Here is a 57671-nt window from a genome sequence, read left to right as displayed (position 1 = left end):
ACCAACGATTATGAAGCAATAAGTAATGTTCATAACCTTGTAGTGAGAGCGACGGAGGTCGACGAGCAAGGAGATGGAGACGTTGAAAATTACACTGATATTAATGTGACATTAAATGAAATAAATATTAATGAAGCGCCAGTAGCTGAAGACTTTACCGTTACAGTGAGTGATAAAACGGAGGTTTCCATTGTTTTTGATACAACTGTAGGAGCGGATGATGACCATATTTCTGACGCAGAAGTAGATTCTCCTTTAGTTACTCAAGACCTCTATGTGGTAATAACTGACCTTCCAGATTTAGGAGAGTTGAGGTATTACACTTCTGAAACTACGTTTATCGTACTAGATGAATCTTACTTATATGACATTAATGATGATTTAGGTACTGTGGATAGCTTTAAGCTCCTAAATCCAGACAATATTAAATATGTACAAGATGACAACGAAGAGTTCCACTTAAGTTCAAATAAGTGGAGTTTATCCGACACCAATAATAATCCGTGCATAATCAAACTAGATAATGGAGCACAAATCACGGTATCTGCTTGGGACGTAAATGGTCAAAGCGGTAATGTTGTTTACCCTGATCTGGATTATTTTCAAGGAGTAAATGATAACCAAGGTACGGGGATTGGTACCGAGGGTGGTGGTGGAATGAATGTAGGTGAGACACTTCATATTGATTTAAGTGAGAATCCACTTACATCTATTAACTTTATCTTGGATGGTGTGAACCCTGCTTACGTAAATGCTAAACCAGTTACAGTCACGTATGAATTACTTAATGGTACGCTAGATGATAATAACGGACAAGGGTATGGCTATTTTGATGAGGGTGAATATATTGTTAGCGATACAGATAATCCTGTTGTTGGTGTTTACTTTACTTCAGCGGTGAGTAATTACGTTTTAGGCGATTTAACTGGAGAGCAATTGATAACTTCTGAAGATAGTTTCAAATACATGGCGGTTGATTCAGAATTAGCAATGAGCGAAGTGGCTACGGTTACTTTAGATATTAATCAACAAGTATTCCCTGACCAGCAAGGTATCGTTACCGCTGAGACTGGTAGTGAAACATTATATGGGAATGATGAGGCCAATATCTTCACTTGGCTTGATTCCGCTTTAGATAACAGTGTTGACACAGTTAAAAACTTTACTGTAGGTACTGACTCGATTGAGATAGGTTCAATATTGACTGATGAGTCTACTGGGCAAGATATTGCTCAACTCCTTGCAAACGAAGACATTGTAGTATCAACAGGCGATAATGATGTGGTCCTAACTGTTACTCATGATGCTGGTGAGCAAAGCATTGTAATTGAAAATCTTGATTTAACTGCATATGAGGTCGGCGGAAGTTTTGATGCAGCAGCTTTCTTGAATGATGTATTAAAAACCACCGACACCACTTCATAGTTAATATTAGCGTTTCAAAGCCCTTGCTAAGCAGGGGCTTTTCTTTATCTCGAATTCAGTACCAATTATTTGCTCAATATTATGTGTTTGATTTGTAATAAAGAGCATTATTTTTACATGATTTCATATTGCAAAAAGCCACCGTTTTATGTTAATTTCCGCCCCAATCTCAGACAGAGTTTCTGGGGGATACGCGTAATGACCATTCAGGCTGATTGTGACATTACGTAGGGTAGGTATCAGTAAGTCCTTTTACTGATAGACGGGATACTCTTGCTGTGGGAACAGCATGTGAATGGGATACCCAACATTGATTTCATTTAAACTACAACCACGAATCAGCTTTGTACTTCCAGAATGCCCTGTTTATCAAGACAGCAGCATTACAGAACCTTGAACCTCTGATTTAGTTAATCGTCATCAATCTGATGACACGTATTCCGTATTTGCTTAATGCATTCGGAATTTTTTGCTATTTGTCATTTCTCTCTTTTACTGACGTACGGGAAATGAACGGAAATTTTTATTTTTCAAGGTGATGAAGATGAGTACAGCCTTTGAAGTCGATAACACTATCGCAACCATTATGTCTAACCAAATTCCAGTACTAGACGGATTGTATGATCTGACTCCGGATGAAGTGTTGCTTGACCAAGCTGCGCATGAATCAGAAGTTCGTTCTTACCCACGTCGATTACCTATCGCTATTAAACAAGCTTATGGTTGTTTAGTAGAAGATACACGTGGCCAAATCTTCCTAGATTGTTTGGCGGGTGCGGGTACTCTGGCTTTAGGTTACAACCACCCAGAGATTAACCAAGCGCTTAAGCAACAGCTTGATTCTGGTTTGCCATATCAAACACTGGATATCCCAACAAAATCTAAAACTGACTTTATTAAAGCAGTAAAAGGTTTTCTTCCTTCTGAACTTGGTGACAACTGTGTTGTTCAGTTCTGTGGTCCATCTGGTGCGGACGCTGTTGAAGCGGCGATTAAGCTTGCTAAACAAACAACAGGCCGTAATACCATGTTTGCGTTCCGTGGTGCTTACCATGGTATGACTAACGGTACTATGGGCATGATGGGTAACCTGAACACCAAAGCTCGTCGTACTGGTTTGATGTCAGATGTTCACTTTATGCCTTTCCCATACAGCCTACGTTGTCCGTTTGGCCTAGGTGGCGAAGAAGGTGCGAAAGCGAGCATTCGTTACATTGAACGTCTTCTTAACGATGACGAAGCAGGTATCATGAAGCCTGCTGCGATTATCGTAGAGCCTGTTCAAGGTGAAGGCGGTGTTATCCCTGCTCCTGCACATTTCCTACGTGAACTACGTCGTATCTGTGATGAGCACGGCATTCTACTGATCTTTGATGAGATCCAATGTGGTGTAGGTAAATCTGGCTACAACTTCGCGTTTGAAGAAGCGGGAATTATTCCAGACGTACTATGTCTATCTAAAGCGATTGGTGGTGGTCTGCCAATGGCGATTCTGGTTATTAACAAGAAGTTTGATACATGGAAACCAGGTGAACACACCGGTACTTTCCGTGGTAACCAGCTAGCTATGGTGTCAGGTGCTAAAGCACTGGAAATCATCACTCGTGATAACCTTGTAGAGCACGCAAACATTGCGGGTCAATATCTACGCATGGGGTTAGAGAAAATCCAAAGCCGCGTAAACTGTGTTGCAGAAGTACGTGGTAAAGGTTTGATGCTAGGTCTTGAAATTCAAGATCCAAGCGGCGAGCTAAACAAGTTCGGTGAGCCAAAATCTGCACCGCAACTAACACTCGCTATTCAACGTGCGGCTCTTGAGCGTGGTTTGATGGTAGAGAAAGGTGGTCGTGACGGTTCGGTTATTCGTTTCCTTCCTCCATTGATTATCTCTTTCGAGCAAATCGACTTCGCACTACGTACGCTAGAAGAAGCAATTCTTGCTGCTGGTGGCGGTCATAAAGACCCAGAGCCAAGCAACCAAGAGTGGAAGAAGCACTTCATCCACACTGGTTCAATGGGCAGCGCAGAATTTGCACGTGTAATGAACCACACAACTGCTGCAATGAAAGCAGTATTTGCAGAAGTGAACGCACCATATTCTGGTATGAATCCAAAAGCATTGGAAGAAGCCATTTATGCGGTAGATCTTGATAACAAGAACGCGTCACTAAAAGAAGTGATTTCAGACACTGCAGAGCTAGTGGTTAAGAACTCAATTATGGTTCAACACCCAGACTGTATTGCTCACTTACACACTCCACCATTGATGCCATCTGTTGTTGCTGAAACGATTATTGGTTCTCTAAATCAATCAATGGATTCATGGGACCAATCTTCTGCAGCGACATTCGTTGAGCAGAAAGTTGTTGATTGGATGTGTGAGAAGTACGAGCTAGGCGCTAAAGCTGACGGTATCGTAACGAGCGGTGGTACGCAAAGTAACCAGATGGGTCTAATGTTGGCTCGTGACTGGATTGCGGACAAACTAAGCGGTCACTCTATCCAGAAGCTAGGTCTACCTGATTACGCAGACAAGCTACGTATTATTTGTTCTAAGAAGTCACACTTCACAGTACAAAAATCAGCATCTTGGATGGGTCTTGGTGAGAAAGCGATTCTTGCTGTAGACGCGCTTCCAAACGGCACTATGGATGTAACAAAACTAGAAGCTGCGGTTGAACAAGCTAAAGCTGAAGGTTTGATTCCATTTGCAGTTGTAGGTACTGCGGGTACGACTGACCACGGTGCTATCGATGATTTAGCTACGATTGCTGATGTTGCAGAGAAACACGACCTATGGATGCACGTAGACGGTGCATACGGCGGTGCGTTGATTCTAAGCAGCCACAAAGATCGTTTGAAAGGCGTAGAACGTGCACAGTCAGTAAGCGTAGATTTCCACAAATTGTTCTTCCAAACAATCAGCTGTGGTGCGCTACTTCTAAAAGATAAAAACAACTTCAAGTACCTGCTTCACCATGCAGACTACTTGAACCGTGAGCATGACACTCTGCCAAACTTGGTTGATAAGTCTATCTCTACGACAAAACGCTTTGATGCCTTGAAAGTGTTTATGACGATGCAAAACGTCGGTCCTAAACAACTAGGCGCAATGTACGACCATTTGTTAGACCAAACTCTACAAGTGGCTGATTTGGTTCGTCAGCATAAAGCCTTCGAGCTTTTGGCTGAACCATCTTTGTCTACCGTGTTATTCCGCGCGGTAGACAGCCAAGCGAAAGATTTCGATGAGCTTAATAAAGCAGTTCGAATGGAAGCGCTGGTACGTGGTATCGCAGTACTAGGCGAGACCATTGTGGATGGCAAAACTGCCTTGAAATTCACAATCTTGAACCCATGCTTGAAGATTTCGGACTTCGAATCTCTACTGGCTAAAATTGAAACTCTAGCGTCAGAGCTAGCGAAATAAAGGTAACGGATAAATGTCAATTCTACAGATTGGTGCGGGCGGTGTTGGTTGGGTTGTCGCGCATAAAGCAGCTCAAAACAACGACGTGCTGGGTGATATTACCATTGCTTCTCGTTCTATCGGGAAGTGTGAGAAGATCATTGAATCGATTAAGGGTAAAAATAACTTAAAAGATTCTACTAAGAAGCTAGAAGCTCGTGCAGTTAACGCTAGTGATGTTGATTCATTGGTGGCGTTGATTGAAGAAGTTAAGCCTGATTTAGTGATTAACGCTGGTCCTCCATGGGTCAATGTTCCAATTATGGAAGCGTGTTATCAGGCAAAAGTATCTTACTTAGATACATCGGTGGCTGTTGACCTTTGCTCTGAAGGTCAGCAAGTACCAGAAGCTTATGATCCGCAATGGGCTTTCCGCGAAAAGTTCAAACAAGCAGGCATCACAGGCATTCTTGGCGCTGGTTTCGATCCGGGTGTTGTTAGTGTGTTTGCTGCTTACGCGGCGAAGCATCTGTTCGATGAAATCGACACTATCGACGTTATGGACATCAACGCGGGTGATCACGGTAAGAAGTTCGCAACCAACTTCGACCCAGAAACGAACATGCTTGAAATCCAAGGTGATTCTTTCTACTGGGAAGAGGGTGAGTGGAAAACTGTTCCTTGTCATACTCGTATGCTGGAATTTGATTTTCCAAAATGTGGTCCGTTCAAAGTGTACTCAATGGCACACGATGAAGTTCGTTCTTTAAAAGAATTCATTCCTGCAAAACGCATTGAATTCTGGATGGGTTTCGGTGACCGCTACTTGAACTACTTCAACTGCATGCGTGACATTGGTTTGCTAAGCCCTGAACCATTAACTCTGCAAGACGGTACAGTTGTACAACCTCTGCAAGTTCTGAAGGCCATGCTACCAGACCCAACCTCTTTGGCTCCGGGCTACACAGGTTTAACCTGTATCGGTACTTGGGTTCAAGGTAAGAAGAATGGTGAACAACGCAGTGTATTTATCTACAACAATGCAGACCACGAAGTGGCTTACAAAGATGTAGAGCACCAAGCGATTGCGTACACTACTGGTGTTCCTGCGATTACTGCTGCATTGCAATTCTTCCGTGGCGAATGGGCTGATTCAGGCGTGTTCAACATGGAGCAGCTAAATCCGGATCCGTTCCTAGAAACTATGCCATCTATTGGTCTGGACTGGGAGGTTCTTGAACTTCAACCAGCTCAGCCAGAGATTCATATCCTTAAATAATCCACCTCTTATGAGAGGGTAGATGGATAGTTAATAGTTGAAGACAGCCGTCACTCAGGTGATGGCTGTTTTTTCCATTTTGCGATTGATGAAGTGTTGCTTAGGCAACACGCAGGAAATAAACAAGATGCAAAAGAGTGAATTGAAAACTCCTTACTTTATGATTGACGAGTCAAAGCTGATCGCCAATCTGGAAATTGCAAAACGTCTGAAAGAGATTTCGGGTGTAAAACTGGTACTGGCGCTGAAGTGTTTCTCAACTTGGGGCGTTTTCGACATTATTAAGCCTTACCTAGATGGCACAACCAGTTCTGGCCCATTTGAAGTGAAACTTGGCTATGAAACTTTTGGCGGTGAAACTCACGCATACAGCGTAGGTTACAGCGAAGATGACGTTAAAGAAGTGGCAGACATCTGTGACAAGATGATCTTCAACTCACAGTCTCAACTTTCTGCGTACCGTCATCTTGTTGAAGGTAAAGCGTCAATCGGTTTGCGTCTTAACCCAGGTGTTAGCTACGCAGGTCAAGACCTTGCTAACCCAGCACGTAAGTTCTCTCGCCTAGGTGTTCAGGCTGATCACATTGATGGTTCGGTATTCGATACGATCAATGGTGTGATGTTCCATATGAACTGTGAAAACAAAGATGTGGATGCTTTCATCGGCCTGCTGGATGCCATTTCAGAGCGTTTTGGTGAATACCTAAACAAACTGGATTGGGTGAGCATGGGCGGTGGCGTATTCTTTACATGGCCGGGTTACGATGTAGAAAAACTCGGTCTAGCGCTTAAAGCATTCTCTGAAAAACACGGCGTGCAACTATACCTAGAGCCGGGCGAAGCGGTAATCACTAAGACCACTGACCTTGTAGTCACCGTTGTTGATATCGTCGAAAACGGCATGAAGACAGCGATTGTTGACTCTGCGACCGAAGCACACCGTCTAGATACACTTATCTACAATGAGCCTGCTTCAGTACTGGAAGCCAGTGAATCTGGCGAACATGAATACGTGATTGGTTCTTGTTCATGTCTGGCCGGTGACCAATTCTGTATCGCTAAGTTTGATCAGCCACTGCAAATTGGTCAGAAGCTTCATATCTTGGACAGTGCCGGCTACACCATGGTCAAACTAAACTGGTTCAATGGCTTGAAGATGCCTTCTGTTTACTGTGAGCGCAGTAACGGCGACATTCAAAAGCTGAACGAATTTGGCTACCAAGACTTCAAACGTTCGCTTTCTCAATGGTCTGTTAAATAAGACTTATCGAGTAATAAAAAACCACCCATTTCTTAAGAGAAAGGGTGGTCTTTTATGCAGCTTCGTTTTATAAGTCAGCTAATCTTGTTATTCAAATCAGTTTATGACTCAACGATAACACGAGTATCTTCGCTTAAAGATTCCAGTTCGCTGACCACATCATTCAATTGACGTTCAACAGGCAAACGCACAGCTAAGTTTGCTGTAAATAAGCTAGAGCTTACGCCACCACCGCCGGCGATAAACACGCGTTGGCAATCCATATCCAGAATCTGCACATCTTGTTCATCAAGAACGTGGGTTATCTCGTTAACCACTCCGTAGCGGTCGTTAGAATCAATACGAAGTTGGTAGATTTTATCTTCGAGCTGAACGTGCTCTTCAACATCAACGATTTTTACCAGTAGATCGGGCGTGGCATAAAATGCTTCTTTAACAACGTCCGCGTGTTCTTCTGGTATTTCAATTTTGATAACAGCAGCAACTTGGTCTTCAATAAAATTCACTTTGCTAATGAGCCACTTACCACTTTTTTCATTTGTCGCAGCGGCCAAAGATTTGATTGTTGAGGGTGTTGCTTTTCCTACGAAACTTACAATAAAGGTACAAGTCATATACGGCCTCCGAACATCATTACAAAATCAGTTTTCTATTTGAGTTTAGGCGTTATATGTGTTCGAGACTTGACCAAGGTCAATTTTTTGATGTCGCGATATTCTAATAATTTCATTTATTTAACCCTCTGCACATTTGTTCAGGCCATTTCCCACAGAACCTGTTAATGGCTCTCTTATAAAAATAAGTAGTTTGTTAATTAATGTTTAAATCCTGTGATCACCCGCATAGACTTTTAGTAACAGTTACCGGTAACATAACGTCTCAAGGTTACCGGTAACATAAAAATATAATCCGGTATTTACGTGAAGCAAATAAGGATAGACAAATGAAAGCTATGACGAGAACGCTTATCGCTACTGCTGTGACGGGCCTAGTGTCCATGTCAGCGATGGCGGCTGATTTCAAACTGAAAATTCAGTCTTCAGATCCATCGGGTGACCGCAACTTCCAAATTCAGCAAGTATGGGCTGATAACGTTGAAAAAATGTCTGGTGGACGTATCGACATTGACTTGTTACCTGTTGGTGCAGTGGTAAAACATACAGAGACTCTAAGCTCAATCAAAATGGGTATTCTTGATGGCCACGTAACTGCTACTGAGTTCTTCTCTGGTCAAGATCCAGCATTCGGCCTACTAGGTAACATGGTTGGCGCTTGGTCTGACACGACTCAACTTCTTCAATACATGAACTACGGCGGTGGTAACGAGCTTCTTACTGAGCTTTACAAACCTTACGGCGTTAAATTTATTGGTGCATCGACGACGGGTGTTGAATCTCTCGTTTCTAAAAAGCCGCTTGATAGCGTTGCTGATCTGAAAGGTTTGAAACTACGTGCTCCAGAAGGTCTGGTTCAACAAGTTTTTGCAGCAGCAGGTGCAACTCCAGTTAACCTACCAGGTTCAGAAGTATTCACGGGTCTAAGCAAAGGCGTTATTGATGCAGCGGACTACACCGTATTCTCTACAAACCATAAAGCGGGTATGAACGATGTAGCCGCTCATCCAGTTCAACCTGGTTTCCACTCTCTACCGTTGATCGATATTTCTATTAGTCAAAAGAAATGGGACAAGATGCCTGAAGATTTACAACAAATCCTTAAGACATCTGTACGTGATTTCTCTTACGACATTACAACACAGCTAAAAATTGCTGACCAAGCGGCAGTAAAAGAAGCGAATGCGAATCCAAACATCACGATTCACAACTGGTCTGATGAAGAGCGCAAGAAGTTCCGTTCTATCGCTCGTGAACAATGGAAAGTATTTGCTGAGCGTTCACCAAACGCACAAAAAGTTTACGAATCAGTAACTACGTTCCTAGAGAAGAACGACCTACTGTAATCGAAGTACTTCCTTTATTTAGAGAGGGTGTTTCGGCCCTCTCTCATTTCATTAAAAGAGTTCGTTATGAGCGAGAATAAGCTACAGGCTACATCACATCTTGATGATCAGCCAAAGAATGCATTAGACCGAGCAATCATACGTATCGGAAACACCCTTAGCTTACTGTTTCTTTTGACTGTTGCGATTTCTTTCTACGAAGTTGTTATGCGCTACGCTTTTGACGCACCAACGACGTGGGTACATGAAACGGCAGCCTTTATCGGCGGATGTTTGTTTGTATTCGGTGGTGTGTATGCAATGGCTTCGAACAAACACGTTCGAGTGGTTCTTATTTACGACAATGTTTCAAAGCGCGCTAAACACTATCTCAATATGGTTCACCATATTGTTGGTTTGGCGTTCGCACTAATGATGGCTTACGCCTCATATATCACGGTAGAAAGCGCATGGTTTGCACCATGGGGAGAGATGCGTTTAGAGACATCTGGTTCAGCTTTTAACCCGCCTTATCCTGCGCTGCTTAAAGCGGTTATTTTTATCACTTTGGTCATTTTGGTAGTGCAGTTTGTTCTGCATATGATTCAAGAGATTCAAGCCTTAAGGAATAAACACGATGTTTGATTTATCTTCTATTGGTATTGAATGGGGCAGCTTGCTGATGCTGGTCATGATGATCGGCTTATTGCTGACCGGTATGCAGCTTGCGTTTGTTACCTGTTTTGTCGCTATCGTATTTACTCTAGGCTGGTTTGGTGTTGACGCGATTCCTTTGGTCACCAGCCGTATGTACAGCTTTGCATCTGACTATATTTTCTTAGCCATTCCGATGTTCGTATTAATGGCAGCTATGCTGGATCGCTCGGGTATCGCGAAAGATCTGTTTGACGCAATGAAGTCTGTAGGGCGTAAAGTTCGCGGCGGTGTTGCCGTTCAAACTCTATTGGTAGCGGTCTTGCTGGCATCAATGTCTGGCGTTATCGGTGGTGAAACTGTTCTGTTAGGTATTTTGGCACTACCGCAGATGCTTCGCTTGGGATATGACCGCAAGCTTGCTATTGGTACAACGTGTGCGGGTGGCGCGCTAGGTACTATGCTTCCGCCAAGTATCGTGCTTATCATCTACGGTATGACCGCAAGTGTATCGATTGGCGATCTGTTTAAAGCGGCATTTATCCCTGCATTTATTCTGGCGGCTTGTTATATCGCTTATGTATTGATTCGTTGTTATATCAATCCTGCTCTGGCACCTGATTTTAGTGATGAAGACTTAGAAGACGACAATAAGCCAAGCTACTTCAAAGCACTTTTCTTCCCGCTGTTATCAGTGGCAGTGGTTCTCGGCAGTATTTATACCGGTGTTGCTTCTGTAACTGAAGCTTCAGCTCTAGGTGTTGTCGGTATCATGATCAGCGCGGTAATCCGTAAAGAAATGAGCTGGAAGATGCTGCAAGAGAGTGCGATGGCGACAATGCGCACGTGCGGGATGATCATCTGGATTGGTATCGGTGCGAGTGCTCTGGTTGGGATTTACAACCTGATGGGCGGTATCGATTTCGTTGAAGAAACCATTCTTACGCTTTCTGGCGGCAGCGCTTTCGCAACACTGTTCATTATGATGGTGATTCTACTCGTACTAGGTATGTTCTTGGACTGGGTGGGTGTTGCACTGTTAACCATGCCAATTTTCGTACCTATTATCACGAATCTAGGATTTGACCCGATTTGGTTTGGTGTCGTGTTCTGTCTGAACATGCAGGTTTCTTTCTTATCACCACCATTTGGTCCGGCGGCATTCTATCTTAAATCGGTAGCGCCAAAAGAAATCAGTTTAGGCGAGATATTCCAGTCACTGATTCCATTTATCTTTATGCAAATTTTTGTTCTGGGTTTGGTCATTGCTTTCCCACAGCTCGCTATGTGGTGGAAATAAAAGCAATCCATTTTATTGAATTTAGTAAGGCGGCTACGGTGAGAGTAGTCTAGGGAAGAGTGTTCAATGAACCCAAAGAAAATATTGGTCATGGGCGTTTCAGGTTGCGGTAAGAGCTCGGTTGGCAGCGCTATCGCAAAGGCATTGAACCTGAAATTCTTTGATGGTGATGACTACCACTCTGAACAGAGTGTAGAAAAGATGAGACAAGGGATTCCTCTTACTGATGAAGACCGTATTGGTTGGCTGCAACGTTTGAATAGCCTTTTTTTAGAGCATGAGTCTACGGTGATCGCTTGTTCTGCTTTGAAACCCGAATACAGAGACATTCTGCGTAACAACAATCAGGACTTAGCTATTGTCTATTTGCAAGGTGACTACGACACGATTTGGGCTCGTTTATCACAGCGCGCAAATCACTACTTCCACGGCGAGAAGATGTTGAAAAGTCAGTTTGATACTTTGATTGAACCAGAAGCTGACGAAGCCATTTTTGTTGATGTTTCATCCTCTATGGAAGAGGTGTTAGAGCAGGCGCTTCAAGGGCTTCACAACAAAGGAGAAAGCGCTTGAGTTATCAGATTGCTATGGTTGGATTAGGTGTAATGGGTAAGAGTCTTGCGCTTAATCTGGTTGACCACGGGTTTTCAGTGGTGGGTTTTGACTTAAGCCAAAGCCACTGCTTACGAGCAGATAAAGAAGCTCAAGAGCTCTCCATAAATCCAAACAAAGGACAGTTCAAAATAGCGCAGAACTTTAAGGATTTGCTCTCTTGCTTGGTAACACCAAGAGTGATTGCCTTATCGGTTCCTGCCGGAGAAATCGTTGACCAAGTCATCGAGCAACTGTTGCAAAATGGTTTAGAAGCGCAAGACATTGTTATTGATACTGGCAACAGTTTGTGGACCGACTCTGAACGTAGAGAAGAGGTGTTTGCTGGTCGTCTGCGATTCTTCAGTACTGCTGTTTCTGGTGGTGAACAAGGTGCACGACACGGCCCATCTTTAATGGCAAGTGGTGATCCTGTCGCATGGAAGCACGTTGAACCTATGTGGACTGCAATTGCCGCTAAAGTCGATGCGAACGGTTTATCCATCGATTCTCATCAGTCAGGCGAGGCATGTGCTGCATATTTAGGTCCGGCTGGGGCAGGGCATTACGTGAAGATGGTGCACAACGGCATTGAATACGCCGATATGCAAATTATCTGTGAAGCGTATCAGTACATGCGCCAAGTTTTGCAGATATCAGCTACCGAAATTGGTGAAGTGTTTACGGTTTGGAATCAAGGTGTACTTAACAGCTATCTGATGGAAATCAGTGCCGACATACTCAAGCAACACGATCCAAGAACGGGCAATTCGTTGGTGGATATGATTCTGGATGTCGCGGAGCAAAAAGGTACTGGGCTGTGGACAGCGGTCAATGCGTTGCAGATGGGAAGCCCTGCGACAACGATCGCTCACGCTGTATTTGCCCGAGCATTAAGCGCTAATAAAGGACGTCGAGTAAAAGCCTCTTCCTTATTGCCTTCAGTGAAGCAAACTTGCTTAGAAGACAAGACACAGGCTCTGAAAGCACTAGAAGATGGTTTGTATTGCGCGAAATTAGTCACTTATGCCCAAGGTTTTGACTTACTCAAGAGTAAATCAGAGCTTGAGGGCTGGCAGCTCAATTTCTCAGACATTGCGAAAATATGGCGTTCTGGCTGCATTATCCGTGCGGCATTCTTGCAAAACATTTCTGCTGTATATGAGCAAAATTCTGAACTCGAACATCTGCTATTTGCTGAAGATTTCATTGAGCAGCTTTCCAAGCGTGTATTGGGATGGAGAACGTGCAGTGCTCAGGCAATATTATCCGGTGTTGCTATGCCAGCGATGACATCGGCATTGAACTACTACGATGCTTTGTCGAGCTCACAATCTCCGGCTAATTTGCTTCAAGCGCAGCGAGACTACTTCGGAGCACATACTTATGCGAGGGTGGATGAGCCGTCTATGGATAAGTTTCATTTGCTTTGGGAAAGTGAAACTCGATTAGAAATTAAACGTTAATCAATAAGCGCCCGTTATGTGGGCGCTTTTTGATAGCGGAGTCAAATAAATAAGTGTGATTAAACCTATTTCTCTATTGAGCTCTTGAGTACAATGTTACCAGTAACAAAGAGAATAATTATTTATGGTTAGTAAGAAAAAACGCCCGACGCTTCAGGATGTAGCGAATTTAGTCGGAGTGACCAAAATGACAGTCAGTCGCTGTCTACGTGACCCCAATTCTGTATCTCCTGCGGTACAAGAGAAAGTACTCGCAGCTGTCGAGGAGCTGGGTTATATCCCCAACCGTGCTCCTGATATCTTGTCTAATGCGAAGAGCCATGCGATTGGTGTTCTTGTTCCGTCTTTAACTAACCAAGTTTTTGCGGAAGTTATTCGAGGTATTGAGCAGGTAACTGGGCCTGCAGGCTACCAAACCATGCTTGCGCACTATGGCTATAGCTCTGAGCTGGAAGAGCAGAGTGTTGCTTCATTACTCTCCTATAACGTGGACGCTATTATCCTTTCTGAAAATGTTCACACAGAACGGGTAAAAAAAATGCTGCAAACTGCGTCTATTCCGGTGGTAGAAATTATGGATTCTATCTCGCCGAGAATTGAACAAGCCGTGGGTTTTGACAACTTTGCAGCCGCGAAAGATATGACAAAAGCAATGTTGGCAAAAGGGTGCAAACAGATTGTCTATTTAGCCGCTCGAATGGATGAACGTACCCGTCAAAAAATGTCTGGTTTTAATCAAGCGATGAGTGAAGCTGGCTTAGAACCATTGGCTTTGCAAACGGAAGCAGCGTCGTCGTTCACTCTGGGTGCAAAGTTATTGGGTGATGCAATTGAAAAATATCCCAAGGTTGATGGCATATTTTGTACCAACGATGACTTAGCGATTGGTGCGTTTTATGAGTGTGTAAGGCGAAAAATCTCTGTTCCAAACCAAATTTCAATCGCAGGTTTTCATGGGCACGATATTAGTCAGGCTATGACACCAAGGTTAGCTACAGTTGTGACACCACGTGAAAAAATCGGTCAGATAGCGGCGAGAGAGATAATGAATCGACTCAATGGCGAAAAGGAATACCAAGAGTGTATTGATCTTGGCTACCGAATTGAGTTGGGAGAGAGCATTTAAAAGCGCCAACACAGCGCTTTTAAAAGTCACAAACTGAAATTAGAACGTCACTTTAAAGTTCAAAGAGTAGAATTGATCGTCGTAAGGTACGCCTGAACTTAGCGCAAAGTTAGCAGCATCGCTGTTACCATACCAAGGGTCCGTTTGCAGCTGAAGTTCGGCTGAACCACCCCAAGCATTGCTCACCCAGCCGTGAATATGACCAACAGGGTTTAAGAAAAACAAGCTGATGTCTCCCATTGTCTCAGAGCCCAACACTTCACCGCCATTGGCAACGATCTCTTGCTCTGTCTCGAACATGATCTCACCTACAACCGCACCAAAGAATGGTGTGATGAAAAGGTCTTGATAGGACGGCACTTCTGCAAACGCTTCTACACCGTATTCCCAGAAGAATGCAGACATAGTGAACGAATACAAGAAAGACTGAAATTCGTTATAACCAGCATGACGCGCTGCAGTGTAGTACACGCCGCCAAAATAGGGGTGCATGATGTAGTTTAGGTAGTGTTCATCTCTGTCCCATACTGGACCTGATGAGACATTGTCTTTCCATTTCTTGCCTAAGCCGCTAAGGTTACGATCTTCTTCATCCCATTTAGTGACAGATTCAGGAAGAAGTGTCATAAGTGCAACGGTCGCAACACTCAAACCTAGAATGGTATAGGTTTGCTGTCTTAGGTATTCAGCGTCTTTTTCGCTAGATACCGTCAGATAACGAGGAAGTGGCTGATCAATCTGCAAGTCTTGCTGTTCAGACAGACTCATTGAAAACGGAGAAGGTGCCTGATAGGAAAGCGGAGAATTAAAAGCACATAAAGAACCAGCACAGTTTACTGAGTATTCAAGTTCAAGAGGTTGTTGGTCAAAGTACGTGCTTGCATTTGCACAAGCTGACATTGATAACGTGAGGGCTGTGATGGTTTTCTTTAGCACAAAAGGCTCCAAGGCACTGTTTTTAATGATCACTGTCACAATTATCCATTAAAGTCTTGAACATGGAAACATCAAATTGCACATAAACGGAAAACTTCTGGAGAAATAGCACATTCCAGAAGATATAGTGAATGTTATATAACCGAGTATAGGTTAGGTAAATATATTAAAGGTAAGAATATGCTCAAAGTTGCAATGTTAAGCACTGGCGAGGAAGTGTTGCATGGAGACATCGTCGATACCAATGCAGCTTGGCTGTCGCGAGAGTTTTTCCAAAATGGTTTTGCGTTAAATAAACGCTCAACGGTCGGAGATGCAAAAACGTCGTTAGTCGAAGAGCTATTAATGCTGAGCTTCAACGCAGATGTAGTAGTCGTAAACGGCGGTCTGGGACCAACGACTGATGATCTAAGCTCGGAATGTGCAGCGCTAGCCGCAGAGCAGGAGCTTAAACTATTTCCTGAATGGTTAGAGAAACTCGAAGCGTTTTTTGCTCAACGTAAAATCAAAATGCCGGAAAGCAACATTAAACAAGCCATGTTGCCTGAAAAAGCGATCATCCTTGATAACCCAATTGGCACAGCCTGCGGGTTTAAGGTTCAAATTAATGACTGCTGGTTCTACTTCACTCCGGGTGTACCAAAAGAGTTTAAGCTCATGGTCAGTGAACAGATATTGCCGGATCTGAAAAAGCAGTATCCACAACAGGCTGGTTTAGAGTGTAGTCGTCTCTATACATTTGGCACGACGGAGTCGGGCATATCCGACAAGTTGGATAAACTTCACCTTCCTCAAGGATACGTGCTTGGTTACCGCTCTTATTTGCCGTTTATTGAAGTGAAGTTGTTTGGCCCACGTAATGACTTAGATATGCGGGTAAAGCTGCTACAAATGATTTACGCGCATTTAGAGCAGCATGTTGTGAGTGTTGATGAGCCGATGCTTGAACATATTGGTCATCTTATGGCTGAGAAAGGGATGTCGCTTGCTTTGGCAGAGCAGTCAACCAAAGGTTGGTTATCCAACTGGCTTTTGAGTAACGCTGAAATTGAGAAGCTTAGCGGACACAGCTGGATTCTCAGCCATAAAACGGATGAAGGTTTAGGGCATCAGGATCCGTTAGCTGCTTCTTTTGCCTTGGCGGCAGCGACAAAAGAGAAGTGCGCGACCGACCTTTCCCTAGTGACGGGTATGCTCAATGATGATCACTTCACAGTCTCTCTGTCGGCTCCGCAAGGGGAGTGGGGGCAAACAGTGAAGTTCAACCGCGCTTATGCATCTGGTGAACAGAAGCAAATCATAGGTACTATTGCCGCTGATATGTTACGTCGTTACTTAGAAGGTAAACCTATTCTCACTAAGTACAGTTCAGTGACGACGGTTAAAGATATGTATCTCCCAAGTAGCGTTTTGGGTTGATTTTCACACCCTTAATCCTTGCTAGTTTAGTTTTCCGCATGATGAATGGTAATAAGCTGATGAATAATTGGCTTATTACCGAAATCGACATTCTCTCCTTTCTTATGCGTAATTTGTCTAAGATCTAACCCGATGATTTTAAGAGAGGTAAAAATTCGTCTCACAAATGAGTCCAAAATTTCTCAATTTTGTTTGTAAACTGAAAATTCGTCGCTGTGACTTCGGCAGGAGGCTGGATATGTTTTCACAATCAAAAATCTTAGTGTGGTACGAAATTGCAAGCCAAAAAGTAGTGTTAGGAGAAGCACTTACCGGTAGTGGTGAGGATCATGATGTTGTTTCACTTTGGCGTCATGCGCCAGTCGACAACAACAATTCAAGCTATCCTGGCTATCGCTTGTCTTTGTATGATGATGGCGGTAGGGAAATCGGTCATAAATCCGTTTCTATGGGAACGGCAGATGAGATTCTATTTGGAATGAATAAAGCCAGAGCTTAGCTCTGGCTTCAATTTATCTCTGCTGGGACGAGTGAGTAACGTCTTATTATGCTCGTTTCGCTTTAGGCTGATAATTCACATCGGATAGTTCAACTGGCGTTTTTGCTTTACATATGCAAGGCAATATTTCATTGCTTTGTGTATACGCCATTGCAAAACCAACATATTCGACTTCGCCGGAGAGAAGCGTGCAACGACACGCTCCACAATGGCCATCACGGCAGTTGTATTCCGGTTCTAACCCAGCTTGCTCCATGGTTTCGAGCAAGGTGTTTGAAGGGTTAGATTCAATAGTGATTATTTTGTTGATTTTGACCGTTGCCATTACAGCTCAAAGCCCTCGAAATCGTCTGCGCCAACTTCGTTATCGATCTGACCAACGAGGTATGAGCTGATTTCTGCTTCCTGTGGTGCAACTTGAACGTTATCAGACGACAACCATGCGTTGATCCATGGGATAGGGTTGCTGGTTGCATGTGGATACGCAGCATCAAGACCTACGGCTTGCATACGGATGTTCGTGATGTACTCAACGTATTGAGAAAGAATATCTTTGTTCAGACCAATCATAGAACCGTCTTTAAACAGATATTCGGACCACTCTTTTTCTTGCTCAGCCGCTTCTTTGAATAAGTCAAAACACTCTTGTTTGCACTCTTCAGCGATTTGTAGGAACTCAAAATCATCCATACCGTTACGAAGCAGGTTGATCATGTGCTGAGTACCGGTCAGGTGCAGCGCTTCATCACGAGCGATAAGCTTGATGATTTTCGCGTTACCTTCCATGAGCTCACGCTCTGCGAAAGCAAATGAACAAGCAAAACTTACATAGAAACGAATCGCTTCTAGCGCGTTTACAGACATCAAACAGAGGTAAAGCTGTTTCTTCAGAGCAGATAGGCTTACTTTGATTGTCTCACCATTAACCGTGTGTGTACCTTCGCCGTAACGGTGGTAATCGTTAGTTAACTGAATAAGATTGTCATAGTAATGCGCGATATCTTTCGCACGTTTAATGATGTGTTCATTTTCGACGATATCGTCAAATACAACCGCAGGATCATTAACGATGTTACGGATGATGTGCGTGTAAGAACGAGAGTGAATCGTTTCTGAGAACGACCAAGTTTCAATCCACGTTTCCAATTCTGGCAGTGAAACCAGTGGAAGTAGGGCAACGTTAGGGCTGCGGCCTTGGATTGAATCAAGCAGCGTTTGATATTTCAAGTTCGAGATGAAAATGTGCTTTTCATGATCAGGTAACTTGTTGTAATCGATACGGTCACTTGAAACGTCAACTTCTTCAGGACGCCAGAAGAACGAAAGTTGCTTTTCGATCAGTTTTTCAAAAATGTCGTATTTTTGTTGGTCATAGCGAGCTACGTTAACTGGTTGACCAAGAAACATTGGTTCTTTAAGTTGGTTATTCTTTTTCTGAGTAAAAGTACTGTAAGCCATTTGCTGTCATCCATTTTGCCCTTTGCCTTTGTCAAAGGGCATTCAAATCAGTTAAAAATTCGAGTCAATCAGATTAGATCTTACAACCGCCACCTGCGCAGTCGTCATCTTGTGGCTGCACCACGTCTTTTTGCTCGTCTTTCGCACCATCACGAGTGTTATGGTAGTACAGCGTCTTCACACCAAACTTGTATGCAGTCAGAAGATCCTGAAGCAGTTTCTTCATTGGCACTTTGCCAGACTCAAACTTGCTTGGGTCGTAGTTGGTGTTCGCTGAAATCGCTTGGTCAACGAACTTCTGCATAATGCCAACTAGGTGTAAATAACCATCGTTAGAACCGATGTTCCAAAGCAACTCGTAGTTTTCTTTGTATTTTAGGAACTCTGGTACAACTTGCTTCAAAATGCCGTCTTTCGATGCTTTAACTGATACGTAACCACGAGGTGGTTCGATACCGTTAGTCGCATTCGAAATCTGAGAAGATGTCTCAGAAGGCATTAGCGCTGTCAGAGTTGAGTTACGTAGACCGTGCTCCATGATTTCTGCACGTAGCGCGTCCCAATCGTAATGAAGTTCTTCATCACAGATTTTATCTAGATCGCGTTTGTACGTGTCGATTGGTAGCAAGCCCTTCGCGTAATTTGTTTCGTCAAATAGAGGACACTTACCGTGTTCTTTCGCAAGCTGTACAGAAGCTTTGAGCAAGTAGTATTGCATTGCTTCAAAAGTACGGTGCGTCAGAGCATTCGCGCTGCCATCTGAGTATTTAACGCCGTTTTTCGCTAGGTAGTATGCGTAGTTAATTACACCTACGCCAAGCGTACGACGATTCATCGTTGACTTATAAGCCGCTGGTAGTGGGTAGTCTTGATAATCTAATAGAGCATCAAGCGCACGAACCACAAGGTCAGACAACTCTTCAAAATCGTCTAGATTTTCAATCGAACCTAGGTTGAATGCAGACAGAGTACAAAGTGCAATTTCACCATTGTCATCTTCAACGTTAGTTAAAGGTTTGGTTGGCAGTGCAATTTCCAAACATAGGTTTGATTGACGCACAGGCGCCACAGCTGCATCAAATGGACTGTGAGTATTACAGTGGTCGACGTTCTGAATGTAAATACGACCTGTTGAAGCACGTTCTTGCATTAGCAGCGTGAACATTTCAAGAGCTTTAACCGTTGTCTTCTTAATCGAAGCATCGTTCTCGTACTTCACATATAGACGCTCAAATTCGTCTTGATCTTGGAAGAACGCATCGTAAAGTCCAGGTACGTCAGAAGGTGAGAACAGAGTAATGTTTCCGCCTTCCACTAAACGTTGGTACATCAGTTTGTTGAGCTGAACACCGTAGTCCATGTGACGAACACGGTTTTCTTCAACGCCACGGTTGTTCTTAAGAACTAGTAGCGACTGAGCTTCACCGTGCCATAGAGGGTAAAACACCGTTGCTGCGCCACCACGAACACCACCTTGAGAACAACATTTCACTGCTGTTTGGAAGTATTTGTAGAATGGAATACAACCTGTGTGGAACGCTTCACCACCACGGATTTCTGAGCCCAATGCACGAATACGACCAGCATTGATACCAATACCTGCACGTTGAGAAACGTAACGAACAATTGAGCTCGCTGTCGCGTTAATAGAATCTAGGCTGTCACCACACTCAATCAGAACACATGAACTGAACTGACGAGTAGGAGTACGTACACCAGACATAATTGGTGTAGGTAGAGAAATCTTGAATGTTGACGTCGCATCATAGAAACGCTTGATGTAATCCAAACGTGTGTCTTTTGGATATTTCGCAAACAAACATGCCGCTACAAGAATGTAAAGGAACTGAGCACTCTCATAAATTTGACCTGTCACGCGGTTTTGTACGAAGTACTTACCTTCAAGCTGTTTTACCGCAGCATAAGAGAAGTTTAGGTCACGACGGTGATCGATAAAGCTATCAAGCTTGATGAAATCTTCACGCGTGTAATCTTCCATTAGGTGCTTGTCATATTTGCCTTTTTCCACCATAGACGAAACGTGGTCTAACAGTGTTGGTGGCTCATATTGACCATAAGCTTTTTTACGTAGATGGAATACCGCTAATCGAGCAGCCAAATATTGGTAATCTGGACTCTCTTCAGAGATCAGGTCAGCTGCTGATTTAATAATCGTTTCATGGATGTCTGACGTGGTAATGCCATCGTAGAACTGGATGTGAGCACGAAGTTCCACTTGTGATACAGAGACATTTTGTAGGCCTTCAGCAGCCCATGTGATCACTCGGTGGATCTTATCCAGATCAATAGTTTCTTTGCGGCCATCACGCTTTGTGACAGTGAGTTGTTGGTTCATTCTGCTTCATTTCCCTAACAAAACTGATTAAAACCGTTTTTTTATGTAATTCTTGTAAAATTATTAACGGTTTTGTGATTATGCTCTTCCTATATGTAGTGGCCTAGACACTACATATAGGGGTGCATCAGTGTTCGAGTTACAACATAGTGCTATAACCCCTTTAATGCAAGTTACAGTTTAGGGGAAACTTTGTGGATAACTTTGAAAATGAAAAAAAACGTTAGTAGCCACTAACTGATGATCTAAGAACAGAGTTGATTGTAAAAAATCGAGCTTTCAAGATTGGTTTATTCGTAACCGATCAAAAAAAAATTTCCTTGATCTTTAACTAAAAATTCGAGCCAAATTTTGTTGATTCAAAATGGAACAGAATGCACGAAAAACGTGCATAAAAATGAAATATTTCTCGAAGTAATTGAGGGTTAAAAAACCCTCAATTTAACGATCAGAACAAACGAGTGTGAACGATGTAATTCACATCTACATTTTTCCCTAAGCGATATGTGTCAGTCAGCGGGTTGTAGAGTAAACCAGTGATACCTTGTTCTTTAAGGTGTGTTTGGTCAACCATCTTTAAAAGCTCAGAAGGGCGAATGAACTTTTCGTGGTCGTGAGTACCTTCAGGGACAATTTTCATCAGCTTTTCTGCGCCTACGATGGCAAAAAGATAAGACTTGATGTTGCGGTTCAAAGTAGAGAAAAAGACGTGACCGTTAGGTTTAACCAATGCTGCGCAGGCCTTAACAACTGAAAGCGGGTCAGGGACGTGCTCCAGCATTTCCATACAAGTCACCACATCATAGGTTTGTGGATTTTCTTTTGCGTGGTCTTCGATTGTACTCTGGATATAAGTGAGCTTAGTTCCAGTTTCTAACGCGTGGAGACGAGCGACTTCCAAAGGTTCTTTGCCCATATCTAAGCCGGTCACTTCCGCACCTTCGCGAGCCATGCTTTCCGCTAAAATGCCACCACCGCAGCCCACGTCCAACACTCTCTTGCCGAAAAGACCATCCGCTTTATCGAGAACGTAATTGAGACGAAGAGGGTTAATCTGGTGAAGAGGTTTGAATTCGCCTTCTAGATCCCACCAACGAGAGGCCATGTCCTCGAATTTTTTTATTTCGTTAGGGTCGACGTTTTGATTTTGAGTTGTCGTCATAGTGAATTTGCCTTTAATACTCATCCGTGGTTACGTGGGCATTATAACGTTATGAGTAAATCAAACCAGTTGTTCTCTATTTGTTTAAACAAGAATTGATTGTTTAGTAAATATATGGGTAAAAATTAACCATTTATCAGTTGGATATGGGAGAAGTGTGTAATTTCTCCACATTTTAGAGGCAACAAACATCACAACCTGATAAAAGGGCAATGAAAGTTATGCCGAACCGTTATAAGTTGTGTTATATTTTTTCACCTTATAAGTATCAATAATATCTGGAAATTGGAAAACAGTGTCTATTCGGCTTATTTATAGTAATAGCTCACTGTCTGGATATACCGATCAAACTATAGAGGGATAAAGGCTCTATGAGCGATCTAGCTAAAGAGATCACGCCCGTAAACATTGAAGATGAGCTTCGAGGTTCATACCTAGACTATGCGATGTCAGTTATCGTTGGTCGTGCTCTTCCAGATGTGCGTGATGGTCTAAAACCAGTACACCGCCGCGTTCTATTTGCTATGAACGTATTGGGCAACGATTGGAATAAACCATATAAAAAATCTGCCCGTGTGGTAGGTGACGTAATCGGTAAATATCACCCGCATGGTGACAGTGCTGTATACGATACAATTGTTCGTATGGCACAGCCGTTCTCACTTCGCTACATGCTAGCGGATGGTCAAGGTAACTTCGGTTCTATCGATGGCGACTCTGCTGCGGCAATGCGTTATACCGAAGTTCGTATGGCTAAAATAGCCCATGAACTGTTGGCTGATTTAGATAAAGAAACGGTTGATTACGTAGACAACTACGACGGTACCGAGCAGATTCCTGCGGTACTGCCAACGAAAGTTCCTAACCTGCTTGTGAACGGTGCGTCAGGCATCGCGGTAGGTATGGCAACCAATATTCCGCCACACAACTTAACTGAAGTTGTGAATGGATGTTTGGCATTCATCGACAATGAAGACATCACTATTGATGAGTTGATGGATTACATCCCAGGACCAGATTTCCCAACCGCAGCATTGATTAGTGGTCGTAAAGGTATCATTGATGCCTATAAGACTGGTCGCGGTAAAGTTTACATGCGCTCTAAAGCTGAGATTGAAGCTGATAAGAGTGGCAAAGAAACCATCATCGTTTCTGAAATTCCGTACCAAGTGAACAAAGCTCGTTTGATTGAGAAAATTGCGGAACTTGTAAAAGATAAGAAAGTTGAAGGCATCAGTGCACTGCGCGACGAATCTGATAAAGATGGTATGCGTATTGTTATTGAATGTAGACGTGATGCTGTAGGTGAAGTTGTTCTAAACAACCTATATGCAAACACCCAACTTCAAACCACTTTCGGGATTAACATGGTTGCCCTTGAACATGGCCAACCAAAGTTGTTCAACCTGAAAGAGATGATTAAGTGCTTCGTAGACCACCGCCGTGAAGTGGTGACTCGTCGTACTATTTTTGAATTACGTAAAGCTCGTGAGCGTGCTCATATCCTTGAAGGTTTAGCATTAGCACTGGCGAACATCGATGAAATCATCGACTTGATCCGTAAAGCTCCAACACCAGCAGAAGCAAAAGTTGGGTTGATTTCACGTGGCTGGGATCTAGGCAACGTAGCGGCAATGCTTGAGCGTGCTGGTACAGATGCTGCTCGTCCAGAGTGGCTAGAAGCTCAATACGGTATTCGTGACGGTCAATATTTCTTAACTGAGCAACAAGCTCAGGCGATTCTAGAACTTCGTTTACACCGTTTAACGGGTCTAGAGCACGAGAAAATTCTTGATGAATATAAGCAGCTTCTAGAAGAAATTGCAGAGCTACTGCACATTCTTGGCAGCACTGAGCGCTTGATGGAAGTGATTCGTGAAGAGCTAGAAACCGTTCGTGATGCTTTCGGTGATGCACGTCGTACAGAAATCACCGCAGCAAGCCATGACATTGACATGGAAGAGCTGATTGCTCGTGAAGACGTCGTTGTGACTCTATCTCACGAAGGCTATGTGAAGTACCAACTTCTAAGCGACTATGAATCTCAACGTCGTGGTGGCCGTGGTAAGAGTGCAACGCGCATGAAAGACGAAGATTATATCGAACGTCTACTAGTAGCGAACACTCATGACAACATTCTATGTTTCTCTACGCGTGGTAAGACATACCGTCTGAAGACGTATCAATTGCCATTAGCGAGCCGTACTGCTCGTGGTAAGCCAATTGTTAACTTACTACCGCTAGAAGAAAATGAACGTATCACAGCGATTCTGCCTGTAACTGAGTTCAGTGAAGATAAATTTATCTTTATGGCAACCGGTGACGGCACTGTTAAGAAGACATCTTTGGATCAGTTTGCCAACGTACGCGCAAATGGTCTGATCGCTCTTAACCTGCGTGATGAAGACTCGCTAATCGGCGTTGATATTACAGACGGCAACAACGATATCATGTTGTTCTCGCAATCAGGTAAAGTCGTCCGCTTCAACGAACAACAAGTTCGTGCGATGGGACGTACTGCAGCTGGTGTACGCGGTATGAAACTGAACGGCAACGACCAAATCGTTTCTCTAATCGTTCCAAAAACTGACGGTAACATCCTGACAGTAACGGAAAATGGTTACGGTAAGCGTACTGTTCTAAGTGAATACCCAGCGAAGAGCCGTGCAACACAAGGTGTTGTGTCGATCAAAGTGTCAGAGCGTAACGGCCTTGTTATCGGCGCGGTTCAAGTGGAAGAAGGCGACGAATTCATGATGATCACTAACGCAGGTACGCTAGTACGTACTCGTGTTGCTGAAGTGAGTCAAGTTGGTCGTAACACTCAAGGTGTAACACTTATCCGTACTGCGGAAGACGAGAAAGTAGTTGGTCTGCAACGAATCGAAGAAATTGAAGAGTCTGAACTTCCTGAAGGGGAAGAAGGTGATGAAGTTCTTGATTCGTCAGTAGAGTCAGCGGATATCGTTGAAGCTGAGGGTGATGATTCTGAAACTGATAGCGAAAGCGACTCAGAATAAATAATCTTCACCGAATAAAAAGCCGAGTTTAATACTCGGCTTTTTTTATCTTAAAAATCGGCAATGCAACTTTAATTATCAATATTCACGCATGTTTGAATCGACAGTCGATATCAAATCATTAATAAATGAAACATTAGTATTTATTAATGTATTAAAAGTTGGGTGGGAATTATAAAAGTAACATTAGAGTGACGAACATATGAATAAAGCGTCATTTTTTAGCTGGTTCATTTAGGTGATCACAAAGCCAAGGTAATTGATCTATTTGAATATTTTGGATCAAAAATAACACCTATAAAAAATCAAATGTAAAGTGTGATGATAGTTCCATTAATATGTTTTTTGTCACAAAATTGAATTTTAAATGGTATTATTTTTGAGAATTAATGCTTATTAATGGATTGAGGCAGTGGACCAACTGATGATTTATAAATTGAAAGAAGCTTTTCATGAACAAATTAGTTCTCTGCAGCCATATACTTCGACTCAGTCTAAATCAACGCTATCGTTATTAACTGCGGAAGAATTGAAAGAGCTAGAACAAATTTGGATTGACTTCACCGTGTGGAAGAAAACTCAGAAAAGCTAAGTCAATCTAGTGCTTTACACCCAGCTTAATACAGCTGGGTTTTTTATTGCCGTTTTTCGAAATTGTTATATTATAACAACAAAGCTTAATGAATCTTACAGAGCGCGTTTCTATAAGTTACTTGAGTGGATAAACAGATTATGATCTTTTCATTGAAAACTGGCGGGTCAATCCCCATAGTTATGGCAAGATTAACTGATTCGAATGCATGGACTCTCAATGTGGCAGAGCGGTTCGCTTTGCTAAGTATGAGAAGAAGATAAATTATTAACGACTGTGCATAAGTAATGTTTGAGTAAAGTGAGTACAGATATGGCGGAAGTAAGAGCCAGAGTTGACTTTAAAGTCGGCGCTAAAAGTAGCATTGATGCTGAAATCCTCTCTTTCAAAGGGTTAGAAACAGACAAAGAGCACGTTGCTGTTATCTTCAAATCCGTTGATAAGTCTCAAGAGATTCCATTGGTTCGTATGCACTCTGAGTGTTTAACTGGTGATGTTTTCCATTCGTCGCGTTGCGATTGTGGTGAGCAACTGGAAGAAACCATCGAAAAAATGGGCGAATTTGGTGGAATCATTCTCTATTTGCGTCAAGAGGGCCGTGGCATTGGCCTTTATAACAAGATCGATGCTTATCGTTTACAGAGCCAAGGTATGAATACCTATGAAGCCAACAATCATTTGGGCTTCGGCGATGACCTACGTGATTTCACTGAAGCAGCGCAAATGTTGAAAGCTTTGGGTATCAGTAAGATTCGCTTAGTGACTAATAACCCTAAGAAAGTCAACGAACTGAAACAGCACGGCATCGAAATTGTTGAAGTCGTCAATACGGCAGCTCACATCAAGTCAGGCAATGAAAACTATTTGAAAGCCAAAGTCTCACATGGTAAGCACGACTTAAAACTTTAATAGCTCATCACTTTTGCATAAAAAAACCTCACTTCGGTGAGGTTTTTTTTGTTACAGCTTGCAAATAAATTGTAAATTTGTATGATGCGTAACTAGTAGTGCAAATGAGAATAATTAGCACTAACAATATAAAGTTGCTCAACAAGGATGCTTCAATGAAAGTGAAATCGTTTTTAGTCCAATCTATCGCCGCTTCTTTAGCTTTAGCCAGTGCTGCAAGCATGGCCGCAGTTACTCAACAACAAGTTGTAGAAAACTATGCAGATATTGCTCACGCAGTGTTTGCTGATTCATTATCTACAGCTAAAGGTCTTGAAAAGTCGTTAGATACTTTTCTATCGGCACCGTCAGAAGCAAAATTACAAGACGTTAAAAAAGCGTGGTTAGCAGCGCGTGTACCGTACCAACAGTCTGAAGTTTTCCGTTTTGGTAACGCCGTTGTTGATGACTGGGAAGGGCAGCTAAACGCTTGGCCTTTGGATGAAGGTCTGATCGATTACGTTGCGACAGATTATCAATATGAACTTGGTAATGAAGGCGCAAGTGCAAATATTATCGGTAATAAAGCGATCACGATCGGTGCAACGACAATTGATGCATCTACTATTACTCCTGATTTAATCGCTAGTCTGAACGAAGTTGGTGGTTCGGAAGCTAACGTTGCATCTGGGTACCATGCGATAGAATTTTTGCTATGGGGCCAAGATCTAAACGGTACTAACCCTGGCGCTGGCGCTCGCCCTTATACAGATTACGTTCAAGGTGCAGAGTGTACTAACGGCAACTGTGACCGTCGTGCTCAATACCTAAAAGCGGCTGTTCAGCTTTTAGTTCAAGATCTTGAATGGATGGAAAAACAGTGGTCAGCATCGGAACAAGGCAATTACCGTCAAGAACTACTTTCAGAATCAGCAACAAACGGCATTCGCAAAATGTTGTTTGGTATGGGGTCGCTATCTCTAGGTGAATTGGCGGGTGAGCGTATGAAAGTGGCGCTTGAAGCGAATTCAACCGAAGATGAGCACGATTGTTTCTCAGACAACACGCACAACTCTCATTACTTCAATGAGCAAGGCATTTACAACGTCTATACGGGCTCATATTCACGTGTAGACGGCTCAAAAATTTCTGGTCCAAGCATCAATGATTTAGTTGCAGACAAAGATTCAGCGGCTGCGAAAGACATTCTCGCTCAATTTGAAGCTTCTCGTGCAGAAGTTGGTGAGTTAGTGAAATCAGCAGAACAAAACAATCAACACTTTGACCAGTTGATTGCTGCAGACAACGCTGAGGGCAACGCATTAGTCAACAAAGCTATCGCTGGTTTAGTGGCTCAAACGGCTTCTATTGAGCGTGCAGCAGGTATTATCGGTATCGACAACCTTAATCCAGATAATGCTGACCACGAATTTTAATCTCGATGGCAGACTGAGCTTTCTTAGCTAGATTAACTCCACATAAGAGAGCTCATTTATACCCAATCTTTAGACCTTTAACATGAGGTGCGACGGATTGGGTTTCTTGCTTTTTAAACAATGAGAAAGACGTAATGAAGTCGTATTTTTCAGCACTACTACTGAGTTTGGCCTCTTGCCATGCGGTGGCTGAAGACGTGAAATCTGGTGGCAGTACCAGTACTACGAAAGCCGGCCCTAATGCTTATTCTCTGCCCGCATCAAACTTGCCAATGGCAAGACGATTGGACTTTAGCGTGGGTAACAGCTTTTTCCGTAATCCTTGGGTTCCAGCACCTTCATCAACCGATGCCCGCGATGGCCTTGGTCCTCTTTTTAATACTAATGGTTGTCAGAACTGTCATATCAAAGACGGACGTGGTCATCCTCCAGAAGTCAATGATACCCAAGCGGTTTCGATGCTTGTGCGTTTGAGCATTCCAGCAGAAACAGAGGCACAAAAAGCCATATATGACAGAGCGGGTGTAGTACCTGAGCCGATTTACGGTGACCAACTGCAAGACTTTGCCCTACCAGGGAAAAAAGCTGAAGGTTCGATTCAAATTACTTACGACGAAGTGGTGGTTAAGTTTGCAGATGGCACTCCAATACTTTTACGTAAACCGAATCTATCTATTCAAAATCTAGGCTATGGCGCCTTACATCCGAAGACTCAATTTTCTGCGCGTGTCGCTCCTCCTATGATTGGTTTAGGCTTGTTAGAAGCTATTCCAGAACAGACGATTCTTTATTGGCAAGACGAGAACGACGCTAATGGTGATGGAATTTCTGGTCGTGTAAACCGAGTTTGGGATGTTCGTGAAGAGAAAAAAGTCGTTGGACGTTTTGGCTGGAAAGCAGGGCAACCATCGTTGATGCAACAAAATGCCGCAGCGTTCAATGGTGATTTAGGCTTGACCAGCCGTCTATTCCCAAAAGAAAACTGCAGTGTGCACCAAACACTTTGTAGTCAAGTGCCTAACGGTGGTGAACCTGAAGTGAGCGATAATATACTCGATTTCGTTGAGTTCTATTCGCAACACTTAGCGGTACCTGTGCGCCGAAACATTGATGACCCCAAAGTTCAACACGGTAAAAAGCTGTTTGCAGAAGCAGGATGTAATAGCTGCCACAAAACAGAGATTAAAACCGCAAAAGTGGAAGCTAGACCAGCACTTTCAGAACAAACTATTCATCCATATACAGATCTGTTATTACACGATATGGGTGAGGGATTAAGTGATGGCCGACCTGAAGCTCTTGCATCAGGCAACGAGTGGCGAACGCCACCGCTGTGGGGTATCGGCTATACAGAGGAAGTGAATAACCATACATACTTCCTACATGATGGACGAGCACGAAATCTTATGGAAGCGGTGCTTTGGCATGGGGGCGAAGCTCAAGCAGCCAAAGAAAAAGTACTTCAGTTCAGTAAGCAAGAACGTGAAGCCTTAATCGCATTTTTAAATTCTTTATAAAGTCATTCTTTGTTAGGTGTTTATATGACCTTCAAACTTTTTTTTCCAAGCATATTGGTACTGAGCTTAACGGCCTGTCAAACAAGCCAAACAGCTTCGCATGCGCAGCAAACTCAACACGTAAGCCAGTCTACTTATTTGGTGGAGTATCAAGCCGCAAATCATTTTTCTATGCAAGCCCATTCTTTAGCCGAAACGTTTTCTGAATTCTGTCAGGCAGATTTCGTAGATATTTCAGAGATCAAACAGCAATGGCATAGCACTATGCTTGCGTGGATGGCATTACAAGGTCAGGAACGAGGTCCTGCTGACGCTCTTGCTCAAAGTTGGAATGTGCAATTTTGGCCAGATAAGAAAAACACTACAGGTCTGAAAATGGGCGCGCTAACAAAGCAGGATAAAGTTTGGACTGCTTCTGAAATCGCAGAAAACAGTGTGACGGTACAAGGGCTTGGTTCTATTGAATGGATGCTCTACGATTCAAAATCACCGTTGACCACTTCAAAGGCTCAGGCATGCATGTCAGCTACGGCAATCAGTGAAAATCTGGCAAACAGAGCCGATACGATTGAAAAAGCGTGGCGCACAAACCCTTGGACAAAACTGGATGAGAAAACTTGGACTTCGGAGTACATAGCGCTTCTATCTAATCAGTTAGAGTTTTCCATGTCTAAGTTAAGCCGTCCTTTAGCGAATATTGGTAAACCTCGCCCATATTTCTCTGAGTCATGGCGCTCTAAAACGTCTATGTTCAACTTAAAAGCCAACATTGAAGCGATGCAATCGCTGTATTTATCTGATGGAAATGGTTTGGACAAAATGCTGAGAGATCGCGGACTGGTCGATTTGGCGGAACGAGTGAAAACTCAATATGCAAACCTTTTGGCAACATGGCCAGAAGAGGGAAGTTTGTTCGACCTGCTACAAACAAAAGAGGGATACCGAACTGTGCTTTCTCAGTACAACAAAATGGAACAACTTAAGTACTTGTTACATGACGAAGTCTCTGTGGAACTAGACGTAGTGATAGGATTCAATGCAACCGATGGTGACTGATAATACACGGCGCTCGCTATTAAAGGCGGCTCTCTTCGGTGTTTGCACTCCAATACTTCCGTTTGGTTGTGCAAGCAATGGGATTAAAAATCAACCTGCACTCATTGGTTGTGCAGTGACAAGCCGAAACCAGTTTAGCGCTGTAGTAGCCGATAAACAGGGACAAGCGATTCGTCAGTTGCCTTTACCTGCGAGAGGGCATGGGGTCGCTATTCATCCACATATTAGTCAAGCTGTTGCTTTTGGCCGTCGTCCGGGTGAGTTCATGATGGCTTTTGACTATCAGAATGGCGAGATGATAGCGCTCAATTCCTCCGGCTATCAGCGACACTATTACGGTCATGGCGTCTATTCCAATGATGGCTCATGGTTGTTTGCTACTGAAGGTGAAAGAGGAACTAGCAGAGGTATCATCGGTGTTTATGACGTTCAAAATGGATACCAGAAAACCGATGAACTGACAGGCTTTGGTATCGGTCCACATGAAGTGATTATCATGCCGGACAACACTTTAGCGATTGGTGTCGGTGGCGTTCATACCAACGGCCGTGAGCCTCTAAATATAGAGACAATGCAACCGAGTCTTACCTATTTGTCTATGAATGGCAAAGTACTAGAGCAGGTTTCATTACCGGATCACCATTTAAGTATTCGTCACCTTGCTCACGACGGAAGTGAAACCGTACTGTGTGGGCAGCAATATCGCGGGCAACCGGAAGATACACCTTCTTTGATTGCCATGCATACCCGTGGTGGAGAAATGCAACCTTTGCTTGCCGAACCTGAAGAGTGGGCTCGCTTTAATCACTATATAGCAAGCATAGCGGCTACCGATAAGTGGATACTGGCTACGTCTCCTGTCGGCAACTGCTATGGTATTTGGTCGAAGGAAACTCGTCGCTTAGTCGAACTGGCACCTTTACCAGACGCTTCAGGTGTTGTTGTGCATGGTGACCAGTTTCAGGTAAGCTCCGGTGCTGGGATGGTAGTGAGTAACCAATATCCTCTTAGCGCGCAAACGACTGTATCAAATGTGCAATGGGATAATCACTGGTCAGCAATTGTTTAATTTTGTTATAACAATTGACTAATTCTTTGCCATACTCAATCTATAGGTTGTTGAGTTAGGCGTCGTTATATGAAGAAAAATCGTTTTTTTGCAGTGTTGCTAATTTTGTTCAGTGTATCGATTTCAGCAGCAGAAAAACGGCTTTCTGAATTAGGTTGGATTGAACCTGATTCACCGGTTTTTTCACTGTTGGCGTATCCGCAGAGAGTTGAGCGTATTTATCAGCAAAATAACGCTCAACTTATTTGGATCGATTTAGCTACCATTCAAAAGTTCGAGCAGCAGCTTGAAGTTATCCATCGTGCAGGCATCAGTCCGCTTTTTGATCGGCGCTTAAGCTACTTGCAACAATACCGCGAGCAAAATACTTGGTTTGAATACGACCTGTTAGCCACAGATACTCTCATCATGTATCTAAGCTATGCCGAACAAGCCGCAAAGCTCGGACAACAATGGTTCTTTGAGGGAAAGAAGCTTTCATACAACTTACCCTTGCCTAGTGAAAATGCCTTTGTTTCTTTAGAAGTTGCAGTGGCAACGAACGGTATTGGTGAGTTGGTTCAGTCCTATACACCTAACGATGCGTCATACCAACCTTTGATGACCGCATACAAAACCCTGCTTGAGAAAGAATCTGAGACTATTCCCCGTTACAACCAAAAAGGCCTGATAAAGCCAGGTGACAGGCTTGATGATAGAGATCTGCTAATACATCGCTTATCGCTGGTGAACATAGACATGAGTCAGGTGAATGACAATGTCACATGGTATGACAACAGTCTGGTGAAAGTGGTTAAGCGATTTCAACGAATGCACGGTCTTAAATCAGACGGAATCATCGGTCCAGACACATTAAAATGGCTCAACCTTTCTGTTAAGTCCCGTTTGGCTCTTCTGGCTTTGAATGCCGAACGCAGCCGCTTATGGTCACAGGAAGAAGACACTGTGATCGTGGTGAACATTCCTGGGTTTGATATGAAGTACTGGTATTCAGGTAAACCCGTATTTTCATCGAAAGTGGTCGTGGGTAGTGTTAAACGTCCGACGCCTTTGATGTCTATTAAGCTCGATTCCGTGATTTTAAATCCCACTTGGAATGTTCCGAGAAAAATCATGGTGGAAGACATCCTTCCACTGGCGAAGAGAGATGCAAACTATTTCAATCGGCACCATATTGAAATCATTAAGAGCTGGACCTCAGACAAAACTTTAGATCCAAAAGCGATCGATTGGACAAGCGTAGACCCAGACACATTCCCATACCGAATGCGCCAGCAATCTGGGCGTCAAAATGCATTAGGGTTGTACAAGTTTAATACACCAAATGCTCGCGCCATTTATTTGCATGACACGCCAAGCAAGCATCTGTTCAGCAGCCCATCAAGGGCATTCAGCTCAGGATGTATTCGTGTACAGGATGCGTCTATTTTTGCTGCGAAGATTTTTGAAACTCAGGGAATTGATGAATCCAAATTGAAAGATGAACAGAACCCCAGTAATAAGTCGATTGCGCTGAAGAAGCGAATCCCAGTACATATCATTTACCAAACCGTTTGGTATGAAGGTGGAACTCTTCAATACAGGGACGATGTTTACCGCTTCGATGCTCAAGCTCGTGGATGAGAGGCAAAGGCTGGCAATTAAGCTGGCCTATGCCATTCACTTCAAACTTTACTCAAAATTTACATAATAAAGTTTTTCTTTATGTTCAATCACTAATGCTACAAATCGCCGTTTTAGGCGATTTTGTGCACAAAATATGCATTTGACCTTCACTGGCGAGTCCGTTAAGTTTTGCCCTCTGTTTGAAATTTAATCAGTAGTAAAGGTGTTGGTTTGATTGTATCTCGACGTGATTTTTTGAAATTTGCTGGAAGTGGTTTAGTGGTTGCGGCTTGTGCGCCAAGCCTTGTTCAAGCCTCTCTTCCAGATGAACCACGTGTTTTGGCACTGAATAACCTACACACGGGCGAAACGCTAGAAAGTTGCTATTTCAATGGTCATCGTTATGTGCGTTCAGAGCTTAAAAGGCTCAACCATATTTGTCGCGATTTTCGTCGCAACGAAGTTCATCCTATGGACAAAGGACTCTTTGACCAGTTAACCCGTATTCAAACCTTAATCGGCTGTGAAGCAGAGGTGCAGATCATTTCTGGTTACCGCTCACCGGCCACCAATGAAATGCTTCGTCAAAACTCAAATGGTGTTGCGCAGAAGAGCTTCCATATGATGGGGAAAGCCTTCGATTTCCGTTTGGATGGCGTTTCATTGAAACAAGTCCATGAAGCTGCATTAAGCCTAAAAGCAGGTGGCGTTGGGTATTATCCTCGCAGTGGCTTTGTACACATAGACACAGGTCCAGTCCGCAACTGGCAAGGCTCGTAGCTTGTCAAACTAGGGCTCTAGTGGCATAGTTCGAACAATTTCGAATATCGAACAAGGTTTGTTTTATGTCTTTACAGTATCAAATTATCCCTGTAACTCACTTCGCTCAGAACTGTTCAATCGTTTGGTGTGATGAAACCATGGAAGGCGTTGTTGTCGACCCGGGTGGTGACGTCAAACAATTGAAAGCTATGATTGATGAGCTAGGAGTGAAAGTGGTTCATATCGTGCTTACTCATGGTCACTTAGATCATGTTGGTGGTACAGAATCTTTAGCCGAACAGCTTGGCAATGTCGATATTGTTGGTCCACATAAAGCGGATAACTTCTGGCTGCAAGGTTTAGAAGGTCAAAGCCAAATGTTCGGCTTCCCACTTACAGAAGCATTTGAGCCAAACAGATGGTTAGATGAAGGTGACACAGTGACCTTCGGTAAACAGACTCTTCAAGTGATTCACACACCGGGTCATACTCCGGGGCATGTGGTTTTATTCAGTGAAGAAGCGCGACTGGCTTTTGTTGGTGATGTACTTTTCCATGGCAGTATCGGTCGTACTGATTTCCCTCAGGGTAATCACGGTGATTTGTTGAATTCCATCAAAACCAAGCTTTGGCCATTAGGTAACGATGTGACTTTTATTCCGGGGCACGGTCCGAAATCAACATTTGGTCATGAACGATTACACAATCATTATGTGGCTGATGAAATGCCGCTTTACTGATCCGCTTTTTCTGGCTCGGCTGCTGCAAGATAGCGCCGAGCTAGCCCTACAAATTCTTCCGCACTTCTGTCTAAATCATTCGCTGAGATAAAAACGTCGTAATCGTAATATTGGCGCTGATACTTCATTCTATTTGCCAACATAGCCATTAAACCGGAATAACTTTTAGTTGCAGATTCTTTGTACTGCTGAGCATCCAACACCATATCTTCAAACTTCGTTTCTTGGTTTTTTTGTCGTGCGCCAAGATAGAGCAGAGCACGCTGGCTGAGCAGTATTTCAGAGGCGATACGCGGACAAATACTGTCAAGATAAGGAGAGTAGCGTCTTAGCTTGATACCAATCCAAGGCAACGGATGATGCCATCCATCTTGCTCGAAAGTACAAATGCCGATTTTACTGATGTTATTCCAACGCAAAACCCAACCACCTCGAAACAGATGCTGCTGAAAATGAGTAGCGGTAAAGGTATAGCCAACTTGGCTTTTTCTAATCAGCCAGTAGCCAACGACCAACAATACACCAATAGCGATAACTGCAACTAAGGCTTGTCGCCAACTGGGTGACCAAATAACAACCCCCAAAGCCAATAAAGCAGCCGCAATGCCTACCCATTTCGCATATGGAGAACGTAAGTCAAAGTGATGATTGGCGATATGAATACTCTGCATAGAAACAACATACACTCTCTATAAAACTGTTTTTATCCCCAGTATTGCAACTGTGATAATCAAAAACACCCTTGTATAAATTGTAGTCATAAACGTGCGATAGATGCATTTTTGCGGGAGAACTTGACCTCAATGCTACAAATGACAGCAGAATTTTGATATAAAACGCGCTTCAAATTTTCACCACTGCGATTAAAGCAGTGAAATGGAGACATACTCGATGAGACTTGCTCATAAGCGCAAAGTGCAGGCTAAACTGCAAAAGCGTGTTAAAGCGACTGTAGCGAACCTATCTTCAGCAACGAAAACTGCGAAACCTGCAGCTGAAAAGAAAGTTGTAGAGAAAAAAGTAGCGAAACCAGCGGTTGAAAAAGTTGTTGCTCAAGCAGCAGCGATTAAAGTTGACGTAGAATTAACGCCTAAGCAACAACAGGTTCTTGATATTGTTGCTAAAAATGCGGAAGGCATTAATCCTAAGTCTATTGGCCTAGAAGCTGGTCAGGAAGACGCAAAAGCGGCTTCTTGGGCAACAGGCGCACTTAAAAAACTACTAGAAGAAAATCTTGTAGTGAAAGAGCAGTTAACGGGTAACAAGGTTATCTACAAAGCAGTGTAGTTAACTTCGCAGCTCCAATCTCTAAGGCCTCGGTATTACCGGGGCTTTTTCATTTCTAGCCTTTTATAAAACTCTACATCGTACTTATAGTGTTCTGTCACAGTTTCGAAAACAAAATGCAAACTTCAAGTCTGCGAAAGTAATTACGTATAAATACAGGGGGTTAATTCTTCTCCATTCAGTAAATGATATTTAAAACATATATATAGATTTTTGTTGTTATATATCCTACGTATTACTACGTAAGACTATGGTTTTATATGCCGCTGCTGATGTTATTTCTTTGCGTAATCATGCTCATTTTTTATTGATCAAAGTTCACCCAGAGTGTGTGGTGAACTGAAGTGCTACTGAAGTATCACTGCACTGACCAATAACAAAAGGACGTGAACAATGAGTCTGATTCATCAATCTGTAAAACGAGTTATGACAACGAGTATGGTTGCGCTTACAGCGTGCTTTGCTTTGCTGTCAACATCAGCGACTGCTGATGAGAAAGTGTATCGCTTAAAACTGGCTGAAACTTGGGGTCCGAACTTCCCGATTTTCGGTGATACAACAAAAAATATGGCTGCAATGGCAGAGAAGATGTCAAACGGCCGCCTGCAAATTCGCATCGACTCTGCGAACAAACACAAAGCACCGCTAGGTGTGTTCGATATGGTGAAATCAGGTCAGTATGACTTGGGTCACTCAGCTTCTTATTACTGGAAAGGTAAGGTACCAAATACTCTTTACTTCACTTCTATGCCTTTCGGTATGACTGCACCTGAACAGTACGCTTGGTTCTATCATGGCGGCGGTATGGAGCTGATGGAGAAAGTGTATGAACCTCACAACATGCTATCTTTCCCGGGCGGTAATACCGATATCCAGATGGGTGGCTGGTTCCAAAAAGAAATCAATTCACTTGAAGATCTGCAAGGTCTGAAAATGCGTATTCCGGGTTTCGCTGGTGAAGTTTTGGCTGAGTTAGGCGCAAAACCAACCAACATTGCACCGGGTGAACTGTACACATCTCTAGAACGCCGCACAATCGACGCTCTTGAGTGGGTAGGTCCATCTCTTGACCTGCGTATGGGTTTCCACAAAATCGCTCCTTACTACTACACAGGTTGGCATGAGCCAGCAACTGAGTTGCAGTTCCTAGTGAACAAACGTACTTGGGAAAAACTACCTGAAGACCTACGTGAAATCTTGCGTGTTGCAATGCGCACAGCGGCTTACGACATGTATGCGCAATCTGTACATGAAAGTGGTAAGAACTGGGTTTCTATCAAAACTGAGTATCCAGACGTAAAAGTAAAAGACTTCCCGCCTGAAGTTATCAAAGCACTTCGTGATGCGAATGGTCGCCTGCTTGCTGAGCACGCAGCTCAAGATCCATTAGCGAAAGAGATTCAAGAATCACAGGCTAACTATCTGAAAGAAGTTCGCCAGTGGACAGATATCTCTATGCGCGCGTACCTGAACAACGAAGCACAGTAGTTTTAATTTAAAGCTGCTGAGAAGCCCAAGAAAAATATAACTAAGCTCCGCTAGCTCATTCCAGATTCACCGGGTTAAGCGGAGCATATTTGCAAATTCCATGGAGTCGGGAATGAGAAGTCTCATCTATATCGAAAGACTGTTTAATCGTATCAGCGATTTTCTTGGTTGGTTATCCAGCATTCTATTCATACTGCTTGTGGCTAACGTGGTTTATGACGTTGTGATGCGATACGCGTTTAATGACGTATCTATTGCCTTTCAAGAGCTCGAATGGCACCTGTTCTCTGCTGTGTTCATGCTTGGTATTCCGTATGCGCTAAAAGCGGGTGGTCATGTTCGGGTAGATATCTTCTACGAGCAACTGTCGAACAAAGCGCAAGCAGTCATCGATCTATTAGGCACTCTTATCCTGCTACTACCATTTTGCCTACTGGTGGCTTACTTCGGTATTGATTATGCCAAAGAGAGTTATGAACTGGGGGAAACTTCAGGAGATCCGGGTGGCTTACCTTATCGATGGATCATTAAAAGCCTAATTACAGTGGCGTTCTTCTTTATGGCAATGAGTGGTATCGGCATGATTCTGCACTCGCTGAACCGCATTGTGAACCCACAGCTTCTGCATACCAACTTTAAAGATTCGAAGTAAAAGGAAAAAACAATGATCGGAATCGTGATGTTCTTTGTAGCGCTGTTTGCACTACTTTTAGGTTTCCCCGTTGCTTTTACCTTCGGAGGAATCGCACTGATATTTGGGGTATGGGCGGAAGGCATCGAAATGTTTGCTTTTATGCCATATCGAATTCAATCCATCATGCAAAACACGGTGTTGATGGCTGTGCCGCTGTTTGTATTTATGGGTTTGGTATTGCAGAAAACTCGTTTAGCTGAGCAGTTGTTGGAGTCTATGGGACGCCTGTTTGGTGGCGTGCGTGGTGGTATTGCTATTTCAACCGTGCTGGTGGGTGCTCTGCTTGCTGCATCAACGGGTGTTGTAGGTGCATCAGTAGTGGCGATGGGACTTATCTCACTGCCTGTTATGCTCAAATACAACTATGACAAAGGCCTAGCGTGCGGAACGATTTGTGCGTCAGGAACGTTGGGGCAAATTATCCCACCTTCGATCGTTTTGATCTTGCTCGGTGATGTACTAGGTGTGCCTGTTGGCGACTTATTCCAAGCGGCATTATGGCCGGGTTTGGTCTTGGTTGGCGCTTACATCGTTTACATTTTGATTTACTCAAAACTGAACCCTGAAGCAGCCATGCCTATTGGCCGAGACGATTCTATTTCCCGCAAGGAAGAAGTAATTACGGCCTTAAAAGCAGTGATACCGCCACTGGCGCTGATTATCGTGGTTCTTGGTTCCATTTTCGCCGGTGTTGCTACACCAACCGAGTCTGCCGCATTGGGTGGGGCCGGTGCTCTTATTCTTGCGATGCTTTATGGTCAATTTAGCTGGAAGATGGTTTACGAAGCATCGAAAGAGACTGTGAACGTAACTGCAATGGTATTCGCTATTCTGCTTGGTGCGACTGCGTTCTCTATGGCGTTTACCTACACTGGGGGCGACATTCTAGTCGAGGAGTGGATGTTAGCGATTCCGGGTGACAAATGGGGCTTCCTGATTGCGACCATGATTGTCATTTTGATTCTCGGCTTCTTTATCGATTTCGTTGAAATCTGTTTCATCATAGTGCCGATTTTAGCGCCTGTTGCGAGCACGCTTGGTATTGAAATGACATGGTTTGGTATCTTAGTGGCGATGAACTTACAGACATCGTTCTTAACTCCGCCATTTGGTTTCAGTCTGTTCTATTTGAAAGGGGTAGCGCCGAAATCCGTTACCACCATGGATATTTACCGAGGCGTAATGCCGTTTATAGCGATTCAAATATTGGTGCTGGTTTCAATTTTGGTCTTCCCAGGATTCTACGGAATGTGATCCAATTCTTGGTTGTACAATGAATTGGTCAAACACACCTTAGAAGTTGCTAAAGTAATGCAGCTTACTGATTGTCGAACCTTCGACGGCCAGTAAGCTGTTTTTATTTTTGCAAAGTGATCTTTGGGAAACGGAATGCCTCTAAAAGCCAAACTAATATTGCTGACGTTATTACCTCTGCTTCTTGTCACAGCAAGTATTAGTTGGATCTCTATTCATCAGGCAAAAACACTCGGTCAACGCGAAGTCGAAATTTTTCGTATTAACCTAATCAAAGCGCGTGAAACGGCACTTAAAGACAGCGTGGACCTTGCGCTGGACTCGATAGCTCACATCTATAACAGCGACTCATTAACCACAGAACAAGCTCAGGAAGAAGTGAAAGCTATTCTGACTAAGCTTCGTTATGGATCTGACGGATACTTTTTTGCCTACGATGGCAAAGGCGTCAACCTTGTTCACCCAATCCAGCCAGAATTAATCGGTCAAGATTTACTGCGCTTGCAGGATAAAGAAGGTGACTTCCTGATTGAGGCACTGCTGTTTCAGGCTCAGTCAGGCGGCGGTTTTCATCAATATTTATGGCAAAAACCTTCAACCAAAGAGATTGTACCTAAACTCAGCTATGTTGCTTGGCTGGATAAGTGGCAATGGATGGTAGGCACAGGCCTCTATATCGAAGACGTAAGACAAGAAGTCGCGTCGATGCAATCAGCGATAAATAAGAATATTGAGACAACCTTCTTCTCAGTGATGGTAATTTTGGCCGTGACTGTGGCCGTGATTATTGTGCTCACGCTGGCGATTAACCTTCATGAACATCGTCTTGCGGACAAGAACTTAAAAGAACTGGCGCACAAAACAGTGATGTTTCAGGAAGATGAAAAGAAACATTTGGCACGTGAACTTCATGATGGAATCAACCAGTTACTGGTATCGAGTAAATGTCATTTAGAGCTGCTCGATCATAAACTGCAAGGGGATGCCTTAGTTTTGCATGTTGAGAAAGCGCAGCAATCTCTGATGACAGCAATTAATGAAGTCCGGCGTATTTCGCACAATTTGCGCCCAAGTGCACTGGACGACATAGGCTTACAAGCTGCGCTTGTGACCTTGTTGGAAGATTTCCAAGCGCACTCAAATATTCAAATTGAGACTTTGTTTGATACCAAACCGGATAAGTTGAAGTCAGAAGCCGCAACTACCTTATATCGTGTTGTGCAGGAGTCTCTAAACAATATTCGCAAACACTCACAAGCGAAGAAGGTAACGGTGATCCTGCATCAAATGGGGAATATGCTTCAGTTGATGGTGAGAGATGATGGTATCGGTTTTAATGTGAAAGAAGCACTCAACAAACGTGGCATAGGTTTGCGAAATATGCGTGAGCGAGTCGAGTTTATCGGCGGTGAGTTTGAGCTAATCAGTGAAGCTGGATTTGGTACAGAGATTACCGTGTTATTGCGATTGGATGGATTAGTGTATGGAAAAACCAATTAGAGTTGTCATAGTCGATGACCATCAGGTGGTACTGGAGGGTTTCATGGCTCGTCTAGAATTGGAGTCAGAAATTAAAGTGGTCGCCACCGCAAGTAACGGTCTTGAAGCGCTGGATGTCGTAAAACAACATCAACCGGATGTTATTTTGATGGATGTCAGCATGCCAATAATGAATGGTATTGATGCGACTCGCTTGATCAAAGAAGAAGTGCCCGATGCAAAAGTACTGATGTTGACCATGCATGACAACCGCGAATACATAATGAAAGTAATGCAAGCAGGCGCTGTGGGTTATATGCTCAAAGAGATTTCTGCTTCTAAGATGGTTCAGGCGATCAAAACAGTGAATCAAGGCTCTACCTACTTTTGCGAGTCGGTCACACAAACTCTGTTCACTGGTGAAATTACACCCGCGGCAAATAAACCTAACCCTCTGAGCCGAAGGGAAGAAGCCGTTTTAAAACTGGTTGCCCAAGGTTGCAGTAGCAAGAAAATTGCGTCGCTGTTAAGTATCAGCTATCGCACTGTTGAGACGCACCGACAAAATATCAAACATAAGCTGGATATTCACTCGACGGCGGAACTGGCTAAGTACGCGGTGCAACATGGTTTGTTGGAATAACTACACCTAATCGCCTGTAACTAAAAATAAAAAAAGGTTGGGATATCCCAACCTTTTTCCTTCAAATCATCTATTCTTCAGTTTTAGTGATGCTGCCAATTTCAAGCAGAGGTGCGACATCGATGTTTTCCGCATTCATCATTGAAGAGAGTCTTTGAACGGAAGAGAGCAACAGGCTTTGTTCCCAATCAGCTAATGTTTGGAAACGTTGAACAAAGCTCTCTTGCAGCGGAGCCGGAGCTTGGTCTAACAACACTTTGCCGCTTTCGGTGAGATGAGCATGAACTTTACGCTTATCTTCAACGCTACGAATGCGCTGCACATAACCGTTGCGCTCAAGGCGATCGAGTATGGTTGTGGCTGTCGCTTGGCTCATATTGGTGTGCTTGGAGAGTTCTCTGATAGTGACTTTGCCTAAATCTTGAATCGCACGCATAAGAATAAGTTGCGGCCCCGTTAAGCCTGCATCTTTGCTAAGCTTCTTAGAGTGTAGATCGATGGCTCTGATGATCTGGCGAATTGCCACTAGAACTTCTTCATGTTTTTCCACGGTTAGCTATCCAGTAAAAGCGGTGAAATTTTCTAGCGCGACAATACCGCAGTTAGGCGTTGTTGAAAAGCATAGACGTCATACTTTTTATCTCTACAAACAGACAATGTAAAAGTGGCTTAAAATGCAATAATGTTTCGTGCACAAACCATTAATCTTGTGTTGGGTGTTTAAAATGTGGTCATTCAAACGCGATTTTTAATTAATATTGTGTTTATTTTAAGCTATTTGTAGATTTGTAATTGGTCGTGTGTACAATGTAGACCTCTTATTGTTGAGTTAATAGTTATGAGTACAAAGTAATTTTTTTTGACTTATGTATGAACTTACTTCTTACTCATAGTTATTTGAGTTCAATTTAGATTGATTCAAAGAGAGGACAAATGACAAAAGGTATTGATAAATACAGTATTGACAGTACCGACTATACGGTAGGTCAAGACAACGTTCAGAAGTGGGGGTTTGATGTCCACAACTCTGTGTTTGGTATTAGCGCCGGCTTAATATTACTTTTCTTATTGACGATTTTAATTGTCGACGCAGATACCGCTAAATCCGCATTGGACGGACTGAAGTGGCAGATCATTGGGTCTTTCGACTGGCTATTTATATGGGCGGGTAACATTTTTGTTCTGTTTTGTGTGGCGTTGATTGTTTCTCCATACGGTAAAATCCGTCTTGGTGGTGATGACGCCGTAGCAGACCACTCATTTATCTCATGGCTCTCTATGCTATTTGCAGCGGGTATGGGTATAGGCTTGATGTTCTGGAGTGTGGCGGAGCCCGTTGCTTATTTTACCGGATGGTATGAGACACCACTTGGTGTGGCAGCTAATTCACCAGAAGCGGCGAAACTGGCTCTGGGTGCAACTATGTTCCACTGGGGCTTACACCCTTGGGCAATTTACGGTGTTGTGGCTCTGTCTCTAGCGTTCTTCTGTTATAACAAAGGGCTGCCGCTTTCTATTCGTTCGATCTTTTACCCAATACTCGGTGATCGAGCATGGGGCTGGGCAGGACACATCGTTGATATTCTGGCGGTCATTGCGACCCTGTTTGGTCTTGCAACGTCATTAGGTCTTGGTGCACAGCAAGCCGCAAGTGGTATTCACCATGTGTTTGGTATTGATGCTGGGATTGGATTGCAAGTAACGGTTATTGTTGTTGTAACCCTATTGGCAACCATTTCTGTTATCCGTGGTATTGATGGCGGTGTGAAAGTAATTTCTAACATCAACATGATCGTTGCGTTCTTGCTCCTGATTCTAGTGGCACTGATTGGCTACGCCGTTACATTTGCCTCGATTCCAACCACGTTAATGTCATACATTGAAAACATTATTCCGTTGAGTAATCCACACGGTCGTTCAGACGAAGCGTGGTTCCAAGGTTGGACTGTATTCTACTGGGCTTGGTGGATTTCATGGTCACCATTTGTTGGTATGTTTATCGCTCGTGTTTCGAGAGGTCGTACTATCCGTGAATTCATTACAGCTGTTCTAATTGTTCCAACAGTTGTCACCTTGATTTGGATGTCGGTATTTGGTGGCTTAGCGGTTGAACAAGTTGTCGACAAAATTGGTGAGCTTGGCTCACACGGCTTAACAGACGTTTCTCTGGCTATGTTCCAGATGTTTGATAGCCTACCTTACGGTACTGTGTTGTCGATGATTGCCGTTATTCTGGTATTGGTATTCTTTATTACCTCTTCCGACTCAGGCTCATTGGTTATCGATAGTATTACCGCTGGCGGTAAGCTTGATTCTCCGGTTGCTCAGCGAGTGTTCTGGGCAATGATGGAAGGTTTGATTGCAATTGCTCTCCTTTGGATTGGTGGTACAGAAGCGGTACAAGCGCTACAAGCTGGTGCCATTTCGACTGCATTGCCATTTACCATTGTGCTGTTGTTGATGTGTGTCAGCCTAGTGATGGGCTTACGTACTGAGACCTTTAAACGATAAGTGACACAATCAAGTAAAGAAATGAAAGCCGACTGAAAAGTCGGCTTTTTTGTGTTTGTGTTTTGGTGAACAGGCTGTGGTCATCAACAATTGGTCAATGACCAGATAAATATTTCTTAACGCCAAAGTGTCCGGATACTTAGCTGTGGATTGTAATGATGAGCAATCTGAGCTTGGAACAGTTCTGCGGTTGCGACAGCGTCCGTCAGGGCATGGTGAGGCGTGTAAGCGGGCAAGCCATAGCGTGTTCTGGATTGACCGAGTCGAACTGACTCTGGCTTTTTACCTTTTAGCTTGTTCCATAATCCGCTGGTGGTTCTCTTCTGTATTAGCGATTCAATTTCCATCGTATCTACAACCGGAAACTCAATGCCTTCACCGATTCTGAGCTTTAATGCTTTGTCGAGAAAATCACGTTCGATGTGTCGATAATGAACCACGACAATTTTTCCTGACAGTTCCGCAAGCACTTCTTCCATAATCTCAGACAGATCTGGGGCATCAATAATGTCGCTGTGGGTAATGCCATGTATGACGACTGAGTTTTCATCCAACTTTTGTCTTGGGCGCACGATCCAGTGCTTTGCTCGATTGAGATAAATACGGTTCAGCGTAAAAGGGACGATACCTATGGTGATGATATCGTCTTTATCGGAGTCCAACCCTGTGGTCTCGAAATCCATCGAAATGAATTCGATATCGCCAATCGGTGTATTGCCATCGACTATCTCTGGCTGATAAAAGTTCTTCAGTAGCGGGTGAGTCACTACGTTTCTTTTACTTTGATATTTGTAGGGCCAGTCAATACTTGGCGCCTGAAACAGACGTTTCATGGTGTCCCTTATTTAAAGTTGTTGCTGGCCTGATAACGATATTTCAAAAAGTTTTGAGCGTTACTTAGAATCTGGAAAGCATCTTTTAAATTGCGTCTTTCAAATTCAGATAAATTCTCAGGTTCAATGTTGTTATCCGCTTCGATATCGTTCTCAACATCAAATGCTTGGTGGCGAATGCGTACCATAGAGATGAATTCGAGTGCATCACGCAAATCTTCGCCTCGGCCTTTTGGCAAAATGCCCGCATCAATAACGTTGTCGAGACGTTCAAACGAGTTTTTGGCACGAGAACCGACCGCTAATGCGTGGACACGTATTAAATCCGCAAGAGGGGCGGTACCGCGTCGCTTAAGGTTGATAGAGTTGTTGTGACGGCCATCTTTCTCCATGACAAAATTCTTGAAGAAGCCGAGAGGTGGTGTTCGGTTTAATGCATTGCGCGCCAGACAAGCCAAAAAGCGATTGTTTCTACGTGCGCGACGAACGATGAAGCCATTGAGCATTTCTGCCCATTTTAAACGACCATAAACACCGTCCAAATCGAAGAATATCGAAGCATTCAGTAATGCTTTCGGGTTCGGGTTATCAATCCAATCTGCAAAGCATGCTTCCCATTCCTGACGAGTCATTCGCCACATTGGATTGGTCGCCATGATATCTCCGGTGCAATAGCTGTAACCGCACTGGTCCAAAGCATCACACACAAACTTGGCTAGATTGGCAAAATACTCGCCATGGGCTTCTTCGTTGTAGCTATCGTCTAGAATGATGGCGTTATCCTGATCGGTAACAACGAGCTGTTCATCCCTTCCCATAGAACCAAGTGCCAAGAAGCAATAAGGAATAGGGGGAGGGCCGAAGGTTTCTTCCGCCAGTTCCAGAATCCGCTGTTTAAAACTGCGGCCAATGGTCGACATTGCCGTACCCACCATATGGGAGTTTGCATCCTCATTCACAAGACGAACAAAGGCATTCTTAACCTGTTTTGATAGTGTTGCTAAGTCATTGACACTGTTTTGCTGGAAGATACTACTGACCAACAAGAGTGAGTTCTGCGACTCATAACGAATGATGTCCGTGATATTAAGAATGCCAATTGGCTTTTTATCTTTTAAAACGGGCAGATGATGAACGTTGTAACGGAGCATCGTCAGCATCGCTTCATAAACATAAGCGTTATGGTCTAAGAACATGACTTCTGAAGTCATTACATCAGTAATGGGAGCTTGATGATCAATACCCGTAGCCAGCACTCGATGGCACAAATCTTTTTCTGTCACTATGCCAATTACAGGGCTTTGGTCGTCTTCATTATCTTCGAGGATTTCAGGGTCAATCACCAACAGTGAAGAGTCATTCTCCTCGGCCATCTTGATCGCAGCTTGCTGTATGGTGGCATCTTTTAGTACGTAAGGTGCTTCACCGGTCAAAATACGTTTAACTTTTGACGTGGTTAAGTCATTTTGTTCTGAACTGTTCGACACAGCTTGGCGAAGACGTGCGTTATCTTCTACTTCAACATAATCCGCAAAAGAATCGTGTTCTTCATAGAGTGTCTGGAAAACAGATTCTGGAATGCAATAAACAAGCGTGTCTTCAATAGCGGTAACAGGGAAACGAACTTTATTGTTGGTAAGCAGCCCCATTTGGCCGAACAGCCCGCCCTCGGTTAAGCGGTTATAGAGTTCACCCTTACGTCGATAGACTTCAACTGTGCCACTGCGAATCATATACAGATCTTGGATATGATCGCCAAGGTGAATAATTGGAGTGTCCTGTCTGTAGTAAGCAATTTCTATATGGTGAGCGATGTTTTCTAGAGTTTCTTCTGGTAACTCAGAGAAAGGGAGGTGTTGGCTAAGGAAATTCTTAATTTCTGATAGCTCGGCTTCCATATAGGCTCCTTGATAGATGCGTTATGTGGACGTAATGAACGTAAGAGTCTGTCAATACAGGAAAATGTAAATTGTACACGACTTTTCCTTCGAACGCAGATTCTATGGATATATCTCAAAATCTTTTGCTAAATTCGACTAAGCTAATCTGAGTGAGGCAGGAAATTCAAGGAGTTGTTGATGAAAAAATGGGCAGTGCTTATCTCGTCGGTGTTGCTATCTTCATCTGTTTTTTCACATGAGCTAACTGAAGCGACCCCGCTTCAGTACGACTATGCATATGGAAGTGTCAGTTCAGGTACTTATCGTTCGAATTCAACAGATAGCGACAATGCAAGTGCAGTCATCATCGGGTTAAACCACAAGTTTGAAGGCAGTGATCTGCTTTGGAGCACTGATTATGGTTCTCGGTTTGTTCACCCTAATAACGTAACTATTGATCACTATATGCTCAGAGTTGGCTTAGGTTATCGCTGGTTATTGGCTGATAAACTGGATTTGGTTACCAACGGCAAAGTGGGAGCACTGAGAATAGATGCTGGAAATAAAGAAACCGACTTTGTTTATAGCGTAGACCTTGGCTTGAGATACGCCGTTACCGAAAAATTCGAAACATCGCTGTTTGCTGAAGCCCTAAGAAATAAATGGCTTGACGAAAACATCTACACACTTAGCGGCGACTATTATGTCTATCCTAAATTTTCTCTTGGTGGTTTTTACTCTTACCGCGATGGTGAGAGAGGGACATCAATTCGAGAAGCGGGTATCTTGGCAAAATTCAATTATTAAACTAGTTTCTAAAGACAAACATGTACAAAAAAGCCGACCTTCTGGTCGGCTTTTACTTGTCTGATAAGGATTAAAGTACGGCTTTAATACCTTGGCAAAGAGGAAGCATATTTGACTTCGTCATGCCCGCTACGCTGATACGGCCAGAGCCTACGATGTAGATGCCTAGCTCTTCTTTCAAACGAGCTACTTGCTCTTTGTTTAGACCAGAGAAAGAGAACATACCGTTTTGACGTTCGATAAAGCTAAAGTCTGCTGTCACACCTTGCTCTTTTAGTGTTGCTACGAACAGTTCGCGCATTTCTTGAATACGTTCACGCATTTCCGCCACTTCCGCTTCCCATTCTGCACGCAGTTCAGCGTTGTTAAGAATGTGCGTTACTACTGCTGCACCGTGTGCTGGTGGGTTAGAGTAGATAGAACGGATGATAGCTTTAACTTGAGAGAAAGCGGTTTCTGCTACTTCAGATGAAGGTGCAACTAGAGTGAAAGCACCCACACGCTCGTTGTACAAACCAAAGTTCTTAGAGAACGAGCTTGCGACTAGAATTTCACTGTTGTACTTAGCGAAAATACGTAGACCTTCAGCATCTTCTTCAACGCCTTTTGCAAAACCTTGGTATGCAAAGTCAAACATAGGTAGAAGACCTTTATCAGCCACGAGTTTTGCTAGCACTTCCCACTCTTGTGCTGTTGGATCGATACCCGTTGGGTTATGACAGCATCCGTGTAGCAGTACAACATCACCTGCTGCGGCTTTCTCTAGGTCTGCAACCATAGCTGCGAAATCTTTGTCTTTCGCTTCTGCGTTGTAGTAAGAGTATTGAGCAACTTCTAGACCAGCGGCAGAGAACACACCGTTGTGGTTAGCCCAAGTTGGGTTACTGATCCACACTTTCACATTACCAAGCTGACGTTTGATAAACTCACCCGCCACACGCAGAGCACCAGTACCACCCGGAGCTTGAGCTGTTTTTGCTAGCTGTTTAGTCACGATGTCAGAGTCTGCACCGAATAGCAGTTTTTGTACTGCCAAGCCGTACTCTGCAGTACCTTCGATAGTTAGATAAGATTTTGTTTTTTCAGATTCAAGTAGAGCTGCTTCTGCTTTTTTAACGGTAGCTAAAACAGGGGTTTGGCCTGCTTCATTTTTGTAAATACCAACGCCCAGGTTAATTTTCTCAGCGCGAGGGTCTTTTTTAAACTCTTCAGTCAAACCAAGAATAGGGTCAGCAGGGGCCGCGACAACTTTTTCAAACATAATGCTCATCCATGTAAGTTAGGTGGAGGGTAAAACCAGTCAAATTTATCGTATTTATACCTTTCTGCACCAACGCTGACAACAGTGGTGTTTAGAAAATTTCAAAATAATTTAACTTGCCTGATGATTAATGCTTAAAGGTCGCTTTTCTTATGAAAAGACCATTGTATTTTGCAGGAAACGAAGCAGAAAAGTGTTACCAATTTGTTGACGAAAGTCGTTGTCGATTACATGACTATGCAGTGAACAGTTATGTTTAATCAGGAGCTGATTGAGAGTGATCATTGAAATGAAAATGAAAGGCTAATGCCGGTTTCGCTACCATTAAAATAAGGGGCAATTTTTACATCTGAAATTGCGTTGACTTGGGTATCGACCGTGTACTGTAGACTTGCCGAAAGAGCGATTGCAGCAACCGCATTAGGTAAGAAGTCGCTATCGCTATTTTCATCTAGATACCCGACTAAGGTTGAGGCTGCCACTGATGAAAAATCTAACCCGCTGGTTTTGTTTGAGATGTAGGCCGTGTACTCAACGTTTGAGGAAGCCTGCTTTGGAGAATCACTGTCTACGAACGGATCGTTCGTGAATGCATACGCTGAAGTGTGAATTAAAAGTAATCCAGCAATAGAGGCAAAAGCGAGTTTTGTCATAATGCTCACCGACTCATTCAGTTAGTTGATAGGGGACAACAGTGTCTTTGTGAGGTGGATAGTGCAGGGAGTAACTTAAGGAAAACTTAAGAAAGCGGAAAAATCTTAAGGAAAGCTTCTGTAGTTCACAAAATTGAACACATAAATAGAGAAAAACCTCCGCAATAGGAGGCTTTTCATCAACACACATAGTCGTCAACAGTGGCTATTTTTGATTTTCGTTGAGATGTTTAACGATGGCTTTCTTTGCATCGTCTTCAGTCGGTGCCTGTCCTTCTTTGACGTCCAATGGTTGTTTTGGGTGTAAGCCCAAGGCATCTTCAGCAATATGTAACCAATCAGGGCGCCAATAATAGGGATCCGGAGCTTCAGGATGGTCCCAACTGTGCACGTTATCTTTTATACCGTTGTAGTTGAGGTCTTCCATTCTAAAAACTTTCATAACTTCCTCCAAAAATTCGTCATTCCATTAAAAGTATGGAACATAATTTTTCAAGTGACAGCTGTTTCAAGACTACTTATGACTCGACACCTACATATCTGTTGATGGCGCATGAGAAAAATGCCATCAAAAAATTAGGTGAGTGACTAGCATCTGTTTAGGTATTTATCACAACAACTGTATCGGTTCACCTATCTCTTAATGTGGTTTAATCAGCGTAATAACAACCCTCAGTTAGGATCGATGATGAAAAAGCAGTTGGTAAAACATGAACTCACACTGATTATAGTGGCGATATTTAGTGCTTTCTTGCTTGTGTTTGCACACCTTATCTTGGCCAAATCATTTGCACAATATGCGTGGGTTGAGTACACCGCAGCGGTTATTCCGTTTGTTATCTTTAGTCTGTGCTTTGTAGGTATAAAGTACGCATTGAAAGCCGAACAAAAAGAAAGTTAACCAGTTTGAGTGCCAGACAAAATAAAAGACCTCCACTAGGGAGGTCTTTTTAATTATGTATCACCAAAAAGTGATTAGAAGTTCGCTGAGCGAGGAGTACGTGGGAATGGAATCACGTCACGTACGTTACCCATACCAGTTACGTAAGACACTAGACGCTCGAAACCTAGACCGAAACCAGCGTGAGGTACAGTACCGTAACGACGTAGGTCGCGGTACCAGCTCATGTGCTCAGGATCGATGCCCATTTCAACCATACGTGCATCAAGAACGTCTAAACGCTCTTCACGCTGAGAACCACCGATGATTTCACCGATGCCCGGTGCAAGAACGTCCATCGCTGCTACTGTCTTACCGTCATCATTCAGACGCATGTAGAAAGCTTTGATGTCTTTCGGGTAGTTCTTAACGATAACAGGCGCTTTGAAGTGTTCTTCAGCTAGGTAACGCTCATGCTCAGAAGACATGTCGATACCCCACTCAACTGGGAACTCGAACTCACGACCTGAATCCAGAAGGATTTGAATTGCATCAGTGTAATCCACTTGTGCAAAGTCAGATTGTACGAACTGCTCTAGACGAGTGATGGCATCTTTGTCGATACGAGATGCAAAGAATTCTAGGTCGTCACGACGCTCAGCAAGAACTGCTTTAAATACATACTTCAGCATGTCTTCTGCGAGTTTCGCTACGTCATCAAGTTCTGCAAACGCAACTTCAGGCTCAACCATCCAGAATTCAGCAAGGTGACGGCTAGTGTTTGAGTTTTCAGCACGGAAAGTCGGGCCGAAAGTGTACACTTTGCTTAATGCACAAGCGTATGCTTCTGCGTTTAGCTGACCAGATACAGTTAGGAACGTTTCTTTACCGAAGAAGTCTTCGTTGTAATCAACATTACCTTTGTCATCTAGTGGCAGGTTAGCCATATCAAGCGTTGATACGCGGAACATCTCACCAGCACCTTCAGCATCTGAAGCTGTGATAAGTGGAGCCGACATCCAGAAGTAGCCTTGCTCATGGTAAAAACGGTGAATTGCTTGAGAAAGAGAGTTACGTACACGAGCAACCGCACCAATGACGTTAGTGCGTGGGCGAAGGTGTGCAACTTCACGAAGATACTCGATAGAGTGACGAGTTTTCGCCATTGGGTATGTTTCAGCATCTTCAACCCAGCCAACAACTTTAACTTCAGTTGCTGCTAGTTCGAAATCTTGACCAGACGCTGGAGACTCAACAATCTTACCTGTTACTTCAACAGAGCAGCCAGTTGTTAGCTTTAATACTTCGTTTTCGTAATTATTAAGATTATTTGGGACCACGGCCTGAATCGGGTCGAAACAAGAGCCGTCATAAATGGCAAGGAAAGAGATTCCAGCTTTGGAATCACGACGTGTACGGATCCAGCCGCGTACAGTGACTTCACTGTCTACTGCTAGCTTGCCGCCAAGTACGTCAGTTACAGGCGCGTAAGTCATGTTTGATATAGTCTCCATTGAGGTAAACATTCAACCCAATGTGTTTTTTCGTCATTATTGTTTATTAAATAGACGATTCATTGGGTTGGATAGAATTCTTATTGATTCAACGGGACATATTACCTGTCAATTCGTCAGCTTCAACCTTTAATCTTACTTTGGTGGTTAATTCTTACGCGAAAGAGTAAATTGATTGAGCAAAGACTCCAGTTGTTGTGACAATTGCTCTAGATTTAAGCTGATTTCGCGCGTTTCTGTTGCTGAGTGAGAAGTGTCTTGCGCGTGGCGTGCGATCACTTCTACTTTTTGCTGAACATTCTGGCTTACTTGTGTAGTCATCTGTGTCTGGCGCTGAATACTTTCAGTATGCTCGAGAACCTGCTTCATTTCAGCTACAACATTCGTCATCGCAGCAGAGAGTTCTTCAATTTCATTTGAGCGGGCATGAGCCTCTGAACAGACGCTATCGACTGAAACCATCGACTCTTCGCTCTCTCTTTGGAACTGGGCAATAATTTTCTCAATATTCCCCGTCGCTTCTGCGGTACGCGAAGCAAGGTTACGAACTTCGTCAGCCACCACGGCAAATCCACGACCTTGTTCGCCAGCTCGTGCCGCTTCAATCGCCGCGTTCAGTGCAAGTAGGTTGGTTTGTTCGGCGATACCTCTAATCACGCCCAAAATGGTAGAAACTTCGCCAGTTTGGTTGTTCAGCTGCGCTATTTTATTTTTCACATCTTCAATGTCACCAACCAAGTTTTTAATATCTTCGCTGGCAGAGTGCGCTTGTTTCGCACTAGTTTGGGCAACATTTGTGGTGTGTTTGACTAATTGAGCTGCATCCGCTGTCGACAGCTCAACTTCGTGCTGCTTATTTTGCATTTCTTCGATGTTGTACTGCACATCAGAAGTTTCACTTTGTTGATTATTCGCCGCTCTGTCTGTTACCTGCGCGACGCCCGTTAGCTGATTAGCGGAAGAGGCGAGGGAATGTGATGTTGTTTGTACTTGTTGCAAGCTGTCCGATACGGTGTCCATAAGGGAGTTAATTGAGGCAGCGAGTTGTCCCAATTCGTCCTTCTTGCCGTTATCAAGTCGCGGTGAAAGATCTTTACTTTTACTGACCTGACTCATAAACAGTGTGGTTGTTTGCAATGGTCTTACAATGAATCTCTTAATCAGCGTGAGTGTAATCAAGAAGCCAACAATAGCGATAGCAGCCATGATTCCGACACCAATCAGAGTTCTGTGGTTAATCAGGCTGTTGATATGACTTAGGTTGTACTCAAGGCGGATAACCCCCAACACTTCGCCCTCAGGCGCCATGTGGCAAGCCACACAGTTTGTGCCGCGATAGTTTTCGCTGGATTTCATCGGCAGAGCGACAACAATGCCTTTACCCCAACTCGCTTCTATCGGCTCTAAAATGTATTCGCCTTTCAATGCACGTTTATCAATATCGTCAACAGGTGTTTGGTTTTCCTGACCCGGACCATAAAGTTTACTGACTAAGTCAGAGCGCAAAACACGCACTTGTTCAATACCATCTTGCGCTAAGGCTTTTTGACGCAGCGTTTCTTTCTGCGCCATAGTGCCGGTAAGCATCATCATATTGAGGCTATCGAAATAGTTGCTGGCTTTATCGTGCAGTTGCTCACCCAAGACGGAGTTAATCAAATCCCGTTGTTGAATAGACTGATAAATAGTTGAACTAGCCAGAACCAGTGCGAAAACTGTCACCAGCGTCAGAAGTAGTTTGGAGGTAATTGTTGAGCTCATAATGGTCTTATTGTTATAGAGTTATTAAATATTATTTAACTAAATATAGACGTTAGAAAATAAAGGGAAAATGAGTGTTTTTGTTACTGTGACCACATACAAAATATGGATTTTATATTTGTGACACAGAAATGCTGTGCTCAGAAATTTGACGCTGCTGCCATAATTTCGACATCGAATTATTGTTTTGTTAAAACTGAAATTGCAGTGAAAAGTGAGATCCTACGCTTGTTTCCTAGTGTCAGATTACTTACTATTGCGCCTCATTTTTACTAGCCAGATTGATAGACTGATCACCAATATGAAGACTGAAATTTACAAAGAGTTCATGTTCGAAGCCGCGCACCACTTACCGCATGTACCAGAAGGGCATAAGTGTGGCCGTTTGCATGGACACTCATTTTTGGTTCGCCTATACGTCGCTGGCGATGTTGACCCGCATACAGGGTGGTTAGTGGATTTCGCAGAAATCAAAGCTGCATTCAAACCTATCTATGACAGACTGGATCACTACTATCTGAATGATATTGAAGGGTTAGAAAACCCGACCAGTGAAGTTCTTGCGAAGTGGATTTGGCAGCAGCTTAAACCGTCTTTGCCTTTGCTGAGCAAAGTTGAAATCAAAGAAACCTGTACCGCTGGCTGTATCTATACTGGCGAAGCCTAACTCGCTCTGTAGCGGCTGACTCGTCGACGCTTCAAGCTGAAAAAGAAAACCACCTTAACTCTGCATCGTTTAACTTTATATCGCTAAATAATGCATGAAGTGTCGGGTGGTTTTTTTGTGTTTGCTAATTCAGATTCTTTTATTCGACTTTAGAACGTTGAATTTCATCTGAAGAGGCTTTTTCAAGCTTGATTGCGATGAACTTAGACGTTGGAGTAAAGGTTCTTTCTCCATAGCTATCCAAAGGTACAAGCGGATTGGTTTCTGGATAATATGCGGCAGCCTGACCTCTAGGAATATCGTACGCTACTAAGGTAAAGCCTTGTACTTTACGAGTAACGCCATCTTCCCAAAGCGACACCATATCCACCTTGTCACCGTTTTCAAATCCAAGTTTGGCAATATCATCTTCATTGACAAACAGCACTTCACGCATACCAAACACACCGCGATAGCGGTCGTTCAAACCATAAAGAGTGGTGTTGTATTGGTCGTGTGAACGCATGGTTTGCAATATCAAATCGGGTTTGTTGCCTTGCTCCAAGACGGCCTCGTTGATCAGCTGTTTGGGTAACGGGCTGTCACTAAACTGTGCTTTACCTGATGGGGTATTCCATTTACGTTCTGCTGCTGAGTTTACAAGATGGAAGCCACCTGGATTACGCAGTTTTTGATTGAAATCGGTAAAACCAGGAATAGTCTCAGAAATCAAATCGCGGATACGTTCGTAATCCTGAATTGCCCAGTTCCAGTCAATCGGGTGGCAGCCGAGAGTCGCACGGGCAATTCCGGCAATGATGGCTGGCTCTGAACGTAAATGTTCCGAGCGAGGTTTCAATTGACCATAGGAGATATGGACCATACTGAATGTGTCCTCAACAGTGATACCTTGTTGTCCATGATCTTGAACATCAATTTCTGTACGTCCTAAGCAAGGTAGGATAAGGGCATCTTTACCTGTCACTAGGTGAGAACGGTTTAGCTTGGTTGAAATATGAACGGTCAGATTACAGTTTTTCATTGCAAGGTGAGTACGCTCAGTGTCCGGCGTTGCTTGGGCGAAGTTCCCACCTAAACCAATGAACACTTTCGACTGTTGCTCTTCCATCGCTTTAATCGCTTGGATGGTGTTGTGACCAATCTCGCGTGGTACTTTGAAATTGAAGCGACGCTCAATGCTGTCTAAAAGGGCAGTCGATGGTTTCTCATCAATACCCATAGTACGGTCACCTTGTACGTTACTGTGTCCACGAACAGGAGAAAGACCTGCTCCGGGCTTACCTACGTTGCCGCGCAACATTTGCACGTTCGCTACTTCTTTAATCGTAGGTACTGAGTGACGATGCTGAGTAAGTCCCATTGCCCAGCACATGATCACACGCTCTGACCGGCGATACATATCGGCAACGGTTTCGATTTCATGTAGCTCTAAGCCAGATTGTTCAGCAATATGTTCCCACGTTGTGGCATCGACTTCTTTCAAATATTCATCAATCCCAATGGTATGGTTATTGATGAAATCTCTATCAAAAACAGCTTTGCCACCGGTTTCTACTGCTTCGCGTTCCCATTGCAGTAGGAATTTAGCGATACCACGAAACACTGCCATGTCACCACCGAGAGCTGGTCTCAAATAGGCTGTATTGGTTGGTTTTGAACCATTACGCAGCATTTCAATTGGAACTTGTGGGTTTTGAAAACGCTCCAAACCACGCTCTTTCAGCGGGTTTAAACATATGACTTGCGCGCCACGTTTGACCGCTTCACGAAGAGGTTCAAGCATACGTGGGTGGTTGGTTCCTGGGTTCTGACCAATCACAAAGATGGCATCGGCTTTGGCGAAATCATCAAAAATCACCGTACCTTTACCAACACCAATCGTATCTTTCATGCCGATGGCGCTGGCTTCGTGACACATGTTAGAGCAGTCAGGAAAGTTGTTGGTACCGAAAGCGCGAACAAAAAGCTGATATAAAAACGCGGCTTCGTTACTCGCACGTCCCGAAGTATAGAATTCAGCCTGATGCGGTGACTCAAGTTGATTAAGATGTTGAGCGACCAGTTGGTAGGCATCGTCCCAACTTATCGGTACATAGTGGTCCGTTGCTGAGTCGTATTTCATTGGATGGGTAATACGACCTTGATACTCAAGCCAATAGTCGGTTTGTTTCAATAGCGAGGAGACACTGTGGGTGGCGAAAAACTCTGGGTCTACAACACGGTTGGTTGCCTCCCAGTTCACTGCTTTCGCCCCATTTTCACAGAAGTTTACTTTGCCACTTTCTGGTGATTCTCCCCATGCACACCCCGGGCAGTCAAAGCCGCCGTTCTGGTTAGTTTTAAGCATGGTTCGGATATTTTTAACGGCATTCTCGCTGCCCCACCAGCTTTTCGTGACGGCTTTCAGTGCTCCCCAGCCACCAGCAGGACCATTGTATTGTTTTATTTGTTCTTTTTGACTCACGACTTTTCTCCTAACGTACAGGAACGACAGTAAGCAGGAGTACCGGTGAAAACAGGCGCGATATGTGGATAAGGCGGCAGTAGTAAAACGGTTTGTTGTTGTTTTAAAGAATCCTGATTACTGCTTTTTAACTTCTGATTGGATCGGCTGATATGATGCCTTGATCTAAATCAAAGATTATTGCGTTGTAAGATATGCGTCCAATTGATATTACCGACCGAGTGATAAATAAAATCTATGGCACTAGGCAAACTGGAAAAATTACTTCGTGATAAACATTATTTATTGATGTGTTGTTTAATTGCTTAAATTTAATTCCAATAATCATTCCATCCCTTGTTCTGCCGTCATTTTTTTAATAGTCACTATCTATCACGCTATAGATAAATTAGATTTGACCGTAGGATTTTAGAGGAATAGTCTTGATTTAGATCAATTATTGCAACAGAAGTTTATTTGCTAAAAATTGACGGCAACGCGCTCAAATCAAAAACACCTTAGGCAAAGCAATCGACAATGGACATCAAACAACTCAAGTATCTAATCGCCTTAGATCAGACCAAACATTTTGGCCAAGCGGCGGCGTTGTGTCATATCACGCAGCCAACATTGTCGATGAGAATTCGGCGT

50 protein-coding genes (2 of these 50 cut by a window edge) are annotated in these 57671 nt (G+C 43.5%); 33 read left to right on the top strand and 17 right to left on the bottom strand.

Annotation, left to right across the window (positions count from 1 at the left end; translation table 11 throughout):
• From HKI82_RS07390 to nspC, 4 genes are all read left to right on the top strand, one after another.
• Positions 1 to 1425, top strand: the 3' portion of a protein-coding gene (locus tag HKI82_RS07390; protein ID WP_171137634.1) for a cadherin repeat domain-containing protein. Its footprint begins 1155 nt before the window's first position; 1425 of the gene's 2580 nt are visible here — the last part of the coding sequence; the start codon falls outside the window, past its left edge; it ends in the stop codon at positions 1423 to 1425.
• A 544-nt stretch (positions 1426 to 1969) separates the two neighbouring features.
• Positions 1970 to 4855, top strand: a complete 2886-nt coding sequence (locus tag HKI82_RS07385) for a pyridoxal phosphate-dependent class III aminotransferase (RefSeq protein WP_171137633.1) — start codon at positions 1970 to 1972, stop codon at positions 4853 to 4855.
• 13 nt (positions 4856 to 4868) lie between these two features.
• Positions 4869 to 6113, top strand: coding sequence for a carboxynorspermidine synthase (locus HKI82_RS07380; RefSeq protein ID WP_102942449.1), 1245 nt, complete (start codon positions 4869 to 4871; stop codon positions 6111 to 6113).
• Between the two features lie 127 nt (positions 6114 to 6240).
• Complete coding sequence (gene nspC, locus HKI82_RS07375) at positions 6241 to 7374, top strand: carboxynorspermidine decarboxylase (protein WP_102953069.1); 1134 nt, start codon at positions 6241 to 6243, stop codon at positions 7372 to 7374.
• A gap of 101 nt (positions 7375 to 7475) precedes the next feature.
• Here nspC and HKI82_RS07370 read toward each other — a convergent pair whose 3' ends face one another.
• Positions 7476 to 7988, bottom strand: a complete 513-nt coding sequence (locus HKI82_RS07370) for a glycine cleavage system transcriptional repressor (protein ID WP_171137632.1) — start codon at positions 7986 to 7988, stop codon at positions 7476 to 7478.
• 329 nt (positions 7989 to 8317) lie between these two features.
• Here HKI82_RS07370 and HKI82_RS07365 point away from each other — a divergent pair, with 329 nt between their 5' ends.
• From HKI82_RS07365 to gntR, 6 genes are all read left to right on the top strand, one after another.
• Positions 8318 to 9334: a TRAP transporter substrate-binding protein gene (locus HKI82_RS07365; RefSeq protein ID WP_171137631.1), complete on the top strand. Its 1017-nt coding sequence runs from the start codon at positions 8318 to 8320 to the stop codon at positions 9332 to 9334.
• Positions 9335 to 9400: 66 nt separating this feature from the next.
• The gene (locus HKI82_RS07360) at positions 9401 to 9958 is read left to right on the top strand and encodes a TRAP transporter small permease subunit (RefSeq protein WP_102942453.1); all 558 of its coding nucleotides are present in this window, start codon (positions 9401 to 9403) and stop codon (positions 9956 to 9958) included.
• Complete coding sequence (locus tag HKI82_RS07355) at positions 9951 to 11267, top strand: TRAP transporter large permease (RefSeq protein ID WP_102942454.1); 1317 nt, start codon at positions 9951 to 9953, stop codon at positions 11265 to 11267. The genes HKI82_RS07360 and HKI82_RS07355 overlap by 8 nt, the downstream gene beginning before the upstream one ends.
• A 66-nt stretch (positions 11268 to 11333) precedes the next feature.
• The gene (locus tag HKI82_RS07350; RefSeq protein WP_171137630.1) at positions 11334 to 11840 is read left to right on the top strand and encodes a gluconokinase; all 507 of its coding nucleotides are present in this window, start codon (positions 11334 to 11336) and stop codon (positions 11838 to 11840) included.
• 14 nt (positions 11841 to 11854) lie between these two features.
• Positions 11855 to 13324, top strand: a complete 1470-nt coding sequence (gene gndA / locus HKI82_RS07345; RefSeq protein WP_171137722.1) for an NADP-dependent phosphogluconate dehydrogenase — start codon at positions 11855 to 11857, stop codon at positions 13322 to 13324.
• A 124-nt stretch (positions 13325 to 13448) separates the two neighbouring features.
• Positions 13449 to 14450 (top strand): gluconate operon transcriptional repressor GntR, encoded by a 1002-nt coding sequence (gntR, locus tag HKI82_RS07340; protein WP_102942456.1) that lies wholly within the window; start codon positions 13449 to 13451, stop codon positions 14448 to 14450.
• Between the two features lie 39 nt (positions 14451 to 14489).
• Here the strand turns inward: gntR and HKI82_RS07335 are convergent, their stop codons facing one another.
• Complete coding sequence (locus tag HKI82_RS07335) at positions 14490 to 15425, bottom strand: DUF3943 domain-containing protein (protein ID WP_373863244.1); 936 nt, start codon at positions 15423 to 15425, stop codon at positions 14490 to 14492.
• A 141-nt stretch (positions 15426 to 15566) separates the two neighbouring features.
• Here HKI82_RS07335 and HKI82_RS07330 point away from each other — a divergent pair, with 141 nt between their 5' ends.
• Positions 15567 to 16805, top strand: coding sequence for a CinA family nicotinamide mononucleotide deamidase-related protein (locus HKI82_RS07330; RefSeq protein ID WP_112403983.1), 1239 nt, complete (start codon positions 15567 to 15569; stop codon positions 16803 to 16805).
• A 26-nt stretch (positions 16806 to 16831) separates the two neighbouring features.
• On the opposite strand, the gene HKI82_RS07325 is transcribed toward HKI82_RS07330, so the two are convergent.
• The gene (locus tag HKI82_RS07325) at positions 16832 to 16969 is read right to left on the bottom strand and encodes a hypothetical protein (RefSeq protein WP_171137629.1); all 138 of its coding nucleotides are present in this window, start codon (positions 16967 to 16969) and stop codon (positions 16832 to 16834) included.
• Positions 16970 to 17043: 74 nt separating this feature from the next.
• On the opposite strand from HKI82_RS07325, the gene HKI82_RS07320 reads away from it, so the two are divergent.
• Positions 17044 to 17304: a hypothetical protein gene (locus HKI82_RS07320; protein ID WP_042487736.1), complete on the top strand. Its 261-nt coding sequence runs from the start codon at positions 17044 to 17046 to the stop codon at positions 17302 to 17304.
• Between the two features lie 46 nt (positions 17305 to 17350).
• Here HKI82_RS07320 and yfaE read toward each other — a convergent pair whose 3' ends face one another.
• The 4 genes from yfaE to ubiG form a co-directional block, all read right to left on the bottom strand.
• Positions 17351 to 17629: a class I ribonucleotide reductase maintenance protein YfaE gene (gene yfaE / locus HKI82_RS07315; protein WP_042487733.1), complete on the bottom strand. Its 279-nt coding sequence runs from the start codon at positions 17627 to 17629 to the stop codon at positions 17351 to 17353.
• On the bottom strand, positions 17629 to 18762 hold the full coding sequence (gene nrdB / locus HKI82_RS07310; RefSeq protein ID WP_102942459.1) for a class Ia ribonucleoside-diphosphate reductase subunit beta: 1134 nt from the start codon (positions 18760 to 18762) through the stop codon (positions 17629 to 17631). The genes yfaE and nrdB overlap by 1 nt, the downstream gene beginning before the upstream one ends.
• 73 nt (positions 18763 to 18835) lie before the next feature.
• Positions 18836 to 21118, bottom strand: coding sequence for a class 1a ribonucleoside-diphosphate reductase subunit alpha (nrdA, locus tag HKI82_RS07305; RefSeq protein ID WP_102942460.1), 2283 nt, complete (start codon positions 21116 to 21118; stop codon positions 18836 to 18838).
• 448 nt (positions 21119 to 21566) lie between these two features.
• Positions 21567 to 22280: a bifunctional 2-polyprenyl-6-hydroxyphenol methylase/3-demethylubiquinol 3-O-methyltransferase UbiG gene (gene ubiG, locus HKI82_RS07300; RefSeq protein WP_171137628.1), complete on the bottom strand. Its 714-nt coding sequence runs from the start codon at positions 22278 to 22280 to the stop codon at positions 21567 to 21569.
• Positions 22281 to 22651: 371 nt separating this feature from the next.
• Here ubiG and gyrA point away from each other — a divergent pair, with 371 nt between their 5' ends.
• The 10 genes from gyrA (at position 22652) to HKI82_RS07250 (ending at position 34965) form a co-directional block, all read left to right on the top strand.
• On the top strand, positions 22652 to 25300 hold the full coding sequence (gyrA, locus tag HKI82_RS07295) for a DNA topoisomerase (ATP-hydrolyzing) subunit A (protein WP_102942462.1): 2649 nt from the start codon (positions 22652 to 22654) through the stop codon (positions 25298 to 25300).
• A 412-nt stretch (positions 25301 to 25712) separates the two neighbouring features.
• On the top strand, positions 25713 to 25892 hold the full coding sequence (locus HKI82_RS07290) for a hypothetical protein (RefSeq protein WP_102942463.1): 180 nt from the start codon (positions 25713 to 25715) through the stop codon (positions 25890 to 25892).
• Positions 25893 to 26204: 312 nt separating this feature from the next.
• Positions 26205 to 26801, top strand: coding sequence for a GTP cyclohydrolase II (locus HKI82_RS07285; protein ID WP_102942464.1), 597 nt, complete (start codon positions 26205 to 26207; stop codon positions 26799 to 26801).
• 155 nt (positions 26802 to 26956) lie between these two features.
• Complete coding sequence (locus tag HKI82_RS07280) at positions 26957 to 28216, top strand: imelysin family protein (RefSeq protein WP_171137627.1); 1260 nt, start codon at positions 26957 to 26959, stop codon at positions 28214 to 28216.
• 134 nt (positions 28217 to 28350) lie between these two features.
• Positions 28351 to 29733 (top strand): di-heme oxidoreductase family protein, encoded by a 1383-nt coding sequence (locus tag HKI82_RS07275; protein WP_171137626.1) that lies wholly within the window; start codon positions 28351 to 28353, stop codon positions 29731 to 29733.
• A 24-nt stretch (positions 29734 to 29757) separates the two neighbouring features.
• Entirely contained in the window at positions 29758 to 30789 is a 1032-nt protein-coding gene (locus tag HKI82_RS07270; protein ID WP_171137625.1) for an imelysin family protein, read from the top strand.
• Positions 30770 to 31858 carry a DUF1513 domain-containing protein gene (locus HKI82_RS07265; RefSeq protein WP_171137624.1) on the top strand — a complete coding sequence of 363 codons (1089 nt, stop codon included), beginning with the start codon at positions 30770 to 30772 and terminating at the stop codon, positions 31856 to 31858. The genes HKI82_RS07270 and HKI82_RS07265 overlap by 20 nt, the downstream gene beginning before the upstream one ends.
• A 69-nt stretch (positions 31859 to 31927) precedes the next feature.
• The gene (locus HKI82_RS07260) at positions 31928 to 33481 is read left to right on the top strand and encodes a L,D-transpeptidase family protein (protein WP_171137623.1); all 1554 of its coding nucleotides are present in this window, start codon (positions 31928 to 31930) and stop codon (positions 33479 to 33481) included.
• Positions 33482 to 33694: 213 nt separating this feature from the next.
• Positions 33695 to 34243 (top strand): peptidoglycan L,D-endopeptidase MepK, encoded by a 549-nt coding sequence (gene mepK, locus HKI82_RS07255; RefSeq protein WP_102942470.1) that lies wholly within the window; start codon positions 33695 to 33697, stop codon positions 34241 to 34243.
• A gap of 65 nt (positions 34244 to 34308) precedes the next feature.
• Entirely contained in the window at positions 34309 to 34965 is a 657-nt protein-coding gene (locus HKI82_RS07250; protein WP_102942471.1) for an MBL fold metallo-hydrolase, read from the top strand.
• Here HKI82_RS07250 and HKI82_RS07245 read toward each other — a convergent pair.
• A complete protein-coding gene (locus tag HKI82_RS07245) occupies positions 34959 to 35636 on the bottom strand; it encodes a DUF2982 domain-containing protein (protein WP_102942472.1) in 678 nt (225 codons plus the stop codon). The two genes, HKI82_RS07250 and HKI82_RS07245, sit on opposite strands and share 7 nt — an antisense overlap.
• A gap of 220 nt (positions 35637 to 35856) precedes the next feature.
• Between HKI82_RS07245 and HKI82_RS07240 the strand changes: the two genes are divergently transcribed.
• From HKI82_RS07240 to HKI82_RS07215, 6 genes are all read left to right on the top strand, one after another.
• Positions 35857 to 36252 carry a MarR family transcriptional regulator gene (locus HKI82_RS07240; RefSeq protein ID WP_102942473.1) on the top strand — a complete coding sequence of 132 codons (396 nt, stop codon included), beginning with the start codon at positions 35857 to 35859 and terminating at the stop codon, positions 36250 to 36252.
• A 393-nt stretch (positions 36253 to 36645) separates the two neighbouring features.
• Positions 36646 to 37740: a TRAP transporter substrate-binding protein gene (locus HKI82_RS07235; RefSeq protein WP_171137622.1), complete on the top strand. Its 1095-nt coding sequence runs from the start codon at positions 36646 to 36648 to the stop codon at positions 37738 to 37740.
• 112 nt (positions 37741 to 37852) lie between these two features.
• The gene (locus HKI82_RS07230) at positions 37853 to 38392 is read left to right on the top strand and encodes a TRAP transporter small permease subunit (RefSeq protein WP_102985983.1); all 540 of its coding nucleotides are present in this window, start codon (positions 37853 to 37855) and stop codon (positions 38390 to 38392) included.
• Between the two features lie 12 nt (positions 38393 to 38404).
• Positions 38405 to 39688: a TRAP transporter large permease gene (locus HKI82_RS07225; protein ID WP_171137621.1), complete on the top strand. Its 1284-nt coding sequence runs from the start codon at positions 38405 to 38407 to the stop codon at positions 39686 to 39688.
• Positions 39689 to 39823: 135 nt separating this feature from the next.
• Positions 39824 to 41188 (top strand): cache domain-containing protein, encoded by a 1365-nt coding sequence (locus HKI82_RS07220; RefSeq protein ID WP_171137620.1) that lies wholly within the window; start codon positions 39824 to 39826, stop codon positions 41186 to 41188.
• On the top strand, positions 41172 to 41810 hold the full coding sequence (locus HKI82_RS07215) for a response regulator (RefSeq protein ID WP_171137619.1): 639 nt from the start codon (positions 41172 to 41174) through the stop codon (positions 41808 to 41810). Before HKI82_RS07220 ends, HKI82_RS07215 begins: the two co-directional genes overlap by 17 nt.
• A 70-nt stretch (positions 41811 to 41880) precedes the next feature.
• Here the strand turns inward: HKI82_RS07215 and HKI82_RS07210 are convergent, their stop codons facing one another.
• Positions 41881 to 42360 carry a MarR family winged helix-turn-helix transcriptional regulator gene (locus tag HKI82_RS07210; RefSeq protein ID WP_102942479.1) on the bottom strand — a complete coding sequence of 160 codons (480 nt, stop codon included), beginning with the start codon at positions 42358 to 42360 and terminating at the stop codon, positions 41881 to 41883.
• Between the two features lie 383 nt (positions 42361 to 42743).
• Between HKI82_RS07210 and HKI82_RS07205 the strand changes: the two genes are divergently transcribed.
• Complete coding sequence (locus HKI82_RS07205; RefSeq protein ID WP_171137618.1) at positions 42744 to 44321, top strand: BCCT family transporter; 1578 nt, start codon at positions 42744 to 42746, stop codon at positions 44319 to 44321.
• A 116-nt stretch (positions 44322 to 44437) separates the two neighbouring features.
• On the opposite strand, the gene HKI82_RS07200 is transcribed toward HKI82_RS07205, so the two are convergent.
• Both HKI82_RS07200 and HKI82_RS07195 read right to left on the bottom strand, forming a co-directional pair.
• The gene (locus HKI82_RS07200) at positions 44438 to 45154 is read right to left on the bottom strand and encodes a 3'-5' exonuclease (protein WP_171137617.1); all 717 of its coding nucleotides are present in this window, start codon (positions 45152 to 45154) and stop codon (positions 44438 to 44440) included.
• Positions 45155 to 45162: 8 nt separating this feature from the next.
• Entirely contained in the window at positions 45163 to 47052 is a 1890-nt protein-coding gene (locus HKI82_RS07195) for a DUF294 nucleotidyltransferase-like domain-containing protein (protein WP_102942482.1), read from the bottom strand.
• A gap of 180 nt (positions 47053 to 47232) precedes the next feature.
• Between HKI82_RS07195 and HKI82_RS07190 the strand changes: the two genes are divergently transcribed.
• Positions 47233 to 47841, top strand: coding sequence for an Ail and OmpX (locus tag HKI82_RS07190; protein WP_171137616.1), 609 nt, complete (start codon positions 47233 to 47235; stop codon positions 47839 to 47841).
• Between the two features lie 70 nt (positions 47842 to 47911).
• Here the strand turns inward: HKI82_RS07190 and HKI82_RS07185 are convergent, their stop codons facing one another.
• The 3 genes from HKI82_RS07185 to HKI82_RS07175 form a co-directional block, all read right to left on the bottom strand.
• Entirely contained in the window at positions 47912 to 49102 is a 1191-nt protein-coding gene (locus HKI82_RS07185) for an amino acid aminotransferase (protein ID WP_102942484.1), read from the bottom strand.
• A 281-nt stretch (positions 49103 to 49383) separates the two neighbouring features.
• Entirely contained in the window at positions 49384 to 49755 is a 372-nt protein-coding gene (locus HKI82_RS07180) for a hypothetical protein (protein WP_102942485.1), read from the bottom strand.
• 205 nt (positions 49756 to 49960) lie between these two features.
• Entirely contained in the window at positions 49961 to 50197 is a 237-nt protein-coding gene (locus HKI82_RS07175; RefSeq protein WP_102942486.1) for a hypothetical protein, read from the bottom strand.
• Between the two features lie 246 nt (positions 50198 to 50443).
• Here HKI82_RS07175 and HKI82_RS07170 point away from each other — a divergent pair, with 246 nt between their 5' ends.
• Positions 50444 to 50656, top strand: coding sequence for a hypothetical protein (locus HKI82_RS07170; protein WP_102942487.1), 213 nt, complete (start codon positions 50444 to 50446; stop codon positions 50654 to 50656).
• 74 nt (positions 50657 to 50730) lie between these two features.
• On the opposite strand, the gene asnS is transcribed toward HKI82_RS07170, so the two are convergent.
• Positions 50731 to 52131 carry an asparagine--tRNA ligase gene (gene asnS / locus HKI82_RS07165; protein ID WP_042487642.1) on the bottom strand — a complete coding sequence of 467 codons (1401 nt, stop codon included), beginning with the start codon at positions 52129 to 52131 and terminating at the stop codon, positions 50731 to 50733.
• 165 nt (positions 52132 to 52296) lie between these two features.
• Positions 52297 to 53910: a methyl-accepting chemotaxis protein gene (locus tag HKI82_RS07160; protein WP_171137615.1), complete on the bottom strand. Its 1614-nt coding sequence runs from the start codon at positions 53908 to 53910 to the stop codon at positions 52297 to 52299.
• Positions 53911 to 54211: 301 nt separating this feature from the next.
• Between HKI82_RS07160 and queD the strand changes: the two genes are divergently transcribed.
• The gene (gene queD / locus HKI82_RS07155; RefSeq protein WP_102942488.1) at positions 54212 to 54577 is read left to right on the top strand and encodes a 6-carboxytetrahydropterin synthase QueD; all 366 of its coding nucleotides are present in this window, start codon (positions 54212 to 54214) and stop codon (positions 54575 to 54577) included.
• Positions 54578 to 54716: 139 nt separating this feature from the next.
• On the opposite strand, the gene HKI82_RS07150 is transcribed toward queD, so the two are convergent.
• Entirely contained in the window at positions 54717 to 57041 is a 2325-nt protein-coding gene (locus HKI82_RS07150) for an FdhF/YdeP family oxidoreductase (protein ID WP_171137614.1), read from the bottom strand.
• 516 nt (positions 57042 to 57557) lie between these two features.
• On the opposite strand from HKI82_RS07150, the gene HKI82_RS07145 reads away from it, so the two are divergent.
• Positions 57558 to 57671 carry the 5' end (the start) of a LysR family global transcriptional regulator AcsS gene (locus tag HKI82_RS07145; RefSeq protein ID WP_102942490.1) on the top strand. The gene runs 804 nt beyond the window's last position, so the window shows 114 of its 918 coding nt (coding positions 1-114); the start codon lies at positions 57558 to 57560; the stop codon falls past the right edge of the window.

This window comes from Vibrio plantisponsor (assembly GCF_013041605.1).
Taxonomy (GTDB): domain Bacteria; phylum Pseudomonadota; class Gammaproteobacteria; order Enterobacterales; family Vibrionaceae; genus Vibrio; species Vibrio plantisponsor.
Note: the sequence above shows the minus strand (reverse complement) of the source record. Positions and strands in the feature narration are given on the sequence as shown.

Bases quoted from the DNA above. Each gene is read 5' to 3' on its own strand.
- HKI82_RS07385 (WP_171137633.1), top strand. From the start codon at position 1,970: ATGAGTACAGCCTTTGAAGTCGATAACACTATCGCAACCATTATGTCT.
- HKI82_RS07380 (WP_102942449.1), top strand. From the start codon at position 4,869: ATGTCAATTCTACAGATTGGTGCGGGCGGTGTTGGTTGGGTTGTCGCG.
- nspC (WP_102953069.1), top strand. From the start codon at position 6,241: ATGCAAAAGAGTGAATTGAAAACTCCTTACTTTATGATTGACGAGTCA.
- HKI82_RS07370 (WP_171137632.1), bottom strand. From the start codon at position 7,988: ATGACTTGTACCTTTATTGTAAGTTTCGTAGGAAAAGCAACACCCTCA.
- HKI82_RS07365 (WP_171137631.1), top strand. From the start codon at position 8,318: ATGAAAGCTATGACGAGAACGCTTATCGCTACTGCTGTGACGGGCCTA.
- HKI82_RS07360 (WP_102942453.1), top strand. From the start codon at position 9,401: ATGAGCGAGAATAAGCTACAGGCTACATCACATCTTGATGATCAGCCA.
- HKI82_RS07355 (WP_102942454.1), top strand. From the start codon at position 9,951: ATGTTTGATTTATCTTCTATTGGTATTGAATGGGGCAGCTTGCTGATG.
- HKI82_RS07350 (WP_171137630.1), top strand. From the start codon at position 11,334: ATGAACCCAAAGAAAATATTGGTCATGGGCGTTTCAGGTTGCGGTAAG.
- gndA (WP_171137722.1), top strand. From the start codon at position 11,855: ATGGTTGGATTAGGTGTAATGGGTAAGAGTCTTGCGCTTAATCTGGTT.
- gntR (WP_102942456.1), top strand. From the start codon at position 13,449: ATGGTTAGTAAGAAAAAACGCCCGACGCTTCAGGATGTAGCGAATTTA.
- HKI82_RS07330 (WP_112403983.1), top strand. From the start codon at position 15,567: ATGCTCAAAGTTGCAATGTTAAGCACTGGCGAGGAAGTGTTGCATGGA.
- HKI82_RS07320 (WP_042487736.1), top strand. From the start codon at position 17,044: ATGTTTTCACAATCAAAAATCTTAGTGTGGTACGAAATTGCAAGCCAA.
- yfaE (WP_042487733.1), bottom strand. From the start codon at position 17,629: ATGGCAACGGTCAAAATCAACAAAATAATCACTATTGAATCTAACCCT.
- nrdB (WP_102942459.1), bottom strand. From the start codon at position 18,762: ATGGCTTACAGTACTTTTACTCAGAAAAAGAATAACCAACTTAAAGAA.
- nrdA (WP_102942460.1), bottom strand. From the start codon at position 21,118: ATGAACCAACAACTCACTGTCACAAAGCGTGATGGCCGCAAAGAAACT.
- ubiG (WP_171137628.1), bottom strand. From the start codon at position 22,280: ATGACGACAACTCAAAATCAAAACGTCGACCCTAACGAAATAAAAAAA.
- gyrA (WP_102942462.1), top strand. From the start codon at position 22,652: ATGAGCGATCTAGCTAAAGAGATCACGCCCGTAAACATTGAAGATGAG.
- HKI82_RS07285 (WP_102942464.1), top strand. From the start codon at position 26,205: ATGGCGGAAGTAAGAGCCAGAGTTGACTTTAAAGTCGGCGCTAAAAGT.
- HKI82_RS07280 (WP_171137627.1), top strand. From the start codon at position 26,957: ATGAAAGTGAAATCGTTTTTAGTCCAATCTATCGCCGCTTCTTTAGCT.
- HKI82_RS07275 (WP_171137626.1), top strand. From the start codon at position 28,351: ATGAAGTCGTATTTTTCAGCACTACTACTGAGTTTGGCCTCTTGCCAT.
- HKI82_RS07270 (WP_171137625.1), top strand. From the start codon at position 29,758: ATGACCTTCAAACTTTTTTTTCCAAGCATATTGGTACTGAGCTTAACG.
- HKI82_RS07265 (WP_171137624.1), top strand. From the start codon at position 30,770: ATGCAACCGATGGTGACTGATAATACACGGCGCTCGCTATTAAAGGCG.
- HKI82_RS07260 (WP_171137623.1), top strand. From the start codon at position 31,928: ATGAAGAAAAATCGTTTTTTTGCAGTGTTGCTAATTTTGTTCAGTGTA.
- HKI82_RS07250 (WP_102942471.1), top strand. From the start codon at position 34,309: ATGTCTTTACAGTATCAAATTATCCCTGTAACTCACTTCGCTCAGAAC.
- HKI82_RS07245 (WP_102942472.1), bottom strand. From the start codon at position 35,636: ATGCAGAGTATTCATATCGCCAATCATCACTTTGACTTACGTTCTCCA.
- HKI82_RS07240 (WP_102942473.1), top strand. From the start codon at position 35,857: ATGAGACTTGCTCATAAGCGCAAAGTGCAGGCTAAACTGCAAAAGCGT.
- HKI82_RS07235 (WP_171137622.1), top strand. From the start codon at position 36,646: ATGAGTCTGATTCATCAATCTGTAAAACGAGTTATGACAACGAGTATG.
- HKI82_RS07230 (WP_102985983.1), top strand. From the start codon at position 37,853: ATGAGAAGTCTCATCTATATCGAAAGACTGTTTAATCGTATCAGCGAT.
- HKI82_RS07225 (WP_171137621.1), top strand. From the start codon at position 38,405: ATGATCGGAATCGTGATGTTCTTTGTAGCGCTGTTTGCACTACTTTTA.
- HKI82_RS07220 (WP_171137620.1), top strand. From the start codon at position 39,824: ATGCCTCTAAAAGCCAAACTAATATTGCTGACGTTATTACCTCTGCTT.
- HKI82_RS07215 (WP_171137619.1), top strand. From the start codon at position 41,172: ATGGAAAAACCAATTAGAGTTGTCATAGTCGATGACCATCAGGTGGTA.
- HKI82_RS07205 (WP_171137618.1), top strand. From the start codon at position 42,744: ATGACAAAAGGTATTGATAAATACAGTATTGACAGTACCGACTATACG.
- HKI82_RS07200 (WP_171137617.1), bottom strand. From the start codon at position 45,154: ATGAAACGTCTGTTTCAGGCGCCAAGTATTGACTGGCCCTACAAATAT.
- HKI82_RS07195 (WP_102942482.1), bottom strand. From the start codon at position 47,052: ATGGAAGCCGAGCTATCAGAAATTAAGAATTTCCTTAGCCAACACCTC.
- HKI82_RS07190 (WP_171137616.1), top strand. From the start codon at position 47,233: ATGAAAAAATGGGCAGTGCTTATCTCGTCGGTGTTGCTATCTTCATCT.
- HKI82_RS07185 (WP_102942484.1), bottom strand. From the start codon at position 49,102: ATGTTTGAAAAAGTTGTCGCGGCCCCTGCTGACCCTATTCTTGGTTTG.
- HKI82_RS07180 (WP_102942485.1), bottom strand. From the start codon at position 49,755: ATGACAAAACTCGCTTTTGCCTCTATTGCTGGATTACTTTTAATTCAC.
- HKI82_RS07175 (WP_102942486.1), bottom strand. From the start codon at position 50,197: ATGAAAGTTTTTAGAATGGAAGACCTCAACTACAACGGTATAAAAGAT.
- HKI82_RS07170 (WP_102942487.1), top strand. From the start codon at position 50,444: ATGAAAAAGCAGTTGGTAAAACATGAACTCACACTGATTATAGTGGCG.
- asnS (WP_042487642.1), bottom strand. From the start codon at position 52,131: ATGACTTACGCGCCTGTAACTGACGTACTTGGCGGCAAGCTAGCAGTA.
- HKI82_RS07160 (WP_171137615.1), bottom strand. From the start codon at position 53,910: ATGAGCTCAACAATTACCTCCAAACTACTTCTGACGCTGGTGACAGTT.
- queD (WP_102942488.1), top strand. From the start codon at position 54,212: ATGAAGACTGAAATTTACAAAGAGTTCATGTTCGAAGCCGCGCACCAC.